Raw genomic sequence first — 55,371 nt, 5'->3', positions numbered from 1 at the left:
GTGGGTCGGGAGTGAAAGAAGATTTTTGTAACACTGCCAACTAAGCGCGAGATTTTAAAATGAAGTTAGACAACATCGTCATCGTTTTAGGTAAACGCCTCGTCAATAACAGGTTGACCTCTGAGGGCATAACCAGAGTCGAAGCTTTGTCTTGTAGGACTGCATCACTACCGATAGAGCGGACGGTGATTGTTTTTTGTGGCGGAGTAACGCAAGGACAAAGCGTTTCTGAAGCAGAGGCGATGTACGCGTATTTTAGAGCCCTAAACGCAGACTCTGTGAATCCGTTCCCTGAACGTCATATACTCTTAGAAACGGAGTCGTTGAACACGTTTCAAAACATGCGTTATGTTTCCCAAGTTTTGTGCAAAAGTGGGTTGTTCGAGTTATGGTCGGGGCATCCGGTTAAGGTTATCTTGCTATCTAATGACTACCACCTCGAACGAATCATTGATATCCAGAATTTGATGGATGAGCAAGGCTTATTACGAGTACTTAAATCCGATTGCGAATCCATGGGGGTGACACTCAATATTCCACTGGATATCAGCAAACATATTAGCGTGCCATACCCACATAAGGGGCTTATAGCGGAGACATTCTTGCTACTCGATGAACTCACAACCTACCGAGTTTATTTAGAAGGGGTCAAGCATGGCGTATTTTTCCGAGATTTATCAATTGTCCGAAAAAAGCCACTGATGATCGCAAGAGATGCTATTCGCAAATTGCTCTCTTTCCCGCTTGATAAAGAGGCTTTGCAAGATATTGAAGAAATGAAAAAGGCCGTCGAAATGACGGCCTTGGATGAATCTGTAGGTGCTGCGGAAAAGGCATTAAGTATCTTCCATCCGATACTGACTGCATTGAACCGTCGCTTTGATCCTGAGTCTATTCATTAAGCTCGCGTTTTGTACGGACGGCGCTTAATGCGATCAAACAGTAGCAAAGCAGTTCTATACCTTCTTCTGAGATATTTTTAACATCACGGATGTAATTTTCATCCATCACTTGTTGCCAAAAACTGCCCATACCATACAAACGAGAGAAGACTAATAATAGCATTACAGCACCAACTAATAGCTTCATATGTGGCACCGTTAAAATGGTCGCCATTTCGTTCATGGTACCTTTACCACCTTGGTAAGCTTTGGCGCAAGCCAGTGCGGTGACAGCAAGTGCAGGGAAAACCCAAGAGCCATGATGAATCATGTCTGTCCAATAGTCCGTTTCGCGAATAATCAGTACTGCAAAAAATCCTGCAATCAAAATAGCCGCATGCTTTAGCTGAGGCTGTTGTTTCGATAAGCTGAAAAACGACCATGATGCAATAGCAAGCATCACAAGCTGGAGCGTTTCTGTAACGGAAAGCTCGCCAAGGCTTGATCCCAACACGACATAATCAAGACGAAGACTAAGGTTAACGAGAATACTTATAGCGACAATCATCAAGGCGTTTAAACTCGATTTATAAATAATGCGCTTCGATTTTTCAGTAACAACGTTGCTTGGGGCTGACTCGGCTTCTTTTACTATTTGTGTTTTCATCTTGCTCACCTGTCCCAGAAAATGTGGAAGAAATGTGAATTAGTGTGATCTGGTTTGGAATTTTATTGTCCAAGTGGAAAGTTATGTCAGGGGAATGTCAAGAATAGAACACTGTTCGATATAGGATCGATGTGCGGTAAAGTCAGAGATATGTAAAAACAACGTAAGAACGCTTTGATAAATCAAATAAAAAAGGAGCCCAAAGGCTCCTAAGTGATAGAGGGAAGGTGACGTATCGACAAAAATAATTAGTAGTTGTCACCCTCATTTTCTTTGTGATTCTCGCGATAGTATTCCCATTGCTCGACGCGTTCATTGTCCGACAGCACACAGTAAGTGACACGTTCGCCGTTTTCCGACACGGTATCCAGCTCACCACCTTGCTGAACACAGTATACGGCTGCGGGATTTGCAACGGAGGTATACTCAGTTGATCGGGTTGCTCCCTCGTAAGTTGAACAACCAGCCAGTACCAATGTTGCAGCCATAGCCATCATTAAATTTGTCTTTTTCATTCTTTATCTCCGCATGGGGTGGGCGAGTATTGTATTGATTATAGGCAACTTTAAGAGATTATTGTCTTATCGATGTTAAAAGTAAGAGGGACGTATAAGAATTTAGATATTCTCATTTATTGCTGATTAGCACGTCACACTTCTGTTCTTGGCGTATTGTTGTGAAGGTCATATCAATCACTTCCTGACAAGCGCTCGAACGTACCTGGCCTACAACAATGATTTAAAGTGTGAAATTCGGTAATATGCGCACAAAACATTGACCGTGGTATTTTCGATGAGACATTTAAAATCGACCGTTCATCCAGACATAGAGCATTTGGATGACAAAATTGTTTTTCAGCGCAATGCAGCGCGAGCCATTGTACTTGATGGTGAAGATGTGCTGTTGCTCTATACAGAACGTTACCATGACTACACGCTACCAGGCGGTGGTATTGATGATGGTGAAGATGTCATTGCTGGATTAGTCCGTGAATTAGAGGAAGAAACGGGCGCCCAAAATATACATGGTATTAAGCCTTTCGGAATCTTTGAGGAGTTTCGTCCGTGGTACAAGGATGACGCTGACGTGATGCACATGGTGTCGTATTGTTATACGTGTAAAATCGAACGTGAGCTAGGCGAAACGGCGTATGAAGATTACGAAGTTAAAAATGGAATGCGCCCGGTATGGATGAACATACACGAAGCAATTGCACACAATGAAAAAACGATGGCAGAAAGCCCGAAAAAAGGCATGAGCATTGAGCGCGAAACGTTTTTACTTCAGTTGATTTCTAAAGAATTACTATAAGCAGCTAGCTTGCATTATTACGACTTAGCTTCTGTTGGCTCTATTGTGGGCAAAGATTTTAGAGCAATAAAAAAGTCCGGACTCCCCCCCGGAACCCGGACTTATTCCAGACGCGCAAGCGAAGCGTCATCTTGATATGTTAGATTTGTTTCGAACTATGAAAACAATAGCTGTTTTACATTTAGTGTGTAAATAATTATTAGGTCTGACCATTGGTTTTCATGTTTTTTGCAAACGCAATGTGACGCATATCTACCCAATTGCCAAGCGCAATTGGGGCGCTTTTTAGTAAACCACTACTCTTTCTTATCTTTGAGATACCTTACCTCAACTTTTTTGCACACGTTTGCATAGAGATCACGAGTTTTCAAATTCGCCGAACAGGATCTTGTAATTTTACGTTTCTCTGACATTGAGCTCTGTCGTAGCTTTTATCACAAATTAACTAGCGGAGGCAGTCGGCTAAAGTCGACCAGCGGTTGTGAAATCATAGGAGCGTCTGGAGCAAATAAGAGTAAAGGTTGAAATGATGAGGATTGTAACTGACCGATATCTATCAACTTTTCCAATGCATAGAAGCGGCTGACATATTGGCGAGTCTCGTTAGGCAGCGTGAGTTGTTGGAAATCTCGACTTCCTGCTCGCTGAATAGCACGTGCAACACGTCCTTCTCCGGCATTGTATGCAGCTAAAGTGAGAGCCATATTTTGATCGAATTTGTTGTATAAAAACGCCAGGTACTTGAGCGCGGCCGTTGTGCTGGCTTCTGTGTCAAAGCGATCGTCTTGTTTTGTATTTATCGTTAATCCGAATCGTTTCGCTGTGGTTGGTATCAATTGCCAAAGTCCGGCGGCGTTAGCGTGAGAAACGGCTTTGGGATTGTAAGAAGACTCTAACATTGGCACTAAGGCTAGGCTATTTGGTAATGAGTGGTTTTGAAGCTGTTTGAAAATGTGGTTAATTACTGGCTTGGATGAATCGAGACGCTTGGCAATTTGTGGCTTGTATGGGGCTAATACTTGATACTGCGTTTGAATATCGACAGCATTTGGTTTTGCCTGGCATGTGAATGGAAGGTAGGACAGAAAGGCAATAAAAATAAAAAGGCCTACAGTACTCAGCCGAGATGGCGACTGAATCTGTAGGCAAGACGAACATCGTTTAGAACGATTTATCTTCATAAGTGTGTTGCACAGGTTGTTTGAGTTGACTGACCAACTCATGGAACGCCGCAGAGCTGTGGCCATTGCTCTGATTGTATTGTTGGCACTGACTTACCAACGTTTCCAATAGCGCCCATTGTTTTCTAGCTTGCATACCTATTTGGGCAGGCAAAGCATTGAAAATTCGTTTTACGCTGGCGTCATTACACGCTAACCCCAGCGCTCGCATACACTGGCTTCTGTCATTGGCGGAGCGGCTGAGTTTATTGAGTATCGGCATTTGTTTTTGAACATTGTCGTTCAGTGCCTCTCCATCAAACTTTAAGTACAATACCTTTTGCTGCTGAAGCAAAGGAAGTAGTTGTTGATAAAGCTTAATATCCTCAGATATAGAGCGAACAAATTGTTGAATTCGCTGCGATACTGCGCTTGCCATGATGTCTTCCTAGCGTTTTATTACTCGTGACCTGTATGGAACTGCATGATTGCCTTGGATAGCACTTTTGTATCTAGGCTAAGTTCACCACGCGCTAATGCGTTGCGTACTTGTTCTACTTTTTCCATATCAACATCAGGTAGTGATGCCATTTCAGCTTGAGCGCGATCTATCGCTACGGTATTCGCTTGAAATGCAGGCTCGTGTACTTTGCTCTGTTCGACGACGTCGACAGGCTGTTTGCTTGCTTGCTGTAATTTTGTTTGTGGGACATGACCGCCCGCGACTTTGTCGATTTTCATGCTGTGGTCCTCATCATCATGTTCTAAATTAAGTAGGCGGTTAGAATGTGATAAACATTAAATATTTTTTTTGTACTCGAAGTTCAGTGTTACTGACGAGAGCCAAAATTAAAAAATGTTACCCCGAGTCAAAAAATCAAAATTGAGTATGAACCTGGTTTAATCCAGTTACGACTGCTCTTATGACCTTGCCCGAACTTGGGTTTTCCACGTCAATTTGTTGCCCTTTCGCTCCATCTTCTAAGGCGACTCCTTTTGTGCTGGCACTAAATCCATTTTTGCTCGCAATGACTATGACTTCATTGCCTTTCTCGATTAGAGGTGGGGCCGACAAATTGGATGGATTAACCACTTGTCCAGCCCGCAAACGACGAGAGGTTTCTAAGCCTACTGCTTGCTCGGGGCGAGTATAAAAATCGTCTTGGCGAGAGATGGTTCGGGTTTCAAGCTTTATGTGTTTAGCCGTTACGACTTCATTTCGGCCAACCGTGGTTGTCGCGACCAAAACAGGCAGAGTCAGCGAAGACTTTATCGTAACGTTAATTCGCCATGGTGATGCGATATTGTCGCAGCTGACTGAGCGCTTGAGGTTACCGACTGGCAACGTGTTGTTGTCACGACCTGTGATAACTAAAGGAGATTCACATTCTGGCAAGTGATTGGCTGAACCGGGTACCCACATGTCGAAGTCCAGTTTGTACTTCCCCCACTGATTGGAGAGCGCTACGCGATCCACCTCTTGTTCGAAATCCGTTGCTACAACGGACCTTATCTCTTCAACGCTTAGGGTTTTGTCATTGGTGTTGGCGAATGCTTGTTCTGATGTCAAAGCGAGTAACGTCAGCATTATTGTTGAGGAAGTGGACACTTTCCTCTTGTTTTTAATGCTTTCCGAGAACCGGAAGTTTGGCTTCCATCCTTGTTTGTAAATCATTGATATATATGGCTATTTTTTATGGCACGTATCTTGTTTGTATGTTGGCGTATTCGAGCCAACTGTAAGGAAGATGCATGGCGATCACATTTGAAAATGCTTTAGGAGTACATCCAGAGGCACTTAATTTTCGCGTTCAGCGTACCAAAGTCCTCGCCAGTAACCTAGCAAATGTTGACACCCCTGGGTATTTGGCGAAAGACCTAAGTTTCACCACCGTAATGAACCAAGTAACGGCAGGTGGTGTGAACAAACCGGTGCCAAAGTTCCAGGTTCAGGCCCAATACTCGGTGCCTTACCAGAATAGCAAAAATGGCAACACCGTAGAGCTTGGTGTTGAACAAGCAAAATTCACGCAAAACAACATGGACTTTCAAACTAGCCTGACGTTTCTCAACATGAAATTTAATGGCTTAGCGAAAGCGATTGAGGGACGTTAATTATGTCATTCACTGATATTTACTCGATCACTGGTTCCGCGATGACAGCACAAACTGTGCGTCTGAATACGGTAGCCAGTAACCTAGCAAACGCAGATGCAGTATCTGCAAATCCAGAAGATGCTTATAAAGCGCTTAAGCCAGTATTTGCGACTGTGTACCAAAAAACGCAAATGACAACAGAAAATGGAGCTTATCCCAATGCAGAAGTTCGCATTGTTGACGTTGTTAAAAATGCTGGAGATGCAGAGAAGCGTTTTGAGCCGAACAACCCACTGGCTAATGATGAAGGCTATGTGTTTTACCCAGATATTGATGTAGTTGCTGAAATGGCAGACATGATGTCCGCAACACGCAGCTTCGAAACGAATGTTGAAGTATTAGCCAATGTAAAAAGTATGCAGCAAGGTCTGCTTAGATTAGGGCAGGGCAGCTAATGAGTATTGCACAATACACCCCTTTATCGTCTGACGCTCCAGTAAATACAAAAGCAAAAGACAGCAACGGTATCTCACCAAACCCTAAAGACATGAACAGCGCTTCTTCATTGGAGAATGAGTTTATTTCTTTGATGGTGGCTCAAATTCAAAACCAAGACCCACTTAATCCCCTTGATGGTACGGAATACGTTGGTCAATTGGCTCAGTTCTCGCAGGTACAAAGTACCGAGAATATGTCTAAGACAATGCAACAGAGCATGGTGTTACTGGACAACATGCAAGTGCTATCAACAGCGGGCCTTGTTGGGCAAACGGTTTACGTCAACGCGGATGAATTTCAGCTTGGTGAAGACGTACAAAACGGAAAAATCGAACTCGCTCATAGCTCAAACCAAGTCACGTTAGTTGTTAAAGATGAATTTGGACAATCAACTAAAGTGCCACTAGGTGCTCACGGTAAAGGTGACGTCGACTTTTCAATTAATCCTGAAGAACTTGGTCTTAAACCAGGCAAATACTCAGTGGCCGTAGAAGTGCAAGAAGGGCAAGCAAGTCCAAATGTGCTGATGGCAGGCACTGTTGAGCAAGTGCGCATTCCTAATACCGGTGGCGCAGCATTAGTCAATGTCCATGGCGTTGGCAACGTTCCTTTCTATCAAATCACTCAGTTTGGTGCTTAACCAAATACGGAAATCAGAGGTCTATTTATGAGTTTTAACATCGCACTAAGTGGTCTGGACGCGACCAACACAGAGCTAAACACAATCAGTCACAACATTGCCAACGCATCAACGTATGGTTTTAAAGGTGGCCGCACAGAATTCTCCGCTGTATATAACGGCATGCAACCTGGTGGTGTGGAAGTCGCGTCAATTTCACAGAACTTCGACAAAGACGGCAGTATCACAGGAACTGGCCGTGCGATGGACCTAGCTATTAATGGCGGTGGCTTTTTTGTTACTAAAGATAATATGGGTCAAATGTTGTACACACGTTCAGGTGTGTTCTCAACGGATAAGAACAACTTTGTTACGGCTAACAGCGGTGCAAAGCTTCAAGGTTACAGTGTCGATAGCAACAACAACCTAATGACAGGCTCTGTGGGTAATATTCAGGTATCGACTTCCTCGCTGAATGCTAAAGCAACAGACAGCTTAGATTTTGTTGCGAACTTCGACGCAAGCGCGTCTGTTATTGATAAAGCCGTAACGCCATTCAATCCAAAAGATCCAAGCTCATTTAACTCGTCTTACACAACAAAAGTCTACGACTCATTGGGTAACTCGCACACGGTAACTCAGTACTTTACTAAGACTGCTTCTAACTCGTGGGAAGTGAACGTTCAAGTAGATGGCGGTACGACGCCAGTAGCAACTGTGCCTGTAACGTTTGGTAAAGACGGCTCGCTTTCAGCACCAACTGCGCCGTTTAATGTTTCATTCCCTGCAGCAGGCGCGAACGCGATGAGTGTAGACATTAACCTGAAAGGCAGCACGCAATTTGGTGCAGCTTTTGGCGTAAGTACTAATAGCCCTAACGGTTACACATCAGGTGAACTTGCAGGTGTACGCGTTGAAGGTAACGGCATGGTTTACGCGACTTACACTAACGGCCAATCACAGCTACAAGGTCAGGTTGTTCTTGCTGATTTTGCAAACACACAAGGCTTAGCGAAAGTGAGTGGAACATCATGGACTCAAAGCTTTAGCTCAGGTGCTCCAATTATGGGTGTTCCGGGTTCAGGTACGATGGGTGACCTAACTCCGGGTGCATTAGAAGGTTCTAACGTTGACTTAACCAGCGAGCTTGTTGCTCTAATGACTGCACAACGCAACTACCAAGCAAACGCAAAGACAATTTCTACCAGCGACAAGCTTACTCAAGCTTTGTTTAACGCGGTGTAATGGGAGTTTTGCATGGATAGTTTGTTATTTACGGCAACGTCGGGTGCCAGCCGAGTTCTTAAAGCGCAGCACGTTCGTTCAAACAACTTATCAAATGCTGATACTGCGGGTTTTCGAGCGGATATGGAGCGTGTGCGTAGTGTAGAGATGCAAGGCCCAGGTTTTGATGGTCGCACTATGGTTGTGACCAACTCTGCCTCAACACGTTTCGACGCTGGCGATATTGTGAAAACAGGACGTCCGTTGGACGTTGCGGTTATGGGGGAGGGATATCTCTCTGTAGAAACCCCAGCGGGTAACGAAGCTTACACCCGTGCAGGCAATATTCAGGTCGATACTTTTGGCGCTCTAACAATCAATGGGTTCCCTGTCCTCGGTGAAAATGGTCCTTTGGTTGTGCCGGATTATCAAAAGATTGAAATCAGCGAGCGTGGTCAAGTCTCAGTGATCCCACCAGGTGGCGGCGCAGAAATTGTGGCAGGCACTTTGAAGTTGGTTAAACCGGAAATTAATCAACTGCAAAAAGAGAGCGATAGCTTGCTGCACAGCGTAGATGGCGTGCCATTCGCGGCAGATGAAACCGTGCAACTCTCTCCTGAGCACATTGAGGGCAGTAACGTATCTGCTATTGATGAATTGGTTAGTGTGATGTCGCTGACGCGTAACTTTGAAATGCAAGTTCGCATGATGAAAACGGCGGAAACTCTAGCAAAAGCTGGTAACAAATTAATGGCGGCGAGCTAAGTCTCGCCCCGCAAGGAGTAAAAAATGCATTCAGCATTATGGGTAAGTAAGACAGGCATGGCAGCGCAAGACACGAAGATGACTGCCATTTCTAACAACCTAGCAAACGTAAACACGGTTGGCTTTAAGCGTGACCGAGTCGTATTTGAAGATCTTTTCTACAGCATTCAGCGTCAACCAGGCGCTCAAGTAGACCAAGTTAACGAACTACCAAGTGGTATTCAGCTAGGTAGCGGTGTTCGCGTTGTTGGCACACAAAAAGTGTTCACGCAAGGTAATACCCAAAACACAACGCAAGAGTTGGATCTTGCTGTAATGGGTCAGGGTTTCTTCCAAATAGAAAACTCGGACGGACAGATCATGTATACACGTAATGGTCAGTTCCATCGAAACTCAGAAGGCTTAATGGTGAACAGTCAGGGCCTGCCTTTAGAGCCTCAAATCCAGATCCCTGACAATGCGGTCTCTTTCTCTGTGGGTGTTGATGGCACCGTGACTACAACAACAGCAGACGATCCAACACCTCAGCAGCTTGGTCAAATTACACTTGCAAAATTCATCAATCCAGCCGGCTTAGAGGCCATGGGTGGCAACTTATTCCGTGAAACGGAAGCCAGCGGTCCAGCTGATGAGCTGATTGCAGGAGCTGATGGTGCCGGCATTATCAAGCAAGGTGCACTGGAAGGGTCAAACGTACAAGTAGTAGAAGAGATGGTCGACATGATCACCACTCAACGTGCGTATGAGATGAATGCGAAAGTGGTCTCTGCTGCAGATGACATGCTGAAGTTTGTTTCGCAATCAATGTAAGTATGAAATTGGTGATGATGAAGGAAAAAGCAATGAAATGGCTTTCTAAGAGTTGGGCAGTAGCCGCCGTGTTGCTGGTGGGATGTGCTGGCCGTCAGGAATTTATTCCGCCTGAGCCGAATGCTGAGGAATATGCACCACCAACGCTCGATTACACGCTGCCGGAAACCCAATCTGGTAGCCTTTATCGTCACCAATACACGATGACCCTGTTTCAGGATCGTCGTGCTTACCGAGTTGGCGATGTATTAACGGTTCAACTATCAGAAGAAACCTCATCGAGTAAAAATGCGGGTACTAAGTTCGGTAAAAGTTCAGCAATTAACTTTGTGGCGCCGACCATAGGCACGAAAACTATCGATGAGTTAGGGGTTAGCGTGGATGGCAAACGTAACTTCGATGGCAGTGCATCAAGTTCACAAGGCAACAAGCTTCAAGGTGCCATTACGGTAACGGTACACGAAGTATTACCTAATGGCGTATTGCGTATCAGCGGTGAAAAATGGCTTCGTCTTAATCAAGGCGACGAGTTTATTCGCCTAACCGGTATCGTCCGTGTGGATGATATTAACCGCAGTAACCAAGTTTCTTCTCAACGAATTGCTGATGCAAGAATTACCTACGCAGGTCGCGGAGCCCTAGCTGACAGCAACGCAGCCGGGTGGCTAACTCAGTTCTTCAACAGCCCATGGGTACCTTTCTAATGAAGACAATGCAATCTTTCTTTATGTCTCTCCTATTGGTGTTGACCTTGGGACTACCAGGCACTTCACGTGCTGAAGCGGAAATTCCGATCATGGACTTGGTCGATGTTCGCGGCATTCGAGAAAACCAACTGGTTGGTTATGGTTTGGTGGTTGGCTTAGCCGGCCAAGGTGACCGAAACCAAGTGAAATTTACCTCTCAATCTATTACCAACATGCTACGTCAGTTTGGGGTTCAAATTGATGACAGTATGAACCCTAAGCTACGAAATGTGGCTTCTGTGAGTGTGACAGCGTCCGTTGACCCAATGGCAGGCCCAGGACAAACGTTGGATGTGGTTGTGTCTTCAATCGGTGATGCAAAGAGCCTTCGCGGTGGTACGTTATTGCTAACGCCTTTACGTGGTATTGATGGCGAAGTGTACGCGATTGCGCAAGGTAACGTGGTTGTGGGCGGCTTATCTGCAGAGGGGCGAAGTGGCTCCAAAGTAGAAGTAAACACACCAACGGCGGGTCGCGTTCCGAATGGTGCGACTTTAGAGAGAGAAATCAAAACCGATTTCAACCAACGTGATGAAATCACCCTAAACCTGCGCAAGCCTAGCTTCACTACAGCAAAAAATATTGCGCGTGAAATTAACAACACTTTTGGACCTAACGTTGCAGTTGCGATCAATAAAGCGCGCATTGATATGCGTGCACCAAAAGATACACAGCAGCGTGTCGTCATGATGTCGATGCTTGAAGAAATGAGCGTCGTTGAAGGCCGTAAACCTGCTCGTATTGTCTTTAACTCTCGCACTGGCACCGTAGTGATCGGTAAGAGTGTCAAAGTGAGTGAAGCAGCAGTAAGTCACGGTAACTTGACCGTGCGAATTTCTGAATCACAACAAGTTAGTCAGCCTAATGCGTTTGCAAATGGCGATACGAAAGTCGTTAACCAAACGGACCTTGATGTGAATGAAGATCTCGCTCAGATGGTGATTTGGCCTCCAGGCACGGAACTTAACACCATAGTTAATGCGGTAAATAGTTTAGGTGCCACGCCTACAGACTTGATGTCTATCCTGCAAGCTTTGAGTGAAGCAGGTGCATTGAACGCTGAATTGGTCGTGATATAAGGAGTTAAGGATGAAGCTAGACAGTACCAATGAACAAACTCAGTTAAATTCGATGCTTTATCACGACAATAGTGCATTGGCTAACATCAAGCATAGTCGTGATCAAGAAGGCGCACTTGAAGTCGTCGCAGGTCAATTTGAGGCAATGTTCCTACAAATGGTGTTACGCCAAATGCGCAGCAGTAGTGATGCTCTTGCTGATAAAGACAGCCCGTTCGCCAGTCAGCAACAAGGGGTATTCCGTGATATGTATGACGGTCAGCTGGCGATGGAACTAGCAAAGAAACAGAGCTCAGGCATTGCCAATATGCTCATCCAGCAGCTGAGCCCGTCTATGCGTGAGGTTGCTTTCGATGCTGCGCGCAACATCTCATCCGCTAACGATGGTAAAGCTTCGAATTCTGAATCTATCTCACAAGTAGATTCTAAAGAGGTGGAGAAGAATTCAAGCCTATTTAATACCGCTTCTCAAGCCGTCGCCTCTGTTAAACAGGTATTCGGTGAGGCCGGTATGACTACCGCGTTTTCTCAGCCGTTGATCAGAAAAATGGAGCTGTAAATGAACCTAGTTAATATTGCCCTTTCAGGTTTAGGCGCGAACCGTGTGGCCCTAGACGTAACCGCGCAAAACGTGGCAAACGTGAATACCGTGGGTTACAGTCGTCAACAAGCGTTGATGGCGTCTGTCGATGATGGTAAAGCCAATCGCTTAAGTCCAGGTTTAGGGGTAGAAGTCACTAGCATTCGCCGCGTTACTGATCAATTTCTGATTAAGCAAACGTGGTCGACTAACAGTATGGCGGCATACGCATCTGGATACACCAGTAACATGAGTCAGCTGGAGAATACGCTTGGTGCCGATGGTTTCAGTATATCGGCTGGCTTGGACTCGCTAAACGCTGCGCTTAACGATGCGACCGTTAAGCCGGAATCCATACCTTACCGCCAGCAGATCATTAACGAATCTGAAGCTTTGGCCCGCCGCTTTAATACGCTTACCGAGTCTTTATACAATCAACATAAAGACATGAGCGACCAACGTAATGCAGCGCTTAACCACGCGAATAGCCTTATGGAAAATATCGCGAAGGTGAACAAGCAACTGGTAGAGATGCAAGGTACAGGTGGTAATCCATCACAGTTAATGGATGAACGAGATAGGTTAATCGGTGAGTTATCTCAAACCATTGAAATCAAAACAACACAGCAGCATGACGGCAGTGTTCAGGTCACACTAACCTCTGGTCAACCGCTTGTGATGGGTACGGACCATGGCAAACTGGAAGCCATTCCTGACCCGAGTGATCCTTACTTAGCGGACTTACACGTCACGTTCTCGAATCAAAGCTTTGCGATTGGTGACTCGCTTGGTGGCAAATTAGGTGCGATTAATGACTATCAAACCGAAGTGTTGAAACCAAACCAACTGGCTCTGAATGACATGGCGAAAGCTCTCGCGGATGAATACAACGCCGTGCTTGCAACTGGCAAAGACTTAAATGGCAACCCAGGTAAACCTTTGTTCAGCTATGACCCAGCAAACCCTGCAGCCAGTTTGGATATTACCAAGCTAACTCCAGATGAGCTTGCGTTCTCAAGTGATGGAACACCTGGTAACGCAGATGCGTTGCAATCATTGATCGAGTTAAGCAACAAGCCAGTGGCGGTATCAGGTTACGGCTCAGTAAGCTTGAACGATGCCTTTAGTTCAATGGTGGGTCAAACCGCAATTAAAGCACGCCAAGCTAATGCTGATTATCAAGCGAAGTTAGCCATGAACAAGCAAGCGCACGCAGCTCGCGATAATGTTAGTTCCGTAAACAGCGATGAAGAAGCGGCTAACCTAATGATGTTTGCTAATGCGCACAATGCCAACATGAAAGTGATCAGCACAGCAAATCAACTGCTCGATTCTATTCTGCAGTTATTCTAAGAGGAAAGTTTAGATGCGAATTAGTGACAATCAATTTAGTCAAATGATGTTGCACAGCTTGCAGAGCAATAGCGCGGGATTAGGCGAAGCTCTGCAACAGATGTCTACTGGCAAGCGCTTAACCAAGCTGTCTGACGATCCAATGGCTTCGATCAAGTTGCTTAACTTAGACCGAGAAACCAGTGCGATTGCTCAGTACAAAAACAACATTGAAAACGTAAAAACGACGCTATCGAGTCAAGAAACCCATTTAGATTCGATCAAAGAAAGCTTAAAAAGCATGCGAGACATCGCGCTTTGGGGTGCGAACGGCTCTCTTACTGACGAAAGTCGTGGCGGTATGATTACAGAGCTTAAGAGTTACCGTGATTCTATTGAGTCGTCTTTTAACGCGCAGGATGAAGAAGGGCACTACCTTTTCTCTGGTACTAAAACGGATACTGCGGCTGTAAGTAAAGCGAGCGGCAGCTACGTAATTGAAGGTAATAGTGACAAGCGCGTAGTAACAATTGCTAAAGGTGTCACGATGGATTCCAATATGACTGCAAAAGAAATATTGGACCTTGGGGGAGGCCATAACGTGCTTAACCAAATTGATGCGCTGATCAAAGAGTTTGAGAGCCCTACCGCCAACTTCAGAGCTGAAGTTGAGGCGAGTATCAGCGCTATCGACGATACTTTTTCAAACGTACTAGGGACCATGACTGAGATTGGTGGTCGACACAACAACTTAGATCTTGTTGGTGGCGCGCACAGTGAAAACAAGCTGTTCGTTGACAAGGTATCTGGAGACCTCTCTGCTCTGGACTATGGTGAAGCGTCGGTACGATTGAGTAATTACATGGCTGCTTTGCAAGCAACGCAAGCAAGCTATGTGAAGATCGATGGTTTGTCGCTGTTTGACCGTTTATAAGGTTAGGAAGTTCTTTTTATGGTAATGAGTACAGTAGAGGTTAGACCCCATAGCATACGCTTAGGTGGACAAGAACAAGCCTCTATCATGCCGACCCGTTCTGCAGACTCAAGTACGGCAATTAAACCGCGTCCGGCGCAAATTCAGGCTGACACTGCGTCAGCCTACTCTGTATCTGGTATTCAGCTTACGCAGGGTCAGCAGCAAGCCACGGCGGTTCAGATCGCGTCCAAATCGCTGCAGGTGATTGGCAAAGAGCTCACGCAAATTAAACGTGGTTTGACGCAAGCTATTAATCAAGGCGTACAAAATGTTCCTGGTTTGCAGGATACATTGGTTCGTTCTAAAGCCACCATCCAAAAAGTCGTTGAGCAAGCACGTTTCGATGGCCAGAAAGTCCTAAATAACGAACTGCACTTAAAACTGGATAAAGCGGACATTCGTCGCTTTTCTATTCCAGGTTTGAATGTTCATCGCTTAAGCGACAAGACCGAGCAAATCCGTTTGGATTTTCCTCAAGGTCAAGCGGTGATGATTCAGTTTGATGGACAATCAGACGGTGAGCGAACGGTCAAAATGCTGGATCGCAGCTTGATTGCGTTAGGAATGCGAGCCTCATTAGCCGATGATGGCAGCATTTTATTTGAAGCCAGAGACAACGCTTATCAACAAATGCAGCAAAAGGTGATGGTAACGGGGGAAGGGCACCGATTCCCTGCGGGACAGCCTAACGTTTTGAACTTAAAGTCTGAGCCAGATGGTATTGCGGAGCTCGGGTTTGATCTAGGCTCACGCGACGGCATCAAGCAGACGATTGCCAAAGTAAATCAGCATCTGAAACAAGTTCAAACGAGCTTGCAGGAAGCGAAAGCTTTTCATGGTGAACTGAATACTCAAATGCGTTCTATCCAAACCAAAACCGCACAGCTTTCAGTCAATGAGGTGAATGCAAAACTGGATGGATTCATGCAAAAGTCTGGCGAGTTTACTTCGACTTTTCAGGCATTGAATGCGCAAGCAAACGTGCGTCGTCATACCGTGGTCGCTTTACTGAAGTAACGAACACTCCAATGATTCCCGGCTTTACACTGTTATCGTCCCCCAATAACGAAAACAGCGCACTGTCGGGAATCTCTCTTTGACTCGTCTAGGGCTCGAGTGCTTTTGCCACCGAACGATTCAATTTCTGGAATAGCCATCCAAGTGCTATCAAAGATGCACCTAAGCCTAAGAAGCTTATTGCTCGCCAGAACCCATCCAGAGAGCTCACATCCCATAAGAATACTTTCAGTGCGACACCGGCAAGGACCACTAGACCGACACGCTGCATCATCAGCCCCTGTTGGGTCACGCCGCGCCAAGTCAGCAATCCACCTACGAGCAAGCCAGCCACTGAATAACTGAACAACTCTGCCATGCTGGTTGGCTGATACAGCATCATCGATGTGGTTTGCCAGAATTGACGGATAGACATCCCCAACCAAATGGCTGCAAGTAAAAAGCCTAGACTAGCAATCGCAAATCGATGAACTTGCAACGTATTCCAGCGTTTAAAGGTTGCGATAAGCAGGATGCAAGCTGGTAACAGCCAGCCGATACTCAGCATGTTAAAGATGGGAAGTGCTTGTGCCGAGACGTTATCAGTCACCAACGGCGATTCTGCCGTATTAAGCAAAATAATCAATATAGCGAACGCGCACCAAAGCAAGTAACTATAGATTTCGTAGATACGGCTTAAGCGTTGCGCAAATTGGCTGCGGTAGCTGTATACCAAACCCATAACTAATGCTTGATTGGCAAAGACTGCCGCACTTGTGAAGTCGATGTGCCCCAAGTAACCATATTGCCCCGTTAACCAGTAGTTAGTTTGGGTGAACAATGCCATTAAGAATACATGTAAAAACGCCCCTTCAAACCAGTTGGTCAGTTCTCGGTCCACTTGTTTTAGTGTTGAACGAGCGTAAGACAAGATGAAGAGAGAAGGCATATAACTCACAAGAACCCAAGCCCAATGCCCAGCTTCTACCGGTTGCCATTCGGGTATGAAAGGTAGCAGCGTGAGTCGGATAACCAGTATTCCCATTGCCACTTTAATCGCCCAACTCGCAGGTCGAAATAACCCGACTTGAGCCTGTAAGGCCATTATCGCAACTTGTATTGAGATTGCTGTTGTTAACCAAGTATCGCTCAACCAAACAAAAGCGATACCTACGATTAAAGCATGCATAACGGCAGAGCATTCTAATGCCAACGAACGTGCACGCTGACCAAGCACAACATAGTAAGTGGCCATCAATGCGCAGAAGGTAGTCCAATACCACAGGTAGCCTTGCATAAATTCGTCAACATAAAGCAACGTAATTAAGCTCATCGCGGGAGCCAGTACCAGCAGAAGCAGCCCACTGAGTTGCGAACGGTCACTAAGTGATTGGCAATATGTTCGATAGCCGATCAGTGCAATACTCACCGCCAATGCGAATAGAATGCTAGCTTCTCGCTCTAACATATACAGCGCATCAAAAGCGATGGTAAGAACAATCAGCGCGGTTGCTGAGGCGAGAATAGATGGCAAAAATACACGTAATGACCAGCCTGTACGAAGTGCTGGTAGCCAGATGATCGCAACAAGCAGCGTATAACAGTACGCCATTTGTAGAGTGTTCAGCTCCGGCATTCTGGTGACGGCAGAAAAGGTCAATAAAGCAGTTGCGAGAGCGGTAGCGGTCGGCGAGTTTGTCCACTTGCTTTGATAGTGACGAAAGCGAGGATTGAGCATCCAACCCATTCTCGGAACCGCGAAAATGAGATACAAAGTGATGGAGAGATAAATCGCGAGCCACGAGAACAACCGTTCTGTTGGTACACTCTCAATCAACAGCAACATCCAAATGACATGTGGAATCGCGATACTTGGCGTAATCCATGCCCTACGCACTTTTTGCATCAATAAGGTCGCCGCGAACGAAATCGCGCAGATGTATCCGGCTAACAAAAAGTAGTTGGGTTCACTACCTCCAATCCACAGTGGTGCTGTGTAGCCACCAATTAAGCCAAGCACGGCCATTAACGGCCCTTGTCGCAATGATAATGCTAAACTGAAAAATGCCGCTGAAGCCAAAATGATCAACGAGATACTTGGCGTTAGCATTTGATAAACCACAAAGGCAAAAATGACGGTGCAGTAAATGCCCGTTAATCCCGTACCGGTAACGGCAGCAGGAACATACGTAAAGCCTTGGGCTCGTGCTGCCCGTTGCGGATTCTGTTGTTCTTTACGGTGAAACCACTCGCCAACAAGCACCATTAGTAATGAGATCACAAAGGCAAAGGACACTCGCATAAATGGCGAAAACTGGATGTGGCTACCAATCACCTGTACGAGATAACCTCCACCGATCAGCATGGCCAATGCGCCTACCCAAACCAACCAATTTTCTTGAATGTTGCTAAGCAGGCTCTGAACTTTACTCTGAAGGAATGACTCATTTTCTTGACTAAAAACATCCAGTTGCACTTCTCTTGTCTGGGCGTATTCTTGATTCGCAGCGCTCTGGTCTAAGTCTAGGTTGGCAGCTGGATCATGTTCCCCAGAGGATGAGACATTTTTCTGTTGTGATTCTATGTGAGGTGACGTCGCTACAGATGGTGTGTCTTTTTCGATGCTGGATTGTTGGTGCACTTGTTGGTTTGAGCCCCCATGGACACTGGCTCGTAGTGATGTGACTTCCTCACGAAGTTTGGTTAGTTCTTTTTCTAAAAGTGCAGCTCGGTTGGCGGCTTTCACTCCGATGAGGATGGCGAGACACGCCATGAACAGTGCTAGTATTACGTACAATCCATTTCTCCTTGCGTACGTCGCGTGACCCACGATTCTTAACTTTGAGCACTTACGCTAAAGCTTAGTTCATGCTCTATGCCTTAGCCTCATATAGTGCTAGGTTCCGCGCTTTCTTCAGAAATCATTCTACATAATGAAACTCAATGCGTAATGATGAATTCGACAAAGTCGCACACTTGTGTGCCACTTTAAGACCTGATGAACAAAAATGAGTCGTTAAGTCATTGGGGGTCAACTATATTCATAGTTCTGATGCGATCGCCAAAGGACTTCAAACATGTGCGTTTCGTAGCGATGTCATCGAAGGTCAGTCGTTTGATTTGCACGTTCGGTTGTTTCTATTTGACCGTAAGGCTGAATGTATTCGGGTATAGCGCATTCACGCGAAAAAAGACAAAAACAGGTAATTATTGATGCAAGTGGGTAATGAAGCGCTGGTGCTGTCAGCGGTTGGGGTTATTGGTTTAGGTTGCCAATGGTTAGCTTGGCGATTGCGTTTGCCAGCGATTTTATTTTTGTTGTTGGCAGGGCTGATCGTCGGGCCATTTATGCAGTGGTTAAATCCTGATGAGATATTAGGTAATTTGCTCTTTCCGTTGGTCTCTTTGGCGGTGGCAGTGATTTTATTTGAAGGCAGTTTGACCTTAAATTTTAAAGAAATTCGTGGCGTGAGTGGTTCGGTATGGAGCATTGTTTCCATCGGGGCGATCATTTCGTGGGCGGCGACCAGTATCGCAACACACTATTTCCTCGGCTTTACTTGGGAGCTTGCCATGTTGTTCGGCAGCTTAACCGTAGTAACAGGGCCGACGGTCATCGTGCCACTTCTACGAACCGTAAGACCCAACAGTACGCTTGCTAACATTTTGCGATGGGAAGGGATTTTGATTGACCCGCTCGGTGCGCTTTTTGTTGTGATGGTTTACGAGTTTATCGTATCTCACAGCGCGATAAATAGCGTCGAAGTGTTTGGGACGATCATTGCTGTCGGTGTCATGCTAGGTGCGGCCTCAGGCTATGCAGTTGCGACGATCATGCGTCGTTCTTGGCTACCGGAATATTTGCAGCCATTTGCGGTTTTGATGGTGGTTCTAGGTGTATTTTCGGTCTCTAACCACATTGAGTCTGAAGCTGGGTTACTAACCGTCACCGTAATGGGTATGTGGCTCGCAAACGCTAAAGACATCAATATTCAGCAAATTCTGCATTTTAAAGAGCATTTAACCATTTTACTGATCACCGGATTGTTCATCTTCCTTGCGGCTCGAATCAGTCTGGATGATTTTGCTGCGCTAGGTAGCGGTGCGTTATTGTTGTTTGTATTTATGCAGTTAGTGTCGCGTCCGTTATCGATTTTTCTTTCAACCTTCCGCAGCAACTTGCGTCTTAAAGATAAGCTGTTTTTGTCTTGGGTTGCACCGCGCGGTATTGTTGCTGCTTCGATTTCGTCTCTTTTCGCGATCAAATTGACCGAATACAGCATTGATGAAGCGATTTTACTGGTCCCTATGACCTTCATGGTGATTATAGGAACGGTCGTGTTACAAAGTGCGACGGCACGTCCTGTAGCGCTGACGTTGGGCGTTGCAGAGCCAGCACCACGCGGCTTCTTGTTGATTGGTGCTAACCGAGTAGCAAGAGAAATAGGGCAGGCGCTGGCGCGTTATGACCGCCGCGTATTAATGACTGACTCAAACTGGGAGTACATCAGTCAGGTTCGTATGTTGGGGTTGGATTACTATTACGGCAACCCTATTTCTAGTCACGCGGACGACAACTTAAACTTGATAGGAGTTGGACAAGTGGTTGCATTAACGCCCGATCAGCATTTCAACATTATGGCTTGCATGCAATTCGTCGACGAGTTTGGGGAAGATAAAGTTCACTGCTTACAAAAAGTGAAAACCAACGGCAATGGCAGCGAGAAGCACTCCGTGGCTCAGGAGTACCATGGTAAATTGCTGATGGGCGGCAATGTAAGCTATACCCAGCTAGCCAGTATGTTAAGTCGTGGTGCAGAGGTTAAACACACGAAATTGAGCGATAACTTCACGTATCAAGATTATTTAGCGCATCACAAAGGTAGTTCAGTTGTACCGCTGTTCCATGTAGAAGAAAAAGGAAAAATTCAATTCTGTGATGATCCCGAACAGTTTGAACCAACGACGACAAGCACTGTTGTGTCGCTAATTCTGTCGGACAGCGTAAAGTAAACTACAGAGCAATGTGATCCATTTTCATCATGGGTATCGTACGCTGATTATCTCAATTTGAAGAGAAACTTGCCGGCTTGTTTAAAACGGAAAGCGAGTTTCTTTTCTTATAATGTCAGGGGCAGTCGAGATTCATTACTCGTTTCGGAAAAGTAATCCGGCAAATTCACAAAATTCGCATTGACGTTACTGATAAGGATCGCAATACTGCGCGACTGTTTTACTTTAGGGTGACATTATGGCTCCGCAAACTAACCGAAAAGATTTACACCTAGATGCTGTTTTACATCATGATATGAGCATGAAGCATAAAACGGCGGGTTTTGAGTCTGTCGAGTTTGAACACTGTGCGCTGCCAGAATGTGACTTTCACGCGATCGATTTATCGACAGAGTTTCTTGGTCATCAATTAGCGCTACCGTTTTTGATTAGCTCGATGACTGGCGGAGCAAAAGACGCAGAAACGATCAATTGTCGTTTAGCTGAAGCAGCAAGTGAATTAGGTATTGCCATGGGTGTGGGCTCGCAACGGATTAGCTTAGAAGAAAGTCAGCATTCGGGCTTGGGTAAAACCATTCGTGAGTTGGCGAAAGAAGTACCGTTGTATTCCAATCTTGGAGCCGCTCAATTGCTCGATAAAGGTAAACTCGATAATGCGCAACGTGCGGTTGAGGCGATTCAAGCCGATGCCTTGTTTGTGCACGTTAATCCAATGCAGGAAGCGTTTCAGAAAAATGGCGACCACAATTGGGTTGGTGTTTTCCAGGCAATTGAGATGCTTAAATCTCGCGTGAAGGTTCCTATCATTATCAAAGAAGTCGGTTTTGGTATTAGCGGACACGTTGCGCAGCGATTAATTGATGCTGGTGTGGATGCAATTGACGTTGCGGGCGCGGGTGGCACAAGCTGGAGTGCGGTTGAAGGGTATTGCCAAGATAATCCGAAAATGCAGCGTGCAGCCGAGCTTTTCCGCGATTGGGGTGTCCCTACAGCAACATGTTTGGCTCAAATCCGCGCACTGCATCCTACATTACCCTTGATCGCCTCGGGAGGTGTTCATAACGGACTTGAAGCGGCGAAAGCCATTCATTTGGGGGCTAATCTCATTGGGCAAGCTGGTGCGGTATTAAAAGCTGCGACGATCAGCACGCAGTCTGTCGTCGATCACTTTGAACAAATGGCATTAGAGCTGCGTTTAGCGTGCTTTGGTACTGGCTCTTCTAAGGTTGGTGAGCTAACGAAAGCGCGCTGCCTATAGCTTTTAGAATGGCGCGCTTTACACAGAGTCGCTCAATAATTTTTCGGTGTCTTAACACGTAGACTGATAATTTCGTTATAGTTGATACAAAAGTCACTTCAGCTAGTGACGCCTTTATTCAGACATTTGAATGGGCTCGTGTTGAAGAGATTGAGTTTAATTTTACTATTGTTTGCAACTGGAACCTTAAATTTATGAAAAAACTAGTCATGCTGATGTTGGCGGCTTCTGCTTTGACCGCTTGTAGTGATGAAGTGGGCACTGAAGGCTGGTGTAACGACATGCGCGATAAGCCAAAAACAGAATGGACAGCAGACAACGCGGTAGACTTTGCAAAGCATTGTGTTCTGCAAGATGGTGTCGGCAGCGAGCAATGGTGTGAAAACCTGAAAGATAAGCCGAAAGGTGACTGGACTGCAAACGAAGCGACCAGCTTTACTAAACACTGCATTTTTTAAGCACAGCGGAAAGCGCCTTTTCTGAGGCGACATTCTGTGAGGTAAACACCAAGCGTTATTGCTTGGTGTTTTTGTATCTAAAATAGCTCGATTTTTCACGTGTCAGCGCACTTCCCTCTGAATGGAAAGTTTTACATTTTCGTTTCATTTTTGAAAACCTGTATTGCCTGTCTTTAATTTTTCGTATTGCAATGGCATGGTGTCGAGATAGCCATCTAATTCAATTAGATTCATAACAAAAAGGAATTCAAATGGAAGTACTAAAAGGCTCATGTCTGTGCGGCAAGGTAAAGTTGGAAGTGGCAGATGAATTTAAGTACATGGGAAATTGCCATTGCTCTGAATGCCGCAAGTTCACAGGTTCTGACTATTCATCTGCCGGTGGTATTGCGTTGGATAAACTCCTTATTATCCAAGGGAAAGAAGATATTCAAACTTATCAGAAAAGCGAAAATACCATGCTATGCTTTTGTCGCCACTGCGGATCGAGCCTGTATTCGAAAAAGAACAATGGGATCGTCAATATTCGCCTTGGTATCTTGGATGACACACCTTCTCACAAGCCTGATTTCCATATTTTTGTCGCGTCGAAAGCGCCATGGATCGAGATATCGGATAACCTGACTCAATTTGATGCAGGGCCCAAATAGAGTTGTTGTAGATAAGTATTTAGAAACAGAGCGCGTTACAATACGCTTGCGACACGCTCTGTGCTTTTACTTTGTATATTAGAACGGAGACGACTATTTGGCGTTTTGTAGTTCTTCTAAGCCACCGGCATTGTGCAGATTCGTAAAGCCTTGCGATTGTAAGTATTGATACGCTTTGCCAGAGCGGTTACCACTGCGACAGTACAACACGATAGCTTGATCTTTATCGACGTCTTGAAAATGTTTATCAAGTTCAGATAAAGGGAAGTTGACGGCATTATCCAAATGCCCTTCAGAAAACTCTTGCGGCGTACGCACATCGACAATCATCGCGCCCTTGTCAATCAATTGCCACCCTTGTTCAGCGCGTTCAGAAGCCGACACGTTGGGGGAGAGGAAGCCAACGCACAACGTTGCAAGAAATAGAGATACGGCCTTTTTCATTGTTTGATTATCCTTTTTAAGAGTACGTAACCACTCTAGATTTGATTGAGCATATTTTCCATCATAAAGAGATGCTAAGTAGTTGTGAATGCGATAATTCGATAGAAAATTTTATTTAATTTAATAAAAAATTTTTATCAAATTCACCTCTTGAACTCTAATTTTTCGACCTTATTATTTTCATCGAAAGCGAGCTGTCGACTCGCAAATCCATCTTGATGTTTATTTTGTCTTTTATTTTTGGTTCCAAGTAGGAGGCACTTAAAAATGAAAATTCGTCCTTTAAATGACAAGCTAATTGTTGAAAGACAAGAGGTGGAAAATAAATCTGAAGGGGGAATCGTTTTAACTTCTCAGTCGGTGAAAAAATCAAACCGCGGGAAAGTCATTGCTGTTGGTTTAGGTAAACGTCTTGAAAATGGCGAACGCGCTGCGATGGAAGTCAAAGTGGGCGACCAAATCATTTTCAATGACGGTTACGGCGTGAAAACCGAGAAAATTGACGGCGCAGAATACTTAATTCTGTCCGAATCTGATGTGTTAGCAATCGTTGAGTAATTATTTTTGTAGTAGTTTTTTGAGGAGATAACCATGGCTGCAAAAGACGTATTATTTGCTAATGACGCACGTCAAAAAATGCTGAAAGGTGTGAACTTACTGGCGGACGCAGTAAAAGTGACACTAGGCCCGAAAGGCCGCAACGTTGTGCTTGATAAATCTTACGGCGCGCCAACCATCACCAAAGATGGCGTGTCTGTAGCGAAAGAAATCGAACTGAAAGATAAGTTCGAAAACATGGGCGCACAAATGGTGAAACAAGTGGCGTCCAAAGCGAATGATGAAGCGGGGGACGGTACAACGACCGCTACCGTACTAGCGCAATCTTTCATCAATGAAGGTCTTAAAGCGGTAGCCTCTGGCATGAACCCAATGGACCTAAAACGTGGTATCGACAAAGCCACTGAAACGGCGGTTGAGAAACTACGTGAAATGTCTAAGCCATGCAGCGACAAAGAATCTATCACCCAAGTGGGTAGCATTTCTGCAAACAGCGATCGCGCGATCGGTGAAATCATTGCAGAAGCGATGGAGAAAGTGGGTCGCAATGGCGTGATTACGGTTGAAGAAGGCCAAGGTCTAAACAACGAATTGTCTGTGGTTGAAGGTATGCAATTTGACCGCGGTTACTTGTCGCCATACTTCATCACTAACCAAGAAAATGGCAGCGTAGAGCTAGACAACCCTTACATCCTATTGGTGGACAAAAAAGTCAGCAGCATCCGCGAGCTATTGCCTGTACTAGAAGAAGTGGCGAAATCTTCTCGCTCGCTATTGATCATTGCTGAAGACATCGAAGGTGAAGCGCTAGCGACATTGGTTGTGAACAACATGCGCGGCATCGTGCGTGCGACCGCGGTGAAAGCGCCTGGCTTTGGTGACAACCGTAAAGCGATGATGGAAGACATTGCGGTACTAACTGCTGGTACGGTCATCTCTGAAGAAATCGGCCTAGAGCTCGAAAAAGCAACGTTAGAGCAACTAGGTAGTGCGAAGAAAGTGACCATCACCAAAGACACAACAACCATTGTGGGTGGCGCAGCAGAAGCAAGCGCGATTGCTGATCGTGTGGCTTCGATTGAAAAACAAATCGAAACAACCACCTCTCAATACGATAAAGACAAGCTTCAACAACGTGTTGCGAAGCTTTCTGGCGGCGTAGCGGTGATCAAGATCGGCGCTGCAACCGAAGTTGAGATGAAAGAGAAGAAAGATCGCGTGGACGATGCACTACACGCTACTCGCGCAGCGGTTGAAGAAGGTATTGTTGCTGGTGGTGGTGTTGCCCTAACTAAGATCGCGAAAGAATTGGCGGATCTAAAAGGCGACAATGATGACCAAAACGTGGGTATCCGAGTTGCGCTACGTGCAATGGAAGAGCCTCTTCGTCAAATCGCAACTAACGCAGGTGACGAAGCTTCTGTTGTGGCGAACGCTGTCAAAGCTGGTGATTCCGATTACGGTTACAACGCTGCAACAGGTGAATACGGCAACATGATCGAAATGGGCATCTTGGACCCTGCGAAAGTAACACGCTCAGCGCTTCAATTCGCTGCGTCTGTTGCTGGCTTGATGATCACCACTGAAGCGATGATCACCAACCACGTTGAAGACAAAGAACTTGATATCTAACGTCATCAACCGTTAGTGATTAAGTAAGCGTTAAAATAACAATAACATTGCAAAACCTAAGCGGGCTCGCTTGAGCCCGCTAATCAGTCATTTGAGGTAAGTGTTATGACCCGTTTACCTGCGTTTTCTTTCTCAATATCTGAGCCGGGCGGTAATGAAGCTTCGTCAACGTGGCCGACTGCTATTCACTTCCCCCTCGTTCCAGCTGGGCCAGAGTTTTCGATCGAAAATGCTCTGCCTAAACGTCCGACAGTGACGATATTCACTATCGATCTGTCTCAGTTATTTAAAGGGGACGCTCGGGTCATCCATTAACTGTATCGAAACAGCCAGCGCACGTTGGCTGTTTTTTTCTAATTTAAAGTATTGATAATGTAGATTTTTATTTGATTACTGCCACTTGTTCAATGATCAATTTGAATTGGGATAATCGGACCGCAAGCGTACTACACCTTTAAGCCCAGCATCGCGCCGAAAATGATCAATCCCGCCCCACATGCTTGATTGAGTCGATGCTTAATCTTCAACAAGAAAGCTTGTAGCTGGGATGACGTGAATAAAACAGCAACGATAGAAAACCAAATACCATGCAGCGCAATCATATAAATCCCGTAAAAAAAGGCGATGTGTTGCTGACTAGAGTCGGGAGAAATCACTTGGCTAAAAATACTCAGAAAAAACAGCATTGTCTTGGGATTGAGTAAATTACACAGAAATCCCTGCATGAAAAATCGCCACATTGAATACTCGCTCTGTTGAACGGTTTCTGAGTTTGATGCAGGTTGCGAGGAGAATATTCCTTTAATCCCAAGGTAGACAAGATAAGCGGCCCCAAGATAGCGCACTAGATTAAACAACCATTCATTTTGTGAAATTAAGTAACTGATCCCCAGCATGGAGTAAGCGATGTGGATGCTGATCGCCATGCTGATACCAATCGCACTGTACACGCCTGCTTTTCGTCCTTGATTTAAGCTATTTCTTAATACCAAAACAAAGTCTGCGCCAGGGCTAATAACAATAAGCACACCTAATAACGCAAGAGTTACAAATTCCATATCGGTTTCCTGTTTGAATGATGAAGTCTGGGATGTAGCGGAATTGTAGGCGTCTTTATTACTGACTATAATCGAAAAATATTCCCATATTGGTGAGAAAAACTCACAGATGCATCACCTGAAATCTTTTTATGTCTTCCACGTTGCGGCGAGTTCTTCAAGCTACACTGAAGCGGCTGACAAACTAAACATTACCCACGGAGCCGTGAGTAAGCAGATCAAGCAACTTGAGCAATATCTGTCTCAACCTTTGTTCTTCAAAGAGGGCAGGAAAGTCGTGTTGACGGCGGAAGGCGAATTACTCAAGACATACACAGAAACGGCATTCCAAACGCTAGAAACAGGCGTGAATACGCTTATTCAAGAGAAGCATCAGCATCTTGAAGTGTCTTGTGAACCGACATTAACCATGCGCTGGTTGATGCCAAGGTTGGCCGCGTTTAATGATGAACACCGTGCTGATGTTCGTTTGTCGACGGCTGGTGGCCCGGTAACATTAGGATCAACTGGGCTTTCGATGGCGATTCGTCGAGACGATTTTGCGCAGCATCACGATTACGACAAAACCATTCTTGTGGAAGAGTGGGTGGGGCCGGTATTTTCTCCTGAGTATTGGCAATCCATTAAAGACAATTTGAAAGCAGCTCGATTGTTGAATAGCCAAACCAGACCGAATGCTTGGGCGGATTGGCAGCAATCAACACGTTGTGAAACTTTCAACGGCAACACTCAGCAATCATTCACGCATTTTTATTTTTGCATACAAGCAGCGGTGGATGGCTTAGGCGTCGCAATGGGATCGTATCCTTTTGTCATGGACGATATTAAGCGTGGTAATTTGGTCGCACCATTTGGGTTTTCTCCATCAAGTTGCAATTACGTTTTATTGAGTCAAGATAAAAAGCGTACAGAACTCGAACATAAATTTATCACGTGGTTACAAACGCAAATGGTAGAGTGTGTGCCACTGTCATCACAGCAGATTACGCAAGGCGAATAGAAGGCATAGAGCGAGATTACGTCAGTCAGTTTTATGGAAAAAGGCTTAGGAAATTGGAAATGGAAAACCTCAATATTGTTGAAATCAAATCATTTGTTCCGGCGAAAGATTACGCGCTATCAAAACGTTTTTATGAGGCGATTGGCTTTGAAATGGCGTCGGACTTCGGTGATGTAGCATACTTCTCTCAAGGTAGCTGCGCGTTTCTTTTACAGAATTTTTATGAGCCAGAACACGGCAATAACTTCATGATGCACTTGCTCGTAGAAGACGCAGAAAGTTGGCATCAGCACTTATCCAAAGTGGGTCATGAGGAATTTGGTTCGCGTTTGACAGAGCTAGTCGAGCAACCTTGGGGCATACGCGAATGTTGTTTGTTTGACCCTAGTGGCGTTTTATGGCGAATTGGCCAGAACATGAATACTGACTAAAGCCAGTCTTATTTTCACCGCATCTACGCGCAGGTATTGAGATCTCGATATCTGCGCGTTTTCTTTTTTACTTAGCCTTGCCAACGTTTGTAGCGCACTCACGCCTTTTTCGAGGTGGTGTGCGATGGGCTAACGCCAAAAAACTCCTCAAGCAGCATGGCTTTGAGTTCCGCTCTGACTTCTGCGCCACCGATTAACGCCAAAAGTGCGAGTCCTCCTGGAATAAGGATGACCATTAATATCGGTCTTAAAATATACGAAAAGCAGAAGATGGTCGGGAAGAAAATCAATCCTTGGCCTAGTTTGTTTAATACGTACATGAGCGATTCCTTTTGTTTTTATATAAAATGAGCATGCTCAATTTTATAAATGAGCGCGCTCAATTTGTCAATCTCAACCACGCAAGGTATGATCCTTTCAGGCTCATTAAGCAGACACATCAATGACGAAGCGACAACAAACCAGAGATAAAATTCTAAAAGCCGCATGGGCATCTTTTGCTCAAAATGGCTATGACATGACGACCACAAGGCAGATAGCGAGAGAAGCAGGAGTAGCCGATGGCACAGTGTTTAGCCATTTCCCGACTAAACTGTCGATTTTGCGCGAAGGGATGCTGGCGCAACTGCAACAGATCAGCCAAGAAACGCTAGTCAGTGTGGAAGGTAAAACCGATATCGACATTGGTTTGGCGCTGACGGAGAAATACTATCGCTACTATTTTGCGAACGTTGAGCTGAGCCGAGCTTTGTTGAAAGAGGTGATTTGGGATTTGGATTATTATCAGTCGTTTAACCAAGCTTTGTTTCAATCTGTAAACGGAAGCTCCGTCCTTGAGGGAAAAATACCGCTGATTTTTGACTGCTATTTTATGACGTTAATCTCGCACTTGAGCCGTGCAGAACCGGATGTTGAAGCGGCACTTGAAGAGCTTCATGCTAAGTTTCAGCAAATCATTGCGACTGCATAACATGGCCCCAACGCAGGATCTGAAAGAATATACTGCCTGTCATCTTATTTGCTGGACTCCCATTTTCTCGTTTCAGTTGGTGTCTCACCAAATAGCCGCTTGTAGCTTTGACTGAACTGCCCGAGATGGAAAAAACCAAAGTCAAAAGCGATTTCTGCAATTGTTCGATTATCTTCAGGGCTTTGTAGCACTCTACGTACTTGATTCAGGCGCATTCGATGTATGAACTGCTTTGGGGAAGTATTACAGCAATGTTCAAAGGTGTACTGTAGTGTGCGACGACTGACGTGTACTGCATCACACAGTTCACTGACGGTTATCGGTGTACGGTAGTCTAGATCCTGTAGCTGTTGTTTTATACGGTGCATCACGTGTTGACGATGAGAGATTGATATCGGATGGCTCGTGTGCAGTGAACTGAGTGAGAACAACTCCAGCACAATATCTTTTAAGATTGCTTGATGTGTGGTTTCAGACCATCTTGGCTCGGCGGAACCAAGTAACGTGCCTAAGTAGTATTTAAGTTGTTGAATGTGTTTTTCCGTCAAACCCGTTAAGTGTAATGTGTTGTTTTGGATACTCCCAAGCTCAAGTTGATTTTCTATGATGTGAACGAAGTTTTTGTCGAGCACTATTCCATAGATAGAAAACTGCTCCGGTGTCATTAACTCAAAATCAGCGCCACCTTGCCTAAGCAAAAGTTGGCTTGAATTAAACTGACTGTGATTTAGGTGTAGCGGCTTATTTTCCGCACTCAAACCCAACCAAATACCTCCCTCTTCAACCCTGCATTGCTGTCTTAGCGAGCGGTTACTGTCTTCACGAAACACATGGAAATTGGGAAATCGTCGTTCTCGAATTTGACCTAAAAATCGACCATCGCTGAGTTGGTCATATTCCTGTTGCCAGTTTATCAGACTCGCAGCTTGTTGGTTTGCATCCTTAGTGTGATGGATGCACAGCATTGGTGCAGTTTGGGGCATTTGGTTACTCATCCTTGTGATGCTCATTCCTTTTTTGTGAGTCATGTTGGAGCAGTATTTACATAACTCATTGTTTATTATTGGTTTATAAATGTTGCCAGTTTTTGATAACGCTACGGAACACATTTGGCAATACTTTCTTAAAGCTTATTGATAGTTCAGCAAAAAGCGAACCAAATAGTGAAGAGGAAGAGCAATGACGGCAACTTATCGTCGGCAACAAGGAAGTAAAGTCTATACCTTTAAGTCATTAGCTGACTTGATGGCGAAAGCGACACCGGAGCGCTCAGGCGATGCGTTAGCCGGGGTTTGTGCTCAGTCAGCGGCAGAACGTGTAGTCGCACAAATGGCGCTGTCTGAGTTACCACTTAAAACGTTTCTTAACGAGGCGGTTATTCCATACGAAAGCGACGATATCACTCGCCTAATTATCGATACGCATGACCTTGAAGCCTTTAAGCAGATTGAGCACTTGACGGTCGGAGATTTTCGAAATTGGCTGCTGAGTGAAGAAGCCGATGGTGAAACGTTGGCTAAAATTCGTCAAGGTTTAACACCAGAAATGGTGGCCGCAGTCAGTAAGATTATGCGCAACCAGGATTTGATTCTCGTTGCTAAAAAATGCCAAGTTGTCACGGCTTTTCGGAATACGATAGGTTTGCCGAGTCGCCTGTCTACTCGCTTACAGCCGAATCATCCCACTGATTCTCTCAACGGTATCGCAGCGACCATTTTTGATGGTCTGATGTACGGAAATGGCGATGCGGTTATCGGTATCAATCCGGCAACAGATAATGTGCCTCAAGCTATCAAGTTAATGAACTTAATGGATGAGGTGATTCAACACTATCAAATACCGACTCAGTCTTGTGTGTTAACTCATGTAACGAACACGATCGAAGCCATTGAAATGGGCGCACCAGTCGATCTCGTTTTTCAGTCGATAGGCGGCACGCAAGGGACGAATGATACCTTCGGAATCGACTTGTCGATTTTGAAAGAGGCCCATGAAGCCGCGTTGTCTTTGAATCGAGGTAGCGTAGGAAACAATGTGATGTATTTTGAAACCGGACAAGGTACCGCGCTGTCTGCGAATGCATTTCATGGGGTCGATCAACAGACTTGTGAAGCCCGTGCTTATGCTGTCGCGAAACAGTTCGATCCTTTGTTGGTTAATACAGTTGTTGGGTTTATTGGCCCTGAGTATCTGTTTGATGGCAAACAGATCATTCGTGCTGGGCTTGAAGATCATTTTTGTGGGAAGCTGCTTGGTTTACCCATGGGTTGCGACATCTGTTACACCAATCATGCCTATGCCGATCAGAATGACATGGATAATTTGCTGACACTGTTAGGCGTGGCCGAGTGCTCTTTCATCATGGGTATTCCAGGGTCTGATGACATCATGCTCAACTATCAAACTACCTCATTTCACGATGCCCTTTACGCAAGAAAAGTACTCGGTCTGAAGCCAGCTCCAGAGTTTGAACAATGGTTAATGGAGATGCAGATTTTCGAGAGCGTGCAAGACGTTCGGTTAAGTGAGCAAATCTCTCGCTCGTTTTCGGGAGCAATTAATCAACTGAATAAGGGGTATTCTCATGGGTAAAGTAATCACCATTGCTCAGTCCCCACAAGATGAGTCTGAAGTTGTCACACACAACCCTTGGGGCAAGTTACGCGACTTCACCTCTGCTCGGATCGCTCTGGGTCGCAGCGGAAACAGTGTACCAACCAACGAGTTACTCTCATTTCAGCTGGATCATGCCCAAGCTATGGATGCAGTGCATTGCAGTTTGAATATTGAGTCTCTCGTTGCTGGTTTGTCGGACTCTTACTCGATTCTTGAAAATACCTTAGAGCCTCCAGTGGTAGTGAGCAGCCAAGTGAGTGATCGGCTTATGTACTTGCAAAGGCCCGATTTAGGACGGCAGCTCGATGAATCTTCTTGGAAAACGCTCAACTCGATAGCAAATGAGCATAACACTGACATTGATCTTGCGATTGTTATTGCTGATGGACTTTCTTCCGTCGCAATTCAAAACCATGCCGTGCCTGTTGTTACGCGATTGATTTCTCTTTTAAGCGCTGATGATGAACATCAATGGAAATTCACACCTATCACAATCGTAAAGCAAGGAAGAGTAGCGGTAGGGGATGATGTTGGTGAATGTTTTAACGCTAAGGCCGTGCTGGTTTTAATTGGAGAGAGGCCCGGTCTAACTTCTCCGGATAGCATGGGTATGTATCTCACTTGGGGGGCTAAACGAGGCTCTAAAGATTCCCAAAGAAACTGCATTTCCAATGTGCGCCCTCAGGGGCTCAACTATGACGATGCCTGTGAACGCGCATTTTACTTGCTCAAGGAAGCTCGAAAATTACAACTGTCAGGAGTGAATCTGAAAGATCGCTCAGATATCAATGAGCCAAGTGGCGCAAGCGTTGAAGATAAACACAGCGACAACTTTTTAATTTCATCAAAGTAGAAGGATTTACTATGTCTAAACATCAGGAGTACTTGGCCAAAAGGCAGCTAAAAAGAGGCACCGCAGGTTGGATTTTACTTGCTGGCTTAGGTGTCTCGTATGTTATATCTGGTGACTTCGCCGGTTGGAACTTTGGCATCGCTCAAGCAGGATGGGGAGGCTTTCTTATTGCTGCTATCGCGATGGCAGTAATGTATTTCACGCTAGTATTGTCTTTAGCTGAAATGTCTGCGGCTATTCCTGCTGCGGGTGGTGGTTACAGCTTCGCAAGACAGGCGATGGGGCCGACAGGCGGCTTTTTCACTGGCTTATCAGTTTTGATTGAATATGCGCTCGCGCCTGCTGCGATAGTGATTTTTATTGGCTCAGCCGTGAATGAATTGGTTGGTATCGATGGCCCTGTTGTTTACGCACTTTTCTACGCCGTCTTTATCGCTATTCATATGGCAGGTGTTGGCGAAGCTCTCAAAGTGATGATGGTCATCAGCGGTTTGGCTGTGCTAGCTATTCTCATTACTGCTGCTGTGCTTATTGGTCACTTTGATGTTAATAACTTATTCGATATTGCTCCGGCGACGGCTCAGGCAACAGAAATCTTGCCGTTTGGGTGGTATGGCGTATGGGCTGCGTTGCCATTTGCAATGTGGTTGTTTCTTGCGGTTGAAGGTGTGCCTTTAGCGGCAGAGGAGGCAAAAAATCCGGCAAAAGATGTTCCCAAAGGCATCATTGGTGCGATGCTGTTTTTATTGCTAACCGCAACTCTCGTAGTCGTCCTTTTGGCTGGTGCGGTTGGCTCAAAGGTCATAGGCGATAGCGCGGTGCCATTAGTTGACGCCCTAAAGCTTACGGGCAATTCAACGGTAGCAATGGCCGTGAACTTACTTGGATTGGCTGGCCTTATCGCTTCTTTCTTTTCAATCATTTATGGTTACAGTCGCTTGGTGTTTGCGCTTTCCCGCGCGGGTTATTTACCGCAAACTTTGTCATTAACCAGTGACAAAAAAGTGCCTTCTCGTGCGCTTTTGGTTCCGGGCGTTTTTGGGTTCTTGGTTTCACTTACGGGTGAGGGGGACTTAATCTTGGCGATGGCTGTTGTCGGTGCGACTGTATCGTACGCATTAATGTCCTTGAGCCATATTTTATTGCGAATTAAACAGCCGGAATTAACTCGTCCATATAAAACGCCTGGTGGGGTAATTACTTCGAGTATTTCTCTGGTGCTTTCTTTGATCGCAATGACAGGTGTTTATGCTTTTGATCCCTCAGCCTTTTTCATGACAATGGGATTGTTTCTTATCGGTGGTGTTTATTATGGGTTATACAGCCGCAACAAACTGGTGGCAGCAACCGCCGAGGAAGAGTTTGCCATGCTGTCTGTAGCAGAGCTAGAGCTTGAATCAGATGTCGTACGATAGTCACTTTGATTCTTGTTATTCAGCATATTAAGGGAGCCATAGGCTCCCTTTGTCATTTCTATCAAAAGTGCATAGCGCACAAATGCATCACTTTAACTTTATAAGTGTTTAATCATGTGAAAGTCTAGTCTGGATAACGATGGCGCAGAACCATCACAGGTAAAGGTTAAGTTTTCAAGGAAAGATCATGATAAACAAGGTATTTAATACACTTTTGGGAACAGAGTTACCGATTATTCAAGCGCCAATGGCCGGTGTGCAAGACAGCCAAATGACCATCGCCGTCAGTAATGTTGGCGGGCTTGGCTCGTTACCTTGTGGAATGCTGAACAAAGACGCCATCGTAAAAGAACTTCAACTTATCAAGCAGGCAACTAACCGACCGTTTAACCTCAATTTCTTTTGCCATGAAATGCCGGAGTATGACGCCAACAAGCACGAAAAGTGGCAAAAAACGCTGCAACCGTATTTTTCCGAGGTTGATGCAACCGTTCAGGCTCAGCCAAACGCTCCGACAAGGATGCCTTTCAATCATGATATTGCTGACGCGATTGAACCATTTGCACCGCCAGTGATCAGTTTCCACTTTGGTTTGCCAGACGATGATCTGTTAGCTCGAATTAGAGGGTGGGGAGGGAAGATCCTTTCGTCAGCGACCACGGTGGACGAAGCACTTTGGCTAGAAGCAAAAGGCGTTGACGGTATTATCGCCCAAGGCTTGGAGGCTGGTGGACACCGAGGTATGTTTTTATCGGATGATTTAACTACTCAATTAAGTTTGATGGCGTTATTACCACAAATCGCCAAACGGGTGAATTTGCCCGTTATTGCTGCAGGCGGAATCGCTGATAGAAGTGGGGTGGAAGCCGCGTTGAGATTAGGAGCGAGTGCCGTTCAAGTTGGCAGCGTCTATTTGTTGTGTGATGAGGCGAAAACATCGTCTTTACATCGATATGCCATTGCCAGTGAACGCGCGCAACATACCGCAGTGACCAATGTTTTCTCGGGCCGACCAGCGAGAGGCATTGTGAATCGCGCGATGTCGGAGCTAGGCTACATCAGTGAGTTTGCGCCGAAATTCCCATACGCCTCCATTGAAATGGCTCAACTAAGAGCGCTTATGGAAAAGCAAAACCGAGATGAATTCACACCGTTGTGGTGCGGACAAAACTCGTCGGGTTGTAAGGAAATATCGGCGGCAGAAATGACATTGTCATTAGTGGAAGGCATCGATTTAAACTGATATGCATCTTGCCTTTTAAAGCGATGCTGACCGAATGGTTACGAGTTATCCCTGTATTTATGTAGTAAATCTAATGGGATGTGGCAGTAATCATTCGGAAAGTTTGTGAGTCTGTCTTGGTGCTCATCATCACTTGGCACATAATTTGTGAGTGGCAGTACTTCTACGGCGATCTTGTCGGCGTCCGGTCGTGCTGCGATAAACGCTTTCGCGATGGTGAGATGCTGTTCGTTTTGGCTATAAACACCAGTACGGTACTTCTCACCTACGTCTTCACCTTGCTTGTTAACGCTGTAAGGGTCGATTATCTCAAACAAATACCCCATTAAAGTTTCAACCGAAACTTGCTCAGCATCGAACTGGGTTTTCACGCACTCTGCGTAGCCATCGTATTCGGATTGAGTGTTATCCGTTGTGCCATTTGCTCGCCCGGCTTCTGTGTTGATTACGCCCGGAAGGTGGCGCATAAATTCTTGCACGCCCCAAAGGCAGCCGCCTGCGAAGTAAATTTCTTCCATTACTTTTATCCTAGTCTCTATCGTTGTTGGGATGTAGGGAGTTAACCCCTCTTCTTCCATCCCATTTTCGTTGCCCTATTATCTGTTGATGGGAGCGATATTCGCAAGGTACAGCTTGGCTAATCAGACCACGCGTTTTTTCCTTTTTACTTTCAAGTTCTTTTCTTATGAAACATCAGGTGAGTATACTGTAAGCTCATCAATAAGGAGCGAACCTGTGAACCCAAGACAAAATGAAATCCTGCAATTAGTGAACGACCGTAAACGCGTTCAAGTCACAGAGCTTTCTGACATCATTGGCGTGTCGGGTGTGACCATCAGACAGGATTTGAACTTTCTGGAGCAACAGGGCTACCTAAAGCGCGTTCACGGCGCAGCTACCGCGTTGCAAAGTGATGACATTGATGCCCGCCTAGAAGTACGTTTCGATATTAAACAATCGCTCGCAAACCAAGCTGCGGATTTGGTCGCACCGAATGAGACAGTGCTGATTGAAGGAGGCAGTGCCAATGCGTTGTTGGCTCGGACATTGGCTGAGCGCGGCGATGTGACCATTATTACGCCATCGGCGTATATCGCCCATCTCATCCGTAACACTTCTGCCAACATTATCTTGCTTGGTGGCGTGTATCAGCACCAAGGCGAGAGCTTGGTCGGACCGCTGACTAAGTTGTGTATTGAGAACATTCATTTCAGCACGGCCTTCTTGGGTATTGACGGCTTCCATCAAGACACTGGCTTTACTAGCCGCGACATGATGCGCGCTGAGATTGCAGAAACCATCATTGCGAAAAAAAGGCGCAATATTGTTCTAACGGATTCTAGTAAATTTGGGCAAATTTATCCCTCATCAATTGGTAAGACTGACGAAATATCAGTGCTGCTGACTGACAAAGCCGCTCCGAAAAGCGACCTTGAACAAATCAAAAAGCGAGGTGTGGAAGTTATATTAGGCTGATTAAGCCACGCTTCGTTTTCTCTTCGCGAGCATTGCTGTTGGGGAGAAACCGGTGACTAGCATAGTGCCGCTAAGCACTAGAATTGTTCCTATGATGGTGTTAGAGCCGACGGGCTCATCTAGCACCAAGTAGCCCCATAAGATACCAAAAACAGGAACAAGAAAAGTGACAGTCAGTGCTGACGCTGGGCCGATATCAGAAACTAAGCGGAAATAGAGCAAATAAGCGAACCCTGTGCATACAACGCCGAGCGTGACAACAGAGCTCCATTCGAAATGACTTGGTTCTGCACGCATTGGTAAGAATGGTAGCAGCGGCAGTACCCAAATAACCGCCGCCCACATGCTGCCGTGAGCATTGTCAAAAGCAGGTACTTGTGGCGCATTTTTAGTGTAGTTGGTAGCAATGCCATAGCTGAAAGAAGCCATCAAACTGGCGGCAATAGGGAGCATGGCTTCTTCACCTATGGTTGAAGTATCTAAGCCGACCAAGACTGCAACGCCTCCAATGCCTATTAGCATACCGAGAACAGATTTCGCTGTGAGTGGGCTGCGGTACCAAACAAAGCCAACTAGTGCTCCCCATATTGGGGCGGTTGAGTTCAATATTGCTAAAGTTGATGCATTCAGTGTCTGGGCTGCGTACGCAAAGAGTAAAAATGGAACTGCGCTATTGAATAAGCCAATAATAAAGAAGTGTTTAGTATGCGCAGTTAACGTGAGTTTCTTCTTCAAATATACGGCGATCAATAACAAAGCGACGGCGGCAAATGTAACTCGAAATTCGATTAAGTAAGCCGGCCCGAATGTGTTGGCGGCGACTCGCATAAACAGAAACGAGCCACCCCAAATAGCAGCGAGGCAGAGTAAGCGAAAAAAACTGACGGCACTCATTTGACATCCTTGGTCGAGGTCTAGCGCCTCATCGATTAATTGTTGCGCTAACAGTGAATTAAACCAAGGATGAGGTCAACCAGAAATGTAATGCCAGTTCCGGATTTGGCTAGCTTGGGCTCACGTTGATGGTGTGTTGTTGATTTGTGATGACTTAATGGCTCTCTGACCATACTGCGAATTCATTTCCACTCGGTTCAGTGAAGTGGAATCGACAGCCGCCGGGGAATTCGAAAATAGGGCGGATAATTTTTCCACCATGCTGCTCTACTTTTGCCTGAGTGGCCTGAATGTCTGAGCTATAAAATACTAAAAGTGCGCCACCATTTGCGGTTTGGTTTATAAACTCAGATTTGAAGAATCCGCCATCCAACCCTTGTCCTGAAAATGCAGAATATTCTGGGCCATAATCGGTAAAGCTCCAGTCAAAAGCACGCTCAAAAAATTGTTTGGTCGCACTGACATTAGTGGAACCAAATTCAACGTAATTCAATTTTTCATGTTGATGCATGGTGAAATCCTTCTCGGTTACTATCGTTTCTAGGCGAACTTTTCTACGATGATGTCGTCCGCTTTTTCGACAAATAATGCGCCATTATCTCTGAGCTCTGTCAGCACATTCTCTACATTATCAGGCAGCACCGCACGAGTTGAAGCAAGATTAACTACCACATTGTAGCCAAGTTCCAGCGCTTGCATGACGGATTTTTTCACGCAAAAGTCTAAGGCAAGGCCACCGATAACTAAGGTATCAATCCCGTTGAACTTTAGAAATTCATGCGCGCCTGTCGTTCTGGTGTCGGCAATATCATGGAAAAAAATACCGTAAGGGTGCGCATCAGGATCCATGCCTTTATTAACTTGAAAATCGTAGTCCAACACGGGTGGTAAACCATCTAGCAGCTCAGAACCTGTTGTGCCAAGCACACAGTGACGGTTCCACTTTATATCCACATTCGGTAAACCAACGGGCTCAAGCATATTGGCTGGCGATTCTGCATCCCATTTTGCTTTCGGTGGGTGCAAGTCACGACTGACCAGTTTTAATCGGCCTTTGGCATGATTGTTCAAAAGCTCCGGTACGATTTCCAACGCACCTGCAACGGGCAGTTCATTTGGACATAACTCACTAAAGCCTTTCTCTGGATCAACGTCGATCACTGCTGTAGTTTGATAGTTTACTCGAACAGTCATGGCAGACTCCTTGTCTGTCTGATTGTCTGCGTTTATCCACGCAAACAGTTTTGAAAAAAGGTTACTTCGTCGCTAGTCAGCGTATATACCATTGCGGGTTTTCCACCTTTACCTTTGTTGGTAGAAGCGACTTTATTAGTGGGTTTTAGTACGCCCGAATCTATCAAGCGGCGCTTAATCGTCATTCGGCTGATATCAATACCAAACTCTTGATAAGCAGAAATGATGTCCGCAACCAAAAACTCTTTGTCTAATGCAAACAAAAGAACCGATGTGTATTCAATGGATGCACGAAGCTTTTGCCACGCTTTTTCAATGGTTTTTTGATGATCAAATGCGAGGGTTTCTTCTCCATTGAGAATAGCCTGTAGCGAAAACCATTTAAGTTGGCATTCCGGTACACCTGCATTATTTATTTGCTCTACATTGTTACGATCAACTAAGGCGTAGTGCGTAATGTTTAAGCTCCAGTCTTCTGGATCGCGCTTTGGATCACCGTCGATAAATGCTTCGCTAAAATGGCGAGGGTAGGTATGGATTTTCTCACGGCAAATTCGGCGACGCGCCGCTTCAAAGTTTTCATCGGCCGGGCGTCCGCCTTCACTGGTTAAGTCTTTATCAAAGACAAATCCGCCCGGTAGTGCCCAGACTCCATGGTATGGCCGATTTGGATTTGAACGTTTAATCAACAACACTTCCAATCCCTTATCGGCACAGCCAGATAGCCTGAATGGAATAATGTCGACAGATACGATCATGGTTGGGTCCTAATATTGATTTGTAAGTAATCTAGCGCATAACAAGTGGTCAATCAATGGGTAAGTAACGAGTTGTTAGAAACGTTTTTGGTAGTGTTCGTAATACGGTTTGAGCATAAATTTACGGATGACTCTGACTTATTCACAATGCTTGCTCGAATTCTAGACAAAAAAACCTTATAAAAATGAGTGGTTAGTAACAAAAGTTGACAAACTATAGATGGGTGTTTATTGTTTACGCAAATTAGTTAGTAACAAAAAGTTATATACCCAGGAAGGGCATGTAGAAGGGCACCTAATGACCACCAAACTATTTTCTTCCCGCATCATTCAAAGCGCTTTGGATTTCGATGTCTACAAAGTCAATATGATGAGCGCTGTAACAGCGCTTTACCCTGATGCGATGGTGTCATATAAGTTTATCGTGCGCAGTGAGGAAGACCTCTCTGAGCTTTTGCCCGAGGTAAAAGCCGAAGTCCTTAAACTGCAAGATATTCAATTTACGCAAGAAGAAATTGAATATATTAAGCGTGTCGCGCCTTACCTGAATCCTGACTTTGTTGATGCACTGCGCCATTTCCGTTTCAACCCACAAAGTGATGTCTCTTTCCATAATAAAGCCATGGCTGATGGCTCAAGCCAGTTAAGAATTACCATTAACGGTTTGTGGCGAGACACCATCTTGTACGAAACGATCATCATGAGCATCGTGTCTGAAGTTCGTAGCCGTCAGCGTTGGTCAGATATCCCTGTTGCGCAATTTACCACTGTTTTAGAAGAGAAAGTTCGACACCTAAAGTCGGAACTAAAACGTCGTAACATTACTAACTTTAAATTTTCTGACATGTCGACGCGTCGACGTTTTTCCTTTCAAGCTCAGCGCACTATGCTGGAATATTTGTGCCAGGAAGTGCCGGAATGTTTGACAGGAACAAGCAACTATCACTTAGCAAAAGAGCTGAATTTGACGCCTATCGGCACCGTTGCTCATGAATGGTTTATGGGACACCAAGCTCTGGTGAATGTGCGAGATTCGCAAAAAGTGGCGTTGCAACGTTGGCAAAAAATGTTTGATGGTGCACTAGGTATTGCGTTAACCGATACGATTGGTATCGATGCTTTCCTTAAAGACTTTGATGAAGAACTAAGTAACGCGTACTTCGGTGTACGTCACGATAGTGGTTGCCCTTATAGCTGGGGTGAAAAAATCATTGCACACTACCAGTCGCTGAATATAGACCCATTAACAAAAACACTGGTGTTTACCGACGGACTTAACTTCGAACAAGCGTTAGATATTTGCGAGTATTTCCAAGGACGTATTCAGGTGAGTTTTGGTATCGGTACTTTTCTTGCCAATGATATGGGTGATTATGTCAATAAATATGGTGAAGCCTACCAGCCACTTTCTATCGTGATAAAAATGGTCACGTGCAATGGTTCACCGGTCGCCAAAATCAGTGACGAACCTGAGAAAGCCATGTGTGAAGATATCTTCTTTTTGATGAATCTCAAGCGCCGCTTTGAACAACCTCTTGATTTAAATGAGTGTCGTAAAATGATCGATCGTTTAGAAACTGAAGGTCAAAATTATCTCATCGACGCGTAGGCGTTATCCTCTCTCCATGATAAGCACCCTCTATCGTTACGACAAATTTATATAGGTAAACGTGGAGGGTGATTTCGTTATAGTAATATACAGAAGTAACCAGATACAGCGCAGGAAAGCACTCAAAAGTTGATGTGTTATCTGCCTTTGATTGGTGTAAATCGATACGTTACAGCATCGTGGACGGTGTATCTCATCCGACACTAAACTCAGTCTAATCACGTAGTTTATTCCCACGTACCATGAGCTCACTCGGGTATAGACGTCTATCTGCTTTTATGACTTTGGGCTTCACGTAGTTGCTTGAATCAGGAGTCAAAATGAACCTAGTAGTACATTTGCAAAAGAAAGCGATCCGAAAATATGGCTATGAGATGGCCACTCGCCAAGCATGGAAGTGTGGTATCAAGGCAAATCTTGTAAAGCGCGTGATTGGCCTTTTTAAAGGACAAATTGTTTGTGTGGTTGAAGGTTGCCGAGCAGAGTTTTCTTCTCCTCTTAATAACCCCCTTCACGAAGATGACAAGCAGGGGCGATATGTGTTTGTTGGCGGTGTATGCTGGGAACCAAATAACATTATAGCGCCTGGTTTCCCTGATTTTATGTTTATGCACGTGCGTAATCTAAGCCACCGTCATAAGTATTTAACGGATGACGAACTATTTTTGAGCTTGGCTTAAAAATAAATCTCATAGACTAGTCCAGCCCAATCATAATCAGTAGTGATACAGTTTTAGCTCTGTTGACATTCTGCTGAGTGTTTCTTGACGTACCTCTTATAAAACAGTGTTTCTTTACTTGTTAATAACAGAGGGTTTGTTTTCGTCTGATGTGATTTCCCTTTTGCGATTTACCATAACGCTCATCAAAGCAAACCATACTGGGATGTAAATCATGAATATGAAATCTATCGCAATTGCAACGGCAGTTGTTGCTGTACTAGCAGGCTGTAAAGACAAAACGCCACCAGCTCCAACTCAAGCAAACATTACTTTGGTTGAAGCGGTGACTGAAACGGTGAAAAAGCCGCACCAAGTATGTAAAGACGTGGTAGTAACCGAGCAAGTTGCCCCTGCGGATGACAATAAAATTATTGGTACGGTTGGTGGCGCAGCAGCTGGAGCAGCGCTGGGCAACCAAATCGGTGGTGGCTCAGGTAAAGTGATTGCAACTGCAGCTGGTACGATTGCTGGTGCACTGACAGGTCGTAAGATCCAGGAGAATGTGCAAAAAGGTGATGTAGTAACAACGACGAAAAAACAGTGTCATACAGAATATACGACATCTGATAAAGTAGTGGGTTACGACGTCACTTACGAAGTTTCAGGTGCACCAACGACGGTTCGTTTGGCGAGCAAGCCAGCGACAAAAACGTTCCCAATTCAAGATGGTAACGTTGTTCTACCACAATAGTTAGCGACTTAACCGAAGCGATTAACAAGCCCTTTTATCTTTGAGATGAAAGGGCTTTTTCACACAAGCGGCGTTTTCATCTGTTTTCCTATTGGAATGTGCGGCCAGAAATACCCGTTAATTTCCGTGTTCGATACAATCACTTTTCTAAAAGTACGAACGGAAAAAACATGGAAGATTTTTACCTGACCGAGCACGGTTTGGCTGGTTATTTCGAAGCGCAATGGTTCGACAAGTTCATTGAGGATCAACAGATTGAGATGATAACCAGTCGCTCAAAACAAGTCCCACTTTCTTTTTTGTCATCACCTCACTGCTCCCAAGTTGCTGATTTTATTGCGCAGGCGGTAATCGAAAGCAGCGTTCAGCCGTATTCCCTACTTGAGGTTGGGGCGGCGCTGGGAAGAAATTATTATGAGTTAGTGCAACGCTTACCTAACCTTAGAGAAGCGACGCTTGTGGAGCCTTCAAATAGGTTAATGGATGGCTTGAAGCAACTATTAATAGAAGAACAACGCGTCGAGCTTACTTACCTTCACGATGTGAACACCTTAAACACTTTAGAGGTAGAGAATAGAGATATCGTACAGAAATGTGCTCATGTTGATTTGACGCTAATTAACCAGCCTTTTGAGCTTGATACTCTCCAATCTCGCTTTGATTTAGTCGTATGTTTAAATGTGATTGATCAATGTGAGTCGCCACTTAGCGTGATCAATGCTCTAAAAAAAACCACCAAGGTGGGTGGGCTGATCGTTGTCTCTTGCACTTATCAGTGGAACGCGAAACACATCAAAAATAAAGAAGAGGCGGTTGATGATATCAAAGAATACTTTGCTGAAGGCTGGCGTCTAGTGTCGGAAGCCGAGCATGAATATCGCATCCGGTTTAATGATCGCTTTGCAAGGCAGTTTTTATCTCACGTAGTCGCTTACGTAAAAAACGATTAGAGCCACATAAAAAAACCGAGCACTTACGGCTCGGTTTTTTAGTCTTTGGGCTAGAGCACAGCTTTAAGTAACGTGCGCTTCTTGTTGCTCTTGCAACTTTTTCTTGCGACGCTCTCGTTTAGAAAGCCAAACCAGAGGCACAACAATCATAATGGTTCCTATTGCCATAAATATATCTGGCACTTCTCCAAACCAAATCAATCCCACAAACACGGCACCAATTAAGCCACTGTATTCAGCGCTAGCAATTTTGTTGCTATCGATCGAGCGGTAAGCGATGACACATGTTGCTGCATAAATCATGATGAACAAACTTGAGCCAGCAGCAACAGGGAAAGCACTCCAGTCCCAAGGTTCTGCTTCGATCAGAACAAGCAAGAAGGCTACTGGAATACCTGCCAAGTTTGTCATCAATAACGTTTGCATCACAGACTGATTTTTTGGCAGTTTTCGAATGAGCAAGTTATTGATTGCTAAAGTAATTGCAACAACTAAAGCTGAAATGGCTGCCCAATCGATTTGGTCTGGACGAATGATGACCAATACACCGGCAAAGCCCATTATCGCTGCGGCGACCGATTGCTTAGACAACTGTTCTCCAAAAAAGATTGCTGCAAGTGGCAACATGATCAATGGCGCGGCGTAAAAGATCGCGTTCGCAGTTGCGAGCGGTAAAGATGAGATCGCCAAAACCATGAATATTGCACCAAGTAACCATACGTGAGCGCGAACAGCATGCCACTTAAACCCTTCAAGAAAAGGCGCATTTTTTGTTAGCAGGTAGACTGGCAGCAGGAAAAGCACCGCTGATATTTGTCGGAAAAAGACAAATTGAAAAATAGGCACTTCATTTCCGACACTTTTAATTAAAGAGTCCGAAAGCACCGCAATGAGATTTCCAACAATTAATAGCAGCATCGCTGCTCCGACCGATGTAACTTTCACTTTTTCCTCTCCTCTTTCTTTGCCAAAGAGTAGGTGATGTCATAGGATGAAGTGAAGTGATATTTATTAGTTTAAGTATGAGATTTTTAGATAATGAAATTGCCACCACTCAGAGCGGTTCACTGTTTTGAATCTGTTGCCAGAAACTCTAGCTTTTCGCTTGCTGCTGAAGAACTCAATGTGACGCAAAGTGCCGTTAGCCACCAGATACGATTATTAGAAGATTACTTGGGTGAATCATTATTTATCCGCCAAGGCAGAAAGCTCTCTTTGTCCGATACGGGCACCCGCTATTTAGAGGATATTAGCCCAGCAATTAGCTCAATTGCGATGGCCAGCCAAAAGGTGCGAGAAGGGGACAAAGGCAGCATACGGTTGGCGATTTATAGCTCGCTCGCCGTAAAGTGGCTTATTCCGCGTTTGTCTGATTTTAAGCGCCTACATCCAGAAATCGATCTGACACTCAATATGGTCGTTGGTGATCCTGAACAGACAGACAGCGTTGGCGATTGTTTTATCACGGTAGAGAAGCCAAAGCGAAACTACATGTCGGTAAAGTTATACGCGGAGACGTTGTATCCGGTCTGCAGCCATAAAATTTGGAAAGAGTTGCAAGATCAACCGATTCCAGAAGCGCTTTGGCGATACCCTATTTTGTCGACAGACTCAATTTATCGAGAGAGAGGAAAAGATTGGGCTGAGTGGTGCAGAGCGGGCGGTTACACCTTGCCGAAAGATGTCGATGTTCAACATTTTAGTCATATGTTGTTGGCAATTGAGGCGGCGCGTTATGACCAAGGCATCGCATTTGCGAATGATTTTATGCTTAATGAAAGAGATAAAGCGCACGATTTGGTGTATATCCCTTCTCATGGATTGGAAACCGGCGACAGCTTCTATTTTATTCATAAAAAGAGTCGAGCCAAGCAAGCGGAAATCATCAAACTCACTAACTGGTTGAAGCAGCAATGCTTGTGAAATGACTAAATTGTCAAAATTAAGAAAGAAAGTGGCAAAGTTGTGTCTAAATATTTCATGTTTTATTGAGTTTTTATTCATTAACATCCACTTGGTTTTGAAACCAAGTGAAATGGATAGCATGGCATGCTTAAGGATGGGCAAAACACAACCTCAATAATTAACAGGCAGTGAAATACAATGTTTAAAAAAACATGGCTAATGACAGCCCTTCTAGCAACATGTTCTGTTGCAAACGCAGCTCCTTACGTTGGTGCATCTGTAGGTCAAGCATCGTTTGGTGATGTTAATGGCTCTATCAATGGTGGTGGTACTAACGCTAGCACTAAACTTAAACTTGAAGATGACTCAAGCCTTTCAGGCAAAGTATTCGGTGGTTACAAATTCAACGAATACATTTCTCTAGAAGCAGCCATTGGTGGCTACGATGCTTTAGACGGCAAAGTTGTTACTGTTGGTGATATGAAGTATCTATCGATTCAGCCAAAAGCGACTCTACCGATTGGCGATCGTTTCAACCTTTTTGCTAAAGCTGGTCTTTCTTACTTCAATGCTGAATTCAAAATTAGCAACTCTGTGATTGACGGTAGCGCAGGCCATACCACCATTTCTGACAGCACTGTAACAGGCATGTACGGTTTAGGCGCAGAGTTCGCTATTACTGAAAACTTTGCTCTACAAGTTGAATGGGAATACATGATGCCTGAGCTAGACATTGCGAAATTTGGCAATGAAAAAGTAACGGTTGATGCAGACATCAATGTGTTCTCTGTAGGTATGAGCTACCGTTTCTAAGAATACTTATTCAAGTTACCTCTTGGCTTAGTAAACGTTTTTGACTTCTGTTGGTCGAGCTGAGTCCAAGCTTTGAATTTGTTTAGATATAGCACAGGAAGTTTAGTTGCTAAGCGTCCTGTGCTATTTTTTTGCTTTGGAATAACTCTTAGGAATCTTTGTGAACGATGTCAATCTTAGGTATCTGGATCTACTGTTAAAGCACTTTGAACCTCACCAGTATCACCTTGTTACGCTTTCTGAGCTAGAAGCGGTGATTTGCACGTCGAGGCGCAATGTTTCTATTGTGATGAAAAAGCTTGCCACTTACGATTGGGTCGATTGGCAACCTGCGATTGGCCGAAGTAACGCTAGCCGTCTCAGTATTAATATTTCCCTCCAACAAGCGATGACCGAGTTTTTGGTTGAGGAGCTTGGCAGAGGAAGAATGAACTCAATAACGAAACTTATTGATTGGTTCGGTCAAACCGCGGTTAGAGCACTGACTATCGCTTCTGAAAAAGTGAATCGATTGAACGAATCAAATAACGCTATTTTGATTTCTTCTTACCCTTGGGTATCCAAAATTGACCCTGCGAATACTTACCGTCACACTGAATTACACGTCGCGAAAAGCGTTTATGACGTATTGCTGACCCAAAATTCCAATGGTGGTATCGAGCCATCGTTAGCACACGAATGGAAAATGGAAGGCAAGGTAATGACGTTATGGTTGCGGCCAGGCATATATCGCCATGATGGCGAACCCCTTAACATACAGGATGTGGTTTGGAGTATAGAAAGACTTAGGGAGATAAAAGGACCAGTTCACGAGCTCTGGCAATGCATTGATAGCGTGGTTGCAGCAACATCTAACTGCTTAAAAATCATATTGAAGTATCCGAACAAGTTGTTTCCATACATGCTAGCAACTCCTCATGCGTCTATTCTGTGTCGAGATGTCGTCTCTTTCGGTTCTAGTTATTCCTACCACATAGGGACTGGGCCATTTAAAATCAGCGGCTGGAACCAGGAGAGTATGACTCTTGAAGCGCACAAAGAGTATTTTTCAGCACGCGCATTGTTAGATCAAATAACGCTGTCTCATGGTGATGTTAAAACCTTAAATATGTTGAGCTTTAACCAAAGCTCCGATCACGTTGAAGTGGAAAAAATTAGCGCATTTTCATATCTGACCTACCGCGAACGCGCGGAATCCCAACTCACAAAAGAAACTTGGTATCAACTCGCTGATTACATCCATGTGCAAAAGCGAATTTATGATGCGCCAAGTGCCGTTGACAGCATTCAGTTAGAGACTCATGAGCAAGATTTATCAATAACAGATGGTGGTGTGATACCTAAACTGAAAGGTAAAGTGGTATTAGCTGAACCTGTCTGGACGATACCGAGTCTAATTCGCCATTCCGAATGGTTGCACAGTGTGATTCGTGCAACGGGATTGGAGTTGGAGATCGTCGTTATTGATGACATTAGTTTTCCTGAGGTAGTGTCTCACCAAGCAGATTTGCTCTTCATTGAGGAAGTCATGGAAGCACCATTTGAATATGGCATCTTCGAATGGCTGTCGATAGCAACTGGACTGCGTTTTAGTTTTGATCAAAGCCAGATGTTAAGCCATAGAGAAAAGGTTCGCAGGGCGATGGCAGATGATCACTCGCTACAGTCTTTATTAAACCTAGAGAAAGCGCTGCGCGATCAGTACCTATATTTGCCTTTGTTTGTTGGCTATGAAGAAGTGACAAAAACACAGCAAGTGCGAGGTGTGCAGGTGAAGAATACAGGCTATAGCGATTTACATAGGTTATGGATTGCTCATTCACACTAGAGTCTGTGTTCAAGATTATGCAAATGTCCAACGCATAAAGCCATCGAAATGATGGCTTTATAAGGGCGTATCGGATTAGAAGTTGTACGACACACTTGCGCCAACAACCCATTGGTTTGCACTATCAACGATAGATGAGTCGCTGATACCGCTGCCTAGGCGCGTGTATTGTGTCATTTGGCTTACTTGCCAGTTGTCGTTGATTGGCATAACAAGTTTGTAGCCCACACCATAGCTTACCGTTGAATCACCTTTGTATGCTTTGCGGTTTGCGTTTGCTTCGCGTTGTTTTACACCAAAGTAGTAATCTACGTAGTCTTCACTTTGATAAGTTAGGTTAGCAAAAGGAACAAAATCAACACTACCGAATTTCATGATGTGGAAGTAAGTCGCGCCCGCTAAGTAACCTTTGTAAGCACCACTGATATCGTGCTGAAGGTACGTAGAAATGACGTTGTTTTGATCCAGTGTAAAGTCTGCGTTTAAACCTAGATCGACGGCGAAGCGGCGTTTATCTGTGCCTTTCAGGCTTTTGGCTGTATCACCGTCGCGCATTACACCGCTACCTACAAGGTAGGCACTCATGTTGATTAACTCATTGGTGTTACCGAAGAAGCGGTAGTTAATGCCACTTAGGTCGGCATTAAAGTCGTCACCATGGTAACCACCGTTGAGAATTGGTGCTGTATTATGCTTTTGATCTTTGAAAAGATCGCTGCCTTGAGCCACACCAGCTTCTACGTTCCAACCGCCTTCGTTGTTGTAGATGTTACCGTTACGAATGTAAGTATCGCCAGCGAAAGCTGAGCCAGCAGCTGTCAGAGTAAGTAGTGCAATTAATGTTTTTTTCATCATTTTTCCGAGTTGTTCTGTTTTGTTTTGAACACTGTACAAAATGACGTTGTAAGCATCTATCGGCAAAGCGTATGGAAATGTAATGAACAATCAGGGTAAGAAGCAGAATGTTGCTTCAGAATAGAAAGGTTGCTGAAATAGCTTTCGTTAAAATAACGAAAAATCCGAGCTGGGGTGGCTCGGATTTGAGGTATTTATCAGGTATTGATACTAACTTCTTACTGTTTCGTTAAGTTGTATAGTGGTGCTAGGTCACCCGTTACTTTTTCGCCATTCATGTCTAGCTTCATAAGTACGTTTTCACCAACAAAGTATTGGTTTGGTGCATCTTCATTTGTCAACGTTACGATGCTGCCATTTGCGTCCCAAGTGAATTGACCTTCAGATTTTGATTGACCGTCTTCTTTGTCTTGGTAGCTTTCTTCAAGTACGTAAGTGCCATCTTGATTTAGTGTGATGGTCATATCGATACCAGCACAATCCGCGCAAGGTAGTGTTCCTTTGTAGGTGCCGTTCCAGTCCAGAGCACTTTGTGCGTTGTGTTCAGAGTCTACAAATGTCTCTTCAGTAATTACCTGTTCTTCTTCTACTGGTAACGTGTCAATTGTCTCAGTCGTAACGTCTGCACTGGTGGTGACTTCAGTTTCCGTTGCCTGAGGTACTTCAACTGCGCTTGTTTCGGCAGGTTTCTCATCTTGACAGCCTGCAAGAATGATTACCGCGCCTGTTAGTGCCAACATTGTCTTTTTCATTTTATCCCTCTTTAAATCAAGATTTTGTATGAGAGTAATAGTAGACATTTATCGAGGATTTGCGTCATCAAAAAGCAATAGAATGATCTAACTATGTCAATAAAACCGGATATGAGCATGAATTTGTCAGGAAAATCAGAACAATGTAAATGTTGCTTTGGGTATCAAGCTTGAGCCCACAGACAAATATCTAAAAGGGGATTGTGAGCGAGTTAATTGATAACAGCCCACATTGTTGTGAGCTGTATTATCAACATCATCTAAGAAACGTTATTGAAGCTTGAGCGTGAAGTGCCCCGTTTTGTGCTTCGTTGATCAGAAAATAGCTCCGCAATAACCTGACGATTTAATTCGCCTTTCAAATTGCCGAGCTCATCGATGACGGGCAGTGAATGTTCACATGACATGACTTCAGTTAGCACTTGCTCAATGGCTAAATGTGGAGAGATGATAGGCACCTCTTCATAGATATCATCACGCCAATCTGATATATGAGTTAACTTCGCTGCGTTTAGCAATCCTTGCTGTGTTATCACGCCTTGATAGCCTGCATTGGTCTCATGGTAGGCATAATCACGTTTAACACGTTTCATTTCACTCAGCGCATCTTCAATGGTTTCAGCGCGAACACAGTACGAAGGTGGCTGCATCAGCGTTTCGACGGTCAGTGCTCGCGCTCTATTGACGTCTTTTACAAAGGCTTCAACGTACTCATCGGCAGGATGCAGTAAAATTTCGTCTGGTGAACCTTGTTGGACAAGTTCACCGTCTTTAAGAATCGCGATGCGATCGCCAAGTCGAAGCGCTTCATCTAAATCATGAGTAATGAAAATAATGGTTTTGTGCAGCTTCTGTTGCAGCTCTACCAACTGATCTTGCATTTCGCTTCGAATCAGAGGGTCCAATGCTGAGAAAGCCTCGTCCATCAACAGTATTTCGGCGTCGGTAGCCAGTGCCCGTGCAAGGCCCACACGCTGTTGCTGTCCACCCGATAGTTGAGCAGGATACTGGTGCTCATAACCCGTCAGTCCAACGGTTTCTAACCATTCATTTGCTTTTTCTAAGCGCGCCTCTTTATTCATTCCCTGAACTTCCAAACCATATGCGATGTTGTCGATAACAGTGCGATGAGGCAGCAAGCCAAAGCGTTGGAACACCATAGACATCTTGTGACGGCGAAACTGTTCAAGTTCTTTGTTAGAAAGTTGCATGACATCCACCCCTTCTACCAAGATCTGCCCCATGGTTGGATCGATTAATCGATTGAAGTGGCGAATCATGGTGGATTTTCCAGAACCGGATAATCCCATAATGACAAAAATTTCACCCTTTTGAATTTGCAGGTTGATGTCTTTTAGTCCGACCGTGTGGCCCGTTTCCGCTAAAACCTGCTCTTTACTATGTCCCAACTTAACGCGCTCAATCACGCTATTGGGTCTGGTACCGAAGATTTTATAAAGACCGCTGATTTCGATAAGTGGACTAGTCATGTTTTGAGTCTCCTAAATGAGCTTGAGTGCGTTTCGCATACGCTTGTGAAGCACGATCAAAAAGGATTGCTAGGGCGACAATTGCTAAACCATTGAGAAGACCAAGAGTGAAATATTGATTGGTAATAGACTTTAGAACAGGCTGACCTAAACCTTTTACCCCAATCATTGATGCGATGACCACCATTGACAGTGCCATCATGATCGTTTGGTTAATTCCCGCCATGATGGTTGGCATTGCAAGCGGAAGCTGAACCCCAAAAAGCCGTTGCCGAGTGCTGGCACCAAATGCGGTTGCGGCTTCCAATACTTCTTTATCAACTAGACGAATGCCCAAATTGGTTAAACGAATAACCGGTGGAATCGCGTAGATCACTACGGCGATAAGGCCAGGAATTTTCCCGATGCCCAATAACATCACAACTGGAATGAGATACACAAATGCCGGCATGGTCTGCATGACGTCGAGTAATGGTGTTACCACCGACTGAATGTGATTAGAGCGCGCCATAGCGATGCCGATAGGGATACCAAGTGCGATGGCAAGCATAGTACATACAGTGATGATACTGAGCGTACGCATAGTGTCTTCCCACATTCCAAAATAGCCAATCAGAATCAGCGAACCAAAACATGCAGCGGCCAGTTTCCAAGAGCGGCTGGCGGCATAAACGAGAGTGGTGCAGACACCTAAAATAATGAACCAAGGTGTAGAAATCAGAAGTTTTTCAAACCAGACAAGAAACGCCAGGAGCGGATCAAACAGAGACTCAATGAGTTCACCATACTCGCGAGAGAAATCTCTGTAGGCGCCGTCGAGTGTTTTGCGAATCGCCCTGAGATCAGAGGCATCCATTTCCGGGAATTCGCTGAGCCAATTTGAGTCAGACATATGTACTTCCTTTTTCTGATATACCTAAGCGCTTTCAAGAAACTTAATTTGGCAAGAAGAGTAGGGCACCTAGGCCAAGTAATGGTCGTTCGACAGGTTCTTTATCGAACGTATTACTCTTTAAGCTCAGGCGAATATCGTCAAACTTCTCTTTTTCGTTTCTTAGGTATACATCCTTTTAAATAAAACAATCATTAGTGTTCAAACTAATGATTTGCTTGGATTATAGTTTTTCTTCTTCAATAAAATGAACACATTAGCGTGTATTTGTATGAAAAATCTGCGCAAACTAACGTTTTTATTATCCGGTTAATTAGAATTGATCTTTTTGTTCGTTTGTCATCAAAATTCCTAAATTATTAGATGTCTAATTAATGCTGATGTATTACGTATTTGTCGTGTTGATTTTTGCAAACTTAGTTTATTGGCATATGCTAAAAATGTTATTGGCATATGCCAGTTTAAGGCGTAATTTGACTCTGTGTTTTTGAGGGACAATGATGGCAAGACCAAAGATAGAAAGACGAATATGCGGACGTGCGGCTCACCAATGCTTTAAGCCCAATGGCATTCCATTTAATCAGTTGGAGCAAGTCGCCATATTACCAGAAGAGTTAGAAGCGCTACGTTTAGCCGACTTAGAGGGGCTTAGCCAGCAGCAAGCTGCGGAGCAGATGGGCGTTTCTAGACAAACTTTTGGTAACACAGTAAAAAGTGCAAGATTGAAAGTCGCAAAAAGTTTAGTTGAAGGTCATGCATTAGTTTTTCCGAATGAGGAGTCAAACTTATGATTTATGCTATTCCTAATGATGGTGAGCGGGTGGCAAACCACTTTGTAAAAGCACCATACATTGCTATTTATTCTGATACTGACGGTATGCTAAAAAACTTAGCGAACATAGCTTCTATGCCACAAGCGGGTTGTAATGCGAAGTCTCAGTTGATTCAGTCTCTACAAGGGTACAATGTGGATGCTGTTCTTGTGCGAAATATCGGTGAACGTGTATTGGCAAAGCTACTTAGCAGTGGCACGCCAGTATTTAGGTTGTCTACTCGTAGTTCCTTGGAAGATGTGCTTGCGGTTCCAAGAGAGCCTTTGATTGAGCCCTCCCAAGGACGCCCATCAAACAATCATAAGAAAAGTGTTCACAAACAAAAAGGCGGCTGCGGCTCCTGTGGTTGTGGTGGCCAAAAATCAAAACCCTCCTTGTTGGCAAGACCTAAGGCGCTACTCAAAGCAACATCTAGCCCTGCTATACTTAAGCTAGAGTCGATGGCTAATAAGGCAGGTTAATATGGTTTGGTTATTTACCTTTCTTGGTTTTCTCGCAATCATTTTGTTGATGTCACTTGGCGTCATTTTTCATAACAAGCGTATTCAAGGAAGTTGCGGCGGTTTAAACAACGTCGGTGTTGATAAAGTATGCAACTGCGAAACCTCATGCGCAGAACCTGAAAGGCGTTTATATCAAATCTCAGAGCCTAACTCATCACCTGAGCGCTAAGGCTTTTGGCCCATTGCGGCAAGGTTCGTCGAAACCAGTCCAAATATTTGCTGGTCTGCGGATTTTTTCTGGAGACCAGTATGTTGACTACCTCGACGACGATCCACGCTTTTGCTAATCCGATATCGCGCGCCAATTCTGTTGTTTCACCTTTCTCGGCGCACTTTACATACTTGCCTGCCACCTTCAAGTAATCATCAAATGTGCCCATGCCCTCGATGAGCGGCGCTAAATCTATCGCGACATGCCCTGTAGAAAAGCGTTCCCAGTCGAACAGCACCAGCTCGCCATTTTCGCGCTGTCCCCAGTTTCCAGCATTCGTGTCTCCGGAGATCAAGTTCTGCCTATCAAAAAGGTGCGCCGCTCGTTGTTGTAGTTGGTGGAAGAACTGTTCTGTCTCTGAGCCCAGTTTAAGTGTAGTGAGTGCTTGTTGAGTCGCTTGTGGTGTCCACTGGTGGCGGTGATAAACACCATCTGATGTTGGTGGAAGTCGGTGCAGTTTGACGAGTTGTTCAATGACTCGATCATCTTCAAGTAAGAATGCTTGCTCGACTGCGTGGGGAACGTATTCAATGTACAGAACGTTTTTCTGGTCGTCGAGTTGAATCAAGCGCGGTACGTGTATTCCAAGCGCGTTAAACTGCTCGGCATAGCGTTGATAAAACGCCACTTCTATTTGAGTAGGGTTACGTTTTTCTATTACTTGGACGCCATCTTTTTCGATGAGAAAAACTTTGGCACTGCCCATTTGGTTGAGTTCTTGTTGCGACACCGGACTTCCTGTCTTCATGTAGAGAGAGCTCACCTTAATCGCTGCACTCACGTTTTCCAATAGCCACGACAAAGTGCCTCAAAAATATTAAATGCAACTGTTTAAATATGATTTTGCTGTGAGTGTCTAAATTTTACACAGTCTCGCCTGTACTCCGATAAATTCGTTCTACGCTTACTATTCGTCTTAATAAAGGAGAACCAAAATGGCTGTAATGAAGCAGGATATTCCAAATCGTGTAACGGTTTACCATGACAATATCGATCAAGAACAAGAGCTGAAAAATGCGATGCTGCCAGAGAAACCGCGCTACTTTAACGGTGCTCCGACTTACAAAGCGAACAGCATCGAAGAGTTTGAAAGCAAAATCAGTCAGATAGGTTTGTCTCTCGATAAATAATTTTTCTTTTACCTAAAAGCGCCCTCAAAATGAGGGCGCTTTTTTGTTTATGTGATTGATTTGAATCGTAGGGAATTAACGTTGTTGTGCACTGCCTTGGCAGACCTGTTTTTGCACTGCTGGTGGCGCGGGCTCGTAATGGCTTAAAGTCATACTAAAACTGCCTTCACCACCCGTGATAGCTCGTAATCGACGAGCGTAATCTTGCAGCTCGTTTACTGGTGACTTGGCTCTGAGTAAGGTGAAGCTACTGTCGATTGGCTCGGTGCCTTCGATTAAGCCTCGGTTTCCAGATAAATCTCCAGAAACATCGCCAACGTTCGCGGTTGGGATGTGCAGTTCCATCTGGACAATGGGTTCTAGCACAATAGGATCTGCGTTGTTAATCGCATCTAAAAAGGCTTTCTTACCTGCGATGACAAACGCTATTTCTTTCGAATCGACGGAGTGATATTTACCGTCATAAACGGTGACTTCCACATCCTTAATTGGGTTGCCAGAAATCGCGCCTTCCTCTAACGCTTG

The 55,371-nt window shown here is 44.8% G+C and carries 63 protein-coding genes (1 of these 63 cut by a window edge); 40 read left to right on the top strand and 23 right to left on the bottom strand.

All coding sequences use genetic code 11. The features are described 5' to 3' along the window. Positions 1–59 precede the first annotated feature (59 nt). Positions 60–902, top strand: a complete 843-nt coding sequence (locus R7E47_RS05990) for a YdcF family protein (RefSeq protein WP_213971508.1) — start codon at positions 60–62, stop codon at positions 900–902. Here the strand turns inward: R7E47_RS05990 and R7E47_RS05985 are convergent. Together R7E47_RS05985 and R7E47_RS05980 are read right to left on the bottom strand one after the other, a co-directional pair. Next, the gene (locus R7E47_RS05985; protein ID WP_005374025.1) at positions 892–1,548 is read right to left on the bottom strand and encodes a hypothetical protein; all 657 of its coding nucleotides are present in this window, start codon (positions 1,546–1,548) and stop codon (positions 892–894) included. The genes R7E47_RS05990 and R7E47_RS05985 overlap by 11 nt on opposite strands. 248 nt (positions 1,549–1,796) lie before the next feature. Beyond that, on the bottom strand, positions 1,797–2,063 hold the full coding sequence (locus tag R7E47_RS05980; RefSeq protein WP_005374023.1) for a DUF333 domain-containing protein: 267 nt from the start codon (positions 2,061–2,063) through the stop codon (positions 1,797–1,799). Between the two features lie 277 nt (positions 2,064–2,340). Here R7E47_RS05980 and R7E47_RS05975 point away from each other — a divergent pair, with 277 nt between their 5' ends. Further along, complete coding sequence (locus R7E47_RS05975) at positions 2,341–2,859, top strand: NUDIX hydrolase (protein WP_005374021.1); 519 nt, start codon at positions 2,341–2,343, stop codon at positions 2,857–2,859. 434 nt (positions 2,860–3,293) lie between these two features. Here R7E47_RS05975 and R7E47_RS05970 read toward each other — a convergent pair whose 3' ends face one another. From R7E47_RS05970 to flgA, 4 genes are all read right to left on the bottom strand, one after another. After that, entirely contained in the window at positions 3,294–4,040 is a 747-nt protein-coding gene (locus R7E47_RS05970; protein ID WP_054579235.1) for a lytic transglycosylase domain-containing protein, read from the bottom strand. Then, positions 4,021–4,458 carry a flagellar export chaperone FlgN gene (flgN, locus tag R7E47_RS05965; protein WP_005374018.1) on the bottom strand — a complete coding sequence of 146 codons (438 nt, stop codon included), beginning with the start codon at positions 4,456–4,458 and terminating at the stop codon, positions 4,021–4,023. The genes R7E47_RS05970 and flgN overlap by 20 nt, the downstream gene beginning before the upstream one ends. 20 nt (positions 4,459–4,478) lie before the next feature. After that, positions 4,479–4,760 (bottom strand): flagellar biosynthesis anti-sigma factor FlgM, encoded by a 282-nt coding sequence (gene flgM, locus R7E47_RS05960; RefSeq protein ID WP_005374016.1) that lies wholly within the window; start codon positions 4,758–4,760, stop codon positions 4,479–4,481. Positions 4,761–4,896: 136 nt separating this feature from the next. Then, on the bottom strand, positions 4,897–5,694 hold the full coding sequence (flgA, locus tag R7E47_RS05955) for a flagellar basal body P-ring formation chaperone FlgA (RefSeq protein ID WP_005384406.1): 798 nt from the start codon (positions 5,692–5,694) through the stop codon (positions 4,897–4,899). A gap of 77 nt (positions 5,695–5,771) precedes the next feature. Here flgA and flgB point away from each other — a divergent pair, with 77 nt between their 5' ends. The 12 genes from flgB to R7E47_RS05895 are packed head-to-tail and all read left to right on the top strand — an operon-like array spanning position 5,772 to position 15,762. Next, positions 5,772–6,134 (top strand): flagellar basal body rod protein FlgB, encoded by a 363-nt coding sequence (flgB, locus tag R7E47_RS05950; protein WP_005374013.1) that lies wholly within the window; start codon positions 5,772–5,774, stop codon positions 6,132–6,134. 2 nt (positions 6,135–6,136) lie between these two features. Further along, the gene (flgC, locus tag R7E47_RS05945; RefSeq protein ID WP_005374012.1) at positions 6,137–6,571 is read left to right on the top strand and encodes a flagellar basal body rod protein FlgC; all 435 of its coding nucleotides are present in this window, start codon (positions 6,137–6,139) and stop codon (positions 6,569–6,571) included. After that, a complete protein-coding gene (gene flgD, locus R7E47_RS05940) occupies positions 6,571–7,254 on the top strand; it encodes a flagellar hook assembly protein FlgD (RefSeq protein WP_005384410.1) in 684 nt (227 codons plus the stop codon). Before flgC ends, flgD begins: the two co-directional genes overlap by 1 nt. Before the next feature lie 27 nt (positions 7,255–7,281). Next, positions 7,282–8,478, top strand: a complete 1,197-nt coding sequence (flgE, locus tag R7E47_RS05935; protein ID WP_005374010.1) for a flagellar hook protein FlgE — start codon at positions 7,282–7,284, stop codon at positions 8,476–8,478. 12 nt (positions 8,479–8,490) lie between these two features. Beyond that, positions 8,491–9,222 carry a flagellar basal-body rod protein FlgF gene (gene flgF / locus R7E47_RS05930; RefSeq protein ID WP_064369422.1) on the top strand — a complete coding sequence of 244 codons (732 nt, stop codon included), beginning with the start codon at positions 8,491–8,493 and terminating at the stop codon, positions 9,220–9,222. 24 nt (positions 9,223–9,246) lie between these two features. Continuing rightward, a complete protein-coding gene (gene flgG, locus R7E47_RS05925; RefSeq protein ID WP_005374008.1) occupies positions 9,247–10,032 on the top strand; it encodes a flagellar basal-body rod protein FlgG in 786 nt (261 codons plus the stop codon). Between the two features lie 32 nt (positions 10,033–10,064). Next, a complete protein-coding gene (flgH, locus tag R7E47_RS05920) occupies positions 10,065–10,736 on the top strand; it encodes a flagellar basal body L-ring protein FlgH (RefSeq protein WP_017635111.1) in 672 nt (223 codons plus the stop codon). After that, a complete protein-coding gene (locus tag R7E47_RS05915) occupies positions 10,721–11,857 on the top strand; it encodes a flagellar basal body P-ring protein FlgI (RefSeq protein ID WP_086026720.1) in 1,137 nt (378 codons plus the stop codon). Before flgH ends, R7E47_RS05915 begins: the two co-directional genes overlap by 16 nt. 10 nt (positions 11,858–11,867) lie before the next feature. Further along, on the top strand, positions 11,868–12,416 hold the full coding sequence (locus tag R7E47_RS05910; protein ID WP_005374002.1) for a rod-binding protein: 549 nt from the start codon (positions 11,868–11,870) through the stop codon (positions 12,414–12,416). Next, positions 12,417–13,790: a flagellar hook-associated protein FlgK gene (gene flgK / locus R7E47_RS05905; RefSeq protein WP_005374000.1), complete on the top strand. Its 1,374-nt coding sequence runs from the start codon at positions 12,417–12,419 to the stop codon at positions 13,788–13,790. 13 nt (positions 13,791–13,803) lie between these two features. Continuing rightward, complete coding sequence (gene flgL, locus R7E47_RS05900; protein WP_005373998.1) at positions 13,804–14,703, top strand: flagellar hook-associated protein FlgL; 900 nt, start codon at positions 13,804–13,806, stop codon at positions 14,701–14,703. 18 nt (positions 14,704–14,721) lie between these two features. Next, positions 14,722–15,762: a hypothetical protein gene (locus R7E47_RS05895; protein ID WP_062731081.1), complete on the top strand. Its 1,041-nt coding sequence runs from the start codon at positions 14,722–14,724 to the stop codon at positions 15,760–15,762. A gap of 88 nt (positions 15,763–15,850) precedes the next feature. Here the strand turns inward: R7E47_RS05895 and R7E47_RS05890 are convergent, their stop codons facing one another. Then, positions 15,851–18,514, bottom strand: coding sequence for a DUF2339 domain-containing protein (locus R7E47_RS05890; protein ID WP_411913449.1), 2,664 nt, complete (start codon positions 18,512–18,514; stop codon positions 15,851–15,853). Positions 18,515–18,954: 440 nt separating this feature from the next. Between R7E47_RS05890 and R7E47_RS05885 the strand changes: the two genes are divergently transcribed. The 4 genes from R7E47_RS05885 (at position 18,955) to R7E47_RS05870 (ending at position 23,120) form a co-directional block, all read left to right on the top strand. Further along, positions 18,955–20,754, top strand: coding sequence for a sodium:proton antiporter (locus R7E47_RS05885; RefSeq protein WP_318083969.1), 1,800 nt, complete (start codon positions 18,955–18,957; stop codon positions 20,752–20,754). A 238-nt stretch (positions 20,755–20,992) separates the two neighbouring features. Beyond that, positions 20,993–22,012: a type 2 isopentenyl-diphosphate Delta-isomerase gene (gene fni / locus R7E47_RS05880; protein ID WP_042523335.1), complete on the top strand. Its 1,020-nt coding sequence runs from the start codon at positions 20,993–20,995 to the stop codon at positions 22,010–22,012. A 194-nt stretch (positions 22,013–22,206) separates the two neighbouring features. Then, the gene (locus R7E47_RS05875) at positions 22,207–22,470 is read left to right on the top strand and encodes a DUF3012 domain-containing protein (protein ID WP_005373992.1); all 264 of its coding nucleotides are present in this window, start codon (positions 22,207–22,209) and stop codon (positions 22,468–22,470) included. A 251-nt stretch (positions 22,471–22,721) separates the two neighbouring features. Further along, a complete protein-coding gene (locus tag R7E47_RS05870; protein WP_064376173.1) occupies positions 22,722–23,120 on the top strand; it encodes a GFA family protein in 399 nt (132 codons plus the stop codon). A 93-nt stretch (positions 23,121–23,213) separates the two neighbouring features. Here R7E47_RS05870 and R7E47_RS05865 read toward each other — a convergent pair whose 3' ends face one another. Continuing rightward, positions 23,214–23,564 carry a rhodanese-like domain-containing protein gene (locus R7E47_RS05865; RefSeq protein ID WP_064376174.1) on the bottom strand — a complete coding sequence of 117 codons (351 nt, stop codon included), beginning with the start codon at positions 23,562–23,564 and terminating at the stop codon, positions 23,214–23,216. A 267-nt stretch (positions 23,565–23,831) separates the two neighbouring features. Here R7E47_RS05865 and R7E47_RS05860 point away from each other — a divergent pair, with 267 nt between their 5' ends. The 3 genes from R7E47_RS05860 to R7E47_RS05850 all read left to right on the top strand — a co-directional run bounded on the left by R7E47_RS05860 (position 23,832) and on the right by R7E47_RS05850 (position 26,069). Continuing rightward, positions 23,832–24,122, top strand: a complete 291-nt coding sequence (locus R7E47_RS05860; RefSeq protein ID WP_005373989.1) for a co-chaperone GroES — start codon at positions 23,832–23,834, stop codon at positions 24,120–24,122. Positions 24,123–24,155: 33 nt separating this feature from the next. After that, positions 24,156–25,754 (top strand): chaperonin GroEL, encoded by a 1,599-nt coding sequence (groL, locus tag R7E47_RS05855; RefSeq protein WP_025768014.1) that lies wholly within the window; start codon positions 24,156–24,158, stop codon positions 25,752–25,754. 105 nt (positions 25,755–25,859) lie between these two features. Further along, a complete protein-coding gene (locus tag R7E47_RS05850) occupies positions 25,860–26,069 on the top strand; it encodes a hypothetical protein (protein ID WP_005373984.1) in 210 nt (69 codons plus the stop codon). Positions 26,070–26,200: 131 nt separating this feature from the next. Here R7E47_RS05850 and R7E47_RS05845 read toward each other — a convergent pair whose 3' ends face one another. After that, on the bottom strand, positions 26,201–26,812 hold the full coding sequence (locus R7E47_RS05845; RefSeq protein ID WP_318083968.1) for a LysE family translocator: 612 nt from the start codon (positions 26,810–26,812) through the stop codon (positions 26,201–26,203). 109 nt (positions 26,813–26,921) lie between these two features. Here R7E47_RS05845 and R7E47_RS05840 point away from each other — a divergent pair, with 109 nt between their 5' ends. Both R7E47_RS05840 and R7E47_RS05835 read left to right on the top strand, forming a co-directional pair. Further along, the gene (locus tag R7E47_RS05840; RefSeq protein WP_318083967.1) at positions 26,922–27,812 is read left to right on the top strand and encodes a LysR family transcriptional regulator; all 891 of its coding nucleotides are present in this window, start codon (positions 26,922–26,924) and stop codon (positions 27,810–27,812) included. 59 nt (positions 27,813–27,871) lie between these two features. Next, entirely contained in the window at positions 27,872–28,243 is a 372-nt protein-coding gene (locus R7E47_RS05835) for a VOC family protein (RefSeq protein WP_053304622.1), read from the top strand. A 98-nt stretch (positions 28,244–28,341) separates the two neighbouring features. Here R7E47_RS05835 and R7E47_RS05830 read toward each other — a convergent pair whose 3' ends face one another. Further along, entirely contained in the window at positions 28,342–28,563 is a 222-nt protein-coding gene (locus R7E47_RS05830) for a hypothetical protein (protein ID WP_017635120.1), read from the bottom strand. 122 nt (positions 28,564–28,685) lie between these two features. Between R7E47_RS05830 and R7E47_RS05825 the strand changes: the two genes are divergently transcribed. Next, positions 28,686–29,213: a TetR/AcrR family transcriptional regulator gene (locus R7E47_RS05825; RefSeq protein WP_005373975.1), complete on the top strand. Its 528-nt coding sequence runs from the start codon at positions 28,686–28,688 to the stop codon at positions 29,211–29,213. A gap of 44 nt (positions 29,214–29,257) precedes the next feature. On the opposite strand, the gene R7E47_RS05820 is transcribed toward R7E47_RS05825, so the two are convergent. Then, positions 29,258–30,208, bottom strand: coding sequence for a helix-turn-helix domain-containing protein (locus tag R7E47_RS05820; protein ID WP_044129538.1), 951 nt, complete (start codon positions 30,206–30,208; stop codon positions 29,258–29,260). Between the two features lie 184 nt (positions 30,209–30,392). On the opposite strand from R7E47_RS05820, the gene R7E47_RS05815 reads away from it, so the two are divergent. From R7E47_RS05815 to R7E47_RS05800, 4 genes are all read left to right on the top strand, one after another. Continuing rightward, positions 30,393–31,805, top strand: a complete 1,413-nt coding sequence (locus R7E47_RS05815; RefSeq protein WP_005373972.1) for an ethanolamine ammonia-lyase subunit EutB — start codon at positions 30,393–30,395, stop codon at positions 31,803–31,805. Next, on the top strand, positions 31,798–32,682 hold the full coding sequence (gene eutC, locus R7E47_RS05810) for an ethanolamine ammonia-lyase subunit EutC (protein WP_005373971.1): 885 nt from the start codon (positions 31,798–31,800) through the stop codon (positions 32,680–32,682). The genes R7E47_RS05815 and eutC overlap by 8 nt, the downstream gene beginning before the upstream one ends. Positions 32,683–32,693: 11 nt before the next feature. Continuing rightward, positions 32,694–34,097 (top strand): ethanolamine permease, encoded by a 1,404-nt coding sequence (eat, locus tag R7E47_RS05805; protein WP_318083966.1) that lies wholly within the window; start codon positions 32,694–32,696, stop codon positions 34,095–34,097. Between the two features lie 187 nt (positions 34,098–34,284). Then, positions 34,285–35,340, top strand: a complete 1,056-nt coding sequence (locus tag R7E47_RS05800; protein WP_033906298.1) for an NAD(P)H-dependent flavin oxidoreductase — start codon at positions 34,285–34,287, stop codon at positions 35,338–35,340. Positions 35,341–35,378: 38 nt separating this feature from the next. Here the strand turns inward: R7E47_RS05800 and R7E47_RS05795 are convergent, their stop codons facing one another. Then, positions 35,379–35,858 carry a peptide-methionine (S)-S-oxide reductase gene (locus R7E47_RS05795; protein WP_005388723.1) on the bottom strand — a complete coding sequence of 160 codons (480 nt, stop codon included), beginning with the start codon at positions 35,856–35,858 and terminating at the stop codon, positions 35,379–35,381. Positions 35,859–36,075: 217 nt separating this feature from the next. On the opposite strand from R7E47_RS05795, the gene R7E47_RS05790 reads away from it, so the two are divergent. Next, positions 36,076–36,816: a DNA-binding transcriptional regulator YciT gene (locus tag R7E47_RS05790; protein WP_017635127.1), complete on the top strand. Its 741-nt coding sequence runs from the start codon at positions 36,076–36,078 to the stop codon at positions 36,814–36,816. On the opposite strand, the gene R7E47_RS05785 is transcribed toward R7E47_RS05790, so the two are convergent. The 4 genes from R7E47_RS05785 to R7E47_RS05770 all read right to left on the bottom strand — a co-directional run bounded on the left by R7E47_RS05785 (position 36,817) and on the right by R7E47_RS05770 (position 39,662). Next, positions 36,817–37,710 carry a DMT family transporter gene (locus tag R7E47_RS05785; RefSeq protein WP_222716447.1) on the bottom strand — a complete coding sequence of 298 codons (894 nt, stop codon included), beginning with the start codon at positions 37,708–37,710 and terminating at the stop codon, positions 36,817–36,819. A 154-nt stretch (positions 37,711–37,864) separates the two neighbouring features. Continuing rightward, entirely contained in the window at positions 37,865–38,221 is a 357-nt protein-coding gene (locus R7E47_RS05780; RefSeq protein WP_005373957.1) for a VOC family protein, read from the bottom strand. A 29-nt stretch (positions 38,222–38,250) separates the two neighbouring features. After that, positions 38,251–38,904 carry an isochorismatase family protein gene (locus R7E47_RS05775; RefSeq protein WP_054730622.1) on the bottom strand — a complete coding sequence of 218 codons (654 nt, stop codon included), beginning with the start codon at positions 38,902–38,904 and terminating at the stop codon, positions 38,251–38,253. 32 nt (positions 38,905–38,936) lie between these two features. Then, positions 38,937–39,662, bottom strand: a complete 726-nt coding sequence (locus tag R7E47_RS05770; RefSeq protein ID WP_005373953.1) for an NUDIX domain-containing protein — start codon at positions 39,660–39,662, stop codon at positions 38,937–38,939. A gap of 298 nt (positions 39,663–39,960) precedes the next feature. Between R7E47_RS05770 and pncB the strand changes: the two genes are divergently transcribed. The 4 genes from pncB (at position 39,961) to R7E47_RS05750 (ending at position 43,634) form a co-directional block, all read left to right on the top strand. Then, positions 39,961–41,271, top strand: coding sequence for a nicotinate phosphoribosyltransferase (gene pncB / locus R7E47_RS05765; protein ID WP_222716446.1), 1,311 nt, complete (start codon positions 39,961–39,963; stop codon positions 41,269–41,271). A gap of 320 nt (positions 41,272–41,591) precedes the next feature. Next, entirely contained in the window at positions 41,592–41,951 is a 360-nt protein-coding gene (locus tag R7E47_RS05760) for a hypothetical protein (protein WP_005373947.1), read from the top strand. A 214-nt stretch (positions 41,952–42,165) separates the two neighbouring features. Beyond that, on the top strand, positions 42,166–42,684 hold the full coding sequence (locus R7E47_RS05755; protein WP_005373945.1) for a glycine zipper 2TM domain-containing protein: 519 nt from the start codon (positions 42,166–42,168) through the stop codon (positions 42,682–42,684). A 170-nt stretch (positions 42,685–42,854) separates the two neighbouring features. Beyond that, a complete protein-coding gene (locus tag R7E47_RS05750) occupies positions 42,855–43,634 on the top strand; it encodes a methyltransferase domain-containing protein (protein ID WP_017819786.1) in 780 nt (259 codons plus the stop codon). A gap of 63 nt (positions 43,635–43,697) precedes the next feature. Here R7E47_RS05750 and R7E47_RS05745 read toward each other — a convergent pair whose 3' ends face one another. Beyond that, positions 43,698–44,579, bottom strand: coding sequence for a DMT family transporter (locus R7E47_RS05745; RefSeq protein ID WP_005373940.1), 882 nt, complete (start codon positions 44,577–44,579; stop codon positions 43,698–43,700). Positions 44,580–44,672: 93 nt separating this feature from the next. Between R7E47_RS05745 and R7E47_RS05740 the strand changes: the two genes are divergently transcribed. From R7E47_RS05740 to R7E47_RS05730, 3 genes are all read left to right on the top strand, one after another. Next, a complete protein-coding gene (locus R7E47_RS05740; RefSeq protein ID WP_005387224.1) occupies positions 44,673–45,557 on the top strand; it encodes a LysR family transcriptional regulator in 885 nt (294 codons plus the stop codon). A gap of 180 nt (positions 45,558–45,737) precedes the next feature. Then, the gene (locus R7E47_RS05735; RefSeq protein WP_005373936.1) at positions 45,738–46,352 is read left to right on the top strand and encodes an outer membrane beta-barrel protein; all 615 of its coding nucleotides are present in this window, start codon (positions 45,738–45,740) and stop codon (positions 46,350–46,352) included. Between the two features lie 160 nt (positions 46,353–46,512). Further along, positions 46,513–48,180 (top strand): ABC transporter substrate-binding protein, encoded by a 1,668-nt coding sequence (locus R7E47_RS05730; protein WP_318083965.1) that lies wholly within the window; start codon positions 46,513–46,515, stop codon positions 48,178–48,180. A gap of 75 nt (positions 48,181–48,255) precedes the next feature. Here R7E47_RS05730 and ompV read toward each other — a convergent pair whose 3' ends face one another. The 4 genes from ompV to R7E47_RS05710 all read right to left on the bottom strand — a co-directional run bounded on the left by ompV (position 48,256) and on the right by R7E47_RS05710 (position 52,169). Then, positions 48,256–49,032: an outer membrane protein OmpV gene (gene ompV / locus R7E47_RS05725; protein ID WP_017635134.1), complete on the bottom strand. Its 777-nt coding sequence runs from the start codon at positions 49,030–49,032 to the stop codon at positions 48,256–48,258. Between the two features lie 221 nt (positions 49,033–49,253). Further along, positions 49,254–49,787: a copper resistance protein NlpE gene (locus R7E47_RS05720; protein WP_005373930.1), complete on the bottom strand. Its 534-nt coding sequence runs from the start codon at positions 49,785–49,787 to the stop codon at positions 49,254–49,256. Between the two features lie 260 nt (positions 49,788–50,047). Continuing rightward, positions 50,048–51,277, bottom strand: a complete 1,230-nt coding sequence (locus tag R7E47_RS05715; RefSeq protein ID WP_318083964.1) for a glycine betaine/L-proline ABC transporter ATP-binding protein — start codon at positions 51,275–51,277, stop codon at positions 50,048–50,050. Beyond that, on the bottom strand, positions 51,270–52,169 hold the full coding sequence (locus tag R7E47_RS05710) for an ABC transporter permease (protein WP_005387211.1): 900 nt from the start codon (positions 52,167–52,169) through the stop codon (positions 51,270–51,272). The genes R7E47_RS05715 and R7E47_RS05710 overlap by 8 nt, the downstream gene beginning before the upstream one ends. A 500-nt stretch (positions 52,170–52,669) precedes the next feature. On the opposite strand from R7E47_RS05710, the gene R7E47_RS05705 reads away from it, so the two are divergent. Genes R7E47_RS05705 through nqrM form a run of 3 tightly spaced genes read left to right on the top strand, consistent with a single transcriptional unit; the run spans position 52,670 to position 53,674 of the window. Further along, entirely contained in the window at positions 52,670–52,960 is a 291-nt protein-coding gene (locus R7E47_RS05705; RefSeq protein ID WP_149192161.1) for a DUF134 domain-containing protein, read from the top strand. After that, positions 52,957–53,463 carry a NifB/NifX family molybdenum-iron cluster-binding protein gene (locus R7E47_RS05700; protein ID WP_005387209.1) on the top strand — a complete coding sequence of 169 codons (507 nt, stop codon included), beginning with the start codon at positions 52,957–52,959 and terminating at the stop codon, positions 53,461–53,463. The genes R7E47_RS05705 and R7E47_RS05700 overlap by 4 nt, the downstream gene beginning before the upstream one ends. A gap of 1 nt (position 53,464) precedes the next feature. Continuing rightward, positions 53,465–53,674 carry a (Na+)-NQR maturation NqrM gene (nqrM, locus tag R7E47_RS05695; RefSeq protein ID WP_017635136.1) on the top strand — a complete coding sequence of 70 codons (210 nt, stop codon included), beginning with the start codon at positions 53,465–53,467 and terminating at the stop codon, positions 53,672–53,674. On the opposite strand, the gene R7E47_RS05690 is transcribed toward nqrM, so the two are convergent. Next, complete coding sequence (locus tag R7E47_RS05690; protein WP_318083963.1) at positions 53,652–54,464, bottom strand: aminoglycoside phosphotransferase family protein; 813 nt, start codon at positions 54,462–54,464, stop codon at positions 53,652–53,654. The two genes, nqrM and R7E47_RS05690, sit on opposite strands and share 23 nt — an antisense overlap. A gap of 187 nt (positions 54,465–54,651) precedes the next feature. Between R7E47_RS05690 and R7E47_RS05685 the strand changes: the two genes are divergently transcribed. Continuing rightward, complete coding sequence (locus R7E47_RS05685) at positions 54,652–54,846, top strand: hypothetical protein (RefSeq protein WP_005373920.1); 195 nt, start codon at positions 54,652–54,654, stop codon at positions 54,844–54,846. Between the two features lie 75 nt (positions 54,847–54,921). On the opposite strand, the gene fusA is transcribed toward R7E47_RS05685, so the two are convergent. Beyond that, positions 54,922–55,371, bottom strand: the end of a protein-coding gene (gene fusA, locus R7E47_RS05680) for an elongation factor G (protein WP_318083962.1). Its footprint extends 1,575 nt past the window's final position; 450 of the gene's 2,025 nt are visible here — the last part of the coding sequence; the start codon falls outside the window, past its right edge — the gene reads right to left on this strand; the stop codon is at positions 54,922–54,924.

The sequence above is a fragment of the Vibrio sp. Vb1026 genome (assembly GCF_033338745.1).
Lineage (GTDB): Bacteria > Pseudomonadota > Gammaproteobacteria > Enterobacterales > Vibrionaceae > Vibrio > Vibrio alginolyticus.
This window is presented reverse-complemented; position numbering and strand designations above follow the sequence as displayed.

Excerpts from the sequence above, each read along its gene's own strand:
- R7E47_RS05990 (WP_213971508.1), top strand. The coding sequence starts at position 60 with ATGAAGTTAGACAACATCGTCATCGTTTTAGGTAAACGCCTCGTCAAT.
- R7E47_RS05985 (WP_005374025.1), bottom strand. The coding sequence starts at position 1,548 with ATGAAAACACAAATAGTAAAAGAAGCCGAGTCAGCCCCAAGCAACGTT.
- R7E47_RS05980 (WP_005374023.1), bottom strand. The coding sequence starts at position 2,063 with ATGAAAAAGACAAATTTAATGATGGCTATGGCTGCAACATTGGTACTG.
- R7E47_RS05975 (WP_005374021.1), top strand. The coding sequence starts at position 2,341 with ATGAGACATTTAAAATCGACCGTTCATCCAGACATAGAGCATTTGGAT.
- R7E47_RS05970 (WP_054579235.1), bottom strand. The coding sequence starts at position 4,040 with ATGAAGATAAATCGTTCTAAACGATGTTCGTCTTGCCTACAGATTCAG.
- flgN (WP_005374018.1), bottom strand. The coding sequence starts at position 4,458 with ATGGCAAGCGCAGTATCGCAGCGAATTCAACAATTTGTTCGCTCTATA.
- flgM (WP_005374016.1), bottom strand. The coding sequence starts at position 4,760 with ATGAAAATCGACAAAGTCGCGGGCGGTCATGTCCCACAAACAAAATTA.
- flgA (WP_005384406.1), bottom strand. The coding sequence starts at position 5,694 with ATGATTTACAAACAAGGATGGAAGCCAAACTTCCGGTTCTCGGAAAGC.
- flgB (WP_005374013.1), top strand. The coding sequence starts at position 5,772 with ATGGCGATCACATTTGAAAATGCTTTAGGAGTACATCCAGAGGCACTT.
- flgC (WP_005374012.1), top strand. The coding sequence starts at position 6,137 with ATGTCATTCACTGATATTTACTCGATCACTGGTTCCGCGATGACAGCA.
- flgD (WP_005384410.1), top strand. The coding sequence starts at position 6,571 with ATGAGTATTGCACAATACACCCCTTTATCGTCTGACGCTCCAGTAAAT.
- flgE (WP_005374010.1), top strand. The coding sequence starts at position 7,282 with ATGAGTTTTAACATCGCACTAAGTGGTCTGGACGCGACCAACACAGAG.
- flgF (WP_064369422.1), top strand. The coding sequence starts at position 8,491 with ATGGATAGTTTGTTATTTACGGCAACGTCGGGTGCCAGCCGAGTTCTT.
- flgG (WP_005374008.1), top strand. The coding sequence starts at position 9,247 with ATGCATTCAGCATTATGGGTAAGTAAGACAGGCATGGCAGCGCAAGAC.
- flgH (WP_017635111.1), top strand. The coding sequence starts at position 10,065 with ATGAAATGGCTTTCTAAGAGTTGGGCAGTAGCCGCCGTGTTGCTGGTG.
- R7E47_RS05915 (WP_086026720.1), top strand. The coding sequence starts at position 10,721 with ATGGGTACCTTTCTAATGAAGACAATGCAATCTTTCTTTATGTCTCTC.
- R7E47_RS05910 (WP_005374002.1), top strand. The coding sequence starts at position 11,868 with ATGAAGCTAGACAGTACCAATGAACAAACTCAGTTAAATTCGATGCTT.
- flgK (WP_005374000.1), top strand. The coding sequence starts at position 12,417 with ATGAACCTAGTTAATATTGCCCTTTCAGGTTTAGGCGCGAACCGTGTG.
- flgL (WP_005373998.1), top strand. The coding sequence starts at position 13,804 with ATGCGAATTAGTGACAATCAATTTAGTCAAATGATGTTGCACAGCTTG.
- R7E47_RS05895 (WP_062731081.1), top strand. The coding sequence starts at position 14,722 with ATGGTAATGAGTACAGTAGAGGTTAGACCCCATAGCATACGCTTAGGT.
- R7E47_RS05890 (WP_411913449.1), bottom strand. The coding sequence starts at position 18,514 with ATGGCGTGTCTCGCCATCCTCATCGGAGTGAAAGCCGCCAACCGAGCT.
- R7E47_RS05885 (WP_318083969.1), top strand. The coding sequence starts at position 18,955 with ATGCAAGTGGGTAATGAAGCGCTGGTGCTGTCAGCGGTTGGGGTTATT.
- fni (WP_042523335.1), top strand. The coding sequence starts at position 20,993 with ATGGCTCCGCAAACTAACCGAAAAGATTTACACCTAGATGCTGTTTTA.
- R7E47_RS05875 (WP_005373992.1), top strand. The coding sequence starts at position 22,207 with ATGAAAAAACTAGTCATGCTGATGTTGGCGGCTTCTGCTTTGACCGCT.
- R7E47_RS05870 (WP_064376173.1), top strand. The coding sequence starts at position 22,722 with ATGGAAGTACTAAAAGGCTCATGTCTGTGCGGCAAGGTAAAGTTGGAA.
- R7E47_RS05865 (WP_064376174.1), bottom strand. The coding sequence starts at position 23,564 with ATGAAAAAGGCCGTATCTCTATTTCTTGCAACGTTGTGCGTTGGCTTC.
- R7E47_RS05860 (WP_005373989.1), top strand. The coding sequence starts at position 23,832 with ATGAAAATTCGTCCTTTAAATGACAAGCTAATTGTTGAAAGACAAGAG.
- groL (WP_025768014.1), top strand. The coding sequence starts at position 24,156 with ATGGCTGCAAAAGACGTATTATTTGCTAATGACGCACGTCAAAAAATG.
- R7E47_RS05850 (WP_005373984.1), top strand. The coding sequence starts at position 25,860 with ATGACCCGTTTACCTGCGTTTTCTTTCTCAATATCTGAGCCGGGCGGT.
- R7E47_RS05845 (WP_318083968.1), bottom strand. The coding sequence starts at position 26,812 with ATGGAATTTGTAACTCTTGCGTTATTAGGTGTGCTTATTGTTATTAGC.
- R7E47_RS05840 (WP_318083967.1), top strand. The coding sequence starts at position 26,922 with ATGCATCACCTGAAATCTTTTTATGTCTTCCACGTTGCGGCGAGTTCT.
- R7E47_RS05835 (WP_053304622.1), top strand. The coding sequence starts at position 27,872 with ATGGAAAACCTCAATATTGTTGAAATCAAATCATTTGTTCCGGCGAAA.
- R7E47_RS05830 (WP_017635120.1), bottom strand. The coding sequence starts at position 28,563 with ATGTACGTATTAAACAAACTAGGCCAAGGATTGATTTTCTTCCCGACC.
- R7E47_RS05825 (WP_005373975.1), top strand. The coding sequence starts at position 28,686 with ATGACGAAGCGACAACAAACCAGAGATAAAATTCTAAAAGCCGCATGG.
- R7E47_RS05820 (WP_044129538.1), bottom strand. The coding sequence starts at position 30,208 with ATGAGTAACCAAATGCCCCAAACTGCACCAATGCTGTGCATCCATCAC.
- R7E47_RS05815 (WP_005373972.1), top strand. The coding sequence starts at position 30,393 with ATGACGGCAACTTATCGTCGGCAACAAGGAAGTAAAGTCTATACCTTT.
- eutC (WP_005373971.1), top strand. The coding sequence starts at position 31,798 with ATGGGTAAAGTAATCACCATTGCTCAGTCCCCACAAGATGAGTCTGAA.
- eat (WP_318083966.1), top strand. The coding sequence starts at position 32,694 with ATGTCTAAACATCAGGAGTACTTGGCCAAAAGGCAGCTAAAAAGAGGC.
- R7E47_RS05800 (WP_033906298.1), top strand. The coding sequence starts at position 34,285 with ATGATAAACAAGGTATTTAATACACTTTTGGGAACAGAGTTACCGATT.
- R7E47_RS05795 (WP_005388723.1), bottom strand. The coding sequence starts at position 35,858 with ATGGAAGAAATTTACTTCGCAGGCGGCTGCCTTTGGGGCGTGCAAGAA.
- R7E47_RS05785 (WP_222716447.1), bottom strand. The coding sequence starts at position 37,710 with ATGAGTGCCGTCAGTTTTTTTCGCTTACTCTGCCTCGCTGCTATTTGG.
- R7E47_RS05780 (WP_005373957.1), bottom strand. The coding sequence starts at position 38,221 with ATGCATCAACATGAAAAATTGAATTACGTTGAATTTGGTTCCACTAAT.
- R7E47_RS05775 (WP_054730622.1), bottom strand. The coding sequence starts at position 38,904 with ATGACTGTTCGAGTAAACTATCAAACTACAGCAGTGATCGACGTTGAT.
- R7E47_RS05770 (WP_005373953.1), bottom strand. The coding sequence starts at position 39,662 with ATGATCGTATCTGTCGACATTATTCCATTCAGGCTATCTGGCTGTGCC.
- pncB (WP_222716446.1), top strand. The coding sequence starts at position 39,961 with ATGACCACCAAACTATTTTCTTCCCGCATCATTCAAAGCGCTTTGGAT.
- R7E47_RS05760 (WP_005373947.1), top strand. The coding sequence starts at position 41,592 with ATGAACCTAGTAGTACATTTGCAAAAGAAAGCGATCCGAAAATATGGC.
- R7E47_RS05755 (WP_005373945.1), top strand. The coding sequence starts at position 42,166 with ATGAATATGAAATCTATCGCAATTGCAACGGCAGTTGTTGCTGTACTA.
- R7E47_RS05750 (WP_017819786.1), top strand. The coding sequence starts at position 42,855 with ATGGAAGATTTTTACCTGACCGAGCACGGTTTGGCTGGTTATTTCGAA.
- R7E47_RS05740 (WP_005387224.1), top strand. The coding sequence starts at position 44,673 with ATGAAATTGCCACCACTCAGAGCGGTTCACTGTTTTGAATCTGTTGCC.
- R7E47_RS05735 (WP_005373936.1), top strand. The coding sequence starts at position 45,738 with ATGTTTAAAAAAACATGGCTAATGACAGCCCTTCTAGCAACATGTTCT.
- ompV (WP_017635134.1), bottom strand. The coding sequence starts at position 49,032 with ATGAAAAAAACATTAATTGCACTACTTACTCTGACAGCTGCTGGCTCA.
- R7E47_RS05720 (WP_005373930.1), bottom strand. The coding sequence starts at position 49,787 with ATGAAAAAGACAATGTTGGCACTAACAGGCGCGGTAATCATTCTTGCA.
- R7E47_RS05715 (WP_318083964.1), bottom strand. The coding sequence starts at position 51,277 with ATGACTAGTCCACTTATCGAAATCAGCGGTCTTTATAAAATCTTCGGT.
- R7E47_RS05710 (WP_005387211.1), bottom strand. The coding sequence starts at position 52,169 with ATGTCTGACTCAAATTGGCTCAGCGAATTCCCGGAAATGGATGCCTCT.
- R7E47_RS05705 (WP_149192161.1), top strand. The coding sequence starts at position 52,670 with ATGGCAAGACCAAAGATAGAAAGACGAATATGCGGACGTGCGGCTCAC.
- R7E47_RS05700 (WP_005387209.1), top strand. The coding sequence starts at position 52,957 with ATGATTTATGCTATTCCTAATGATGGTGAGCGGGTGGCAAACCACTTT.
- nqrM (WP_017635136.1), top strand. The coding sequence starts at position 53,465 with ATGGTTTGGTTATTTACCTTTCTTGGTTTTCTCGCAATCATTTTGTTG.
- R7E47_RS05690 (WP_318083963.1), bottom strand. The coding sequence starts at position 54,464 with ATGAAGACAGGAAGTCCGGTGTCGCAACAAGAACTCAACCAAATGGGC.
- R7E47_RS05685 (WP_005373920.1), top strand. The coding sequence starts at position 54,652 with ATGGCTGTAATGAAGCAGGATATTCCAAATCGTGTAACGGTTTACCAT.